The 43,114-nt window shown below is 69.5% G+C and carries 44 protein-coding genes; 16 read left to right on the top strand and 28 right to left on the bottom strand.

The genetic code is table 11. From position 1 onward, the window contains the following. Positions 1-567 (top strand): STAS domain-containing protein (locus tag ACFU7D_RS09265; protein WP_378866043.1); only part of this gene is annotated, 567 nt, incomplete at its 5' end. Positions 568-644: 77 nt separating this feature from the next. Here the strand turns inward: ACFU7D_RS09265 and ACFU7D_RS09270 are convergent. Together ACFU7D_RS09270 and ACFU7D_RS09275 are read right to left on the bottom strand one after the other, a co-directional pair. Continuing rightward, positions 645-1,313, bottom strand: a complete 669-nt coding sequence (locus tag ACFU7D_RS09270; RefSeq protein WP_378866046.1) for a GAP family protein — start codon at positions 1,311-1,313, stop codon at positions 645-647. Positions 1,314-1,347: 34 nt separating this feature from the next. Then, positions 1,348-2,187, bottom strand: coding sequence for a YhjD/YihY/BrkB family envelope integrity protein (locus ACFU7D_RS09275; protein ID WP_378866049.1), 840 nt, complete (start codon positions 2,185-2,187; stop codon positions 1,348-1,350). Between the two features lie 150 nt (positions 2,188-2,337). Here ACFU7D_RS09275 and ACFU7D_RS09280 point away from each other — a divergent pair, with 150 nt between their 5' ends. After that, positions 2,338-2,538 (top strand): hypothetical protein, encoded by a 201-nt coding sequence (locus ACFU7D_RS09280; RefSeq protein WP_091047354.1) that lies wholly within the window; start codon positions 2,338-2,340, stop codon positions 2,536-2,538. On the opposite strand, the gene ACFU7D_RS09285 is transcribed toward ACFU7D_RS09280, so the two are convergent. Next, the gene (locus ACFU7D_RS09285) at positions 2,485-3,573 is read right to left on the bottom strand and encodes an AI-2E family transporter (RefSeq protein WP_378866053.1); all 1,089 of its coding nucleotides are present in this window, start codon (positions 3,571-3,573) and stop codon (positions 2,485-2,487) included. The two genes, ACFU7D_RS09280 and ACFU7D_RS09285, sit on opposite strands and share 54 nt — an antisense overlap. 384 nt (positions 3,574-3,957) lie before the next feature. Here ACFU7D_RS09285 and ACFU7D_RS09290 point away from each other — a divergent pair, with 384 nt between their 5' ends. Beyond that, the gene (locus ACFU7D_RS09290; protein WP_378866055.1) at positions 3,958-6,423 is read left to right on the top strand and encodes a LuxR C-terminal-related transcriptional regulator; all 2,466 of its coding nucleotides are present in this window, start codon (positions 3,958-3,960) and stop codon (positions 6,421-6,423) included. A 9-nt stretch (positions 6,424-6,432) separates the two neighbouring features. On the opposite strand, the gene ACFU7D_RS09295 is transcribed toward ACFU7D_RS09290, so the two are convergent. The 3 genes from ACFU7D_RS09295 to ACFU7D_RS09305 are packed head-to-tail and all read right to left on the bottom strand — an operon-like array spanning position 6,433 to position 7,899. Then, positions 6,433-6,891 (bottom strand): DUF6069 family protein, encoded by a 459-nt coding sequence (locus ACFU7D_RS09295; RefSeq protein ID WP_378866057.1) that lies wholly within the window; start codon positions 6,889-6,891, stop codon positions 6,433-6,435. Positions 6,892-6,893: 2 nt separating this feature from the next. Beyond that, positions 6,894-7,409, bottom strand: coding sequence for a DUF1269 domain-containing protein (locus tag ACFU7D_RS09300; RefSeq protein ID WP_378866060.1), 516 nt, complete (start codon positions 7,407-7,409; stop codon positions 6,894-6,896). Positions 7,410-7,413: 4 nt separating this feature from the next. Beyond that, positions 7,414-7,899 (bottom strand): DUF1269 domain-containing protein, encoded by a 486-nt coding sequence (locus tag ACFU7D_RS09305; RefSeq protein WP_378866063.1) that lies wholly within the window; start codon positions 7,897-7,899, stop codon positions 7,414-7,416. Positions 7,900-8,036: 137 nt separating this feature from the next. Between ACFU7D_RS09305 and ACFU7D_RS09310 the strand changes: the two genes are divergently transcribed. Continuing rightward, positions 8,037-8,237, top strand: a complete 201-nt coding sequence (locus tag ACFU7D_RS09310) for a hypothetical protein (protein ID WP_378866066.1) — start codon at positions 8,037-8,039, stop codon at positions 8,235-8,237. Positions 8,238-8,261: 24 nt separating this feature from the next. On the opposite strand, the gene ACFU7D_RS09315 is transcribed toward ACFU7D_RS09310, so the two are convergent. Genes ACFU7D_RS09315 through ACFU7D_RS09325 form a run of 3 tightly spaced genes read right to left on the bottom strand, consistent with a single transcriptional unit; the run spans position 8,262 to position 11,628 of the window. Further along, a complete protein-coding gene (locus tag ACFU7D_RS09315; protein ID WP_378866069.1) occupies positions 8,262-9,161 on the bottom strand; it encodes an HAD family hydrolase in 900 nt (299 codons plus the stop codon). Beyond that, positions 9,158-10,129: a formylglycine-generating enzyme family protein gene (locus tag ACFU7D_RS09320; protein ID WP_378866071.1), complete on the bottom strand. Its 972-nt coding sequence runs from the start codon at positions 10,127-10,129 to the stop codon at positions 9,158-9,160. Before ACFU7D_RS09320 ends, ACFU7D_RS09315 begins: the two co-directional genes overlap by 4 nt. Then, positions 10,129-11,628 (bottom strand): arylsulfatase, encoded by a 1,500-nt coding sequence (locus tag ACFU7D_RS09325; protein ID WP_378866073.1) that lies wholly within the window; start codon positions 11,626-11,628, stop codon positions 10,129-10,131. The genes ACFU7D_RS09320 and ACFU7D_RS09325 overlap by 1 nt, the downstream gene beginning before the upstream one ends. Positions 11,629-11,737: 109 nt before the next feature. On the opposite strand from ACFU7D_RS09325, the gene ACFU7D_RS09330 reads away from it, so the two are divergent. The 9 genes from ACFU7D_RS09330 (at position 11,738) to ACFU7D_RS09370 (ending at position 24,521) form a co-directional block, all read left to right on the top strand. Then, a complete protein-coding gene (locus ACFU7D_RS09330) occupies positions 11,738-13,327 on the top strand; it encodes a SulP family inorganic anion transporter (RefSeq protein WP_378866076.1) in 1,590 nt (529 codons plus the stop codon). Between the two features lie 237 nt (positions 13,328-13,564). Next, positions 13,565-15,187, top strand: coding sequence for an ABC-F family ATP-binding cassette domain-containing protein (locus ACFU7D_RS09335; protein ID WP_378866079.1), 1,623 nt, complete (start codon positions 13,565-13,567; stop codon positions 15,185-15,187). Between the two features lie 122 nt (positions 15,188-15,309). Next, positions 15,310-18,060, top strand: a complete 2,751-nt coding sequence (locus tag ACFU7D_RS09340; RefSeq protein ID WP_378866081.1) for a cation-translocating P-type ATPase — start codon at positions 15,310-15,312, stop codon at positions 18,058-18,060. A gap of 13 nt (positions 18,061-18,073) precedes the next feature. Then, a complete protein-coding gene (argF, locus tag ACFU7D_RS09345) occupies positions 18,074-19,075 on the top strand; it encodes an ornithine carbamoyltransferase (protein ID WP_378866084.1) in 1,002 nt (333 codons plus the stop codon). A gap of 10 nt (positions 19,076-19,085) precedes the next feature. Then, positions 19,086-20,027, top strand: coding sequence for a carbamate kinase (gene arcC / locus ACFU7D_RS09350; RefSeq protein ID WP_378866086.1), 942 nt, complete (start codon positions 19,086-19,088; stop codon positions 20,025-20,027). Between the two features lie 44 nt (positions 20,028-20,071). Beyond that, positions 20,072-21,286, top strand: coding sequence for an arginine deiminase (locus tag ACFU7D_RS09355; RefSeq protein ID WP_378866144.1), 1,215 nt, complete (start codon positions 20,072-20,074; stop codon positions 21,284-21,286). 9 nt (positions 21,287-21,295) lie between these two features. Then, the gene (locus ACFU7D_RS09360; RefSeq protein ID WP_378866089.1) at positions 21,296-21,454 is read left to right on the top strand and encodes a hypothetical protein; all 159 of its coding nucleotides are present in this window, start codon (positions 21,296-21,298) and stop codon (positions 21,452-21,454) included. 9 nt (positions 21,455-21,463) lie between these two features. Next, a complete protein-coding gene (locus tag ACFU7D_RS09365; protein WP_378866091.1) occupies positions 21,464-23,032 on the top strand; it encodes a Na+/H+ antiporter NhaC family protein in 1,569 nt (522 codons plus the stop codon). Beyond that, positions 23,025-24,521 carry a YfcC family protein gene (locus tag ACFU7D_RS09370; protein ID WP_378866094.1) on the top strand — a complete coding sequence of 499 codons (1,497 nt, stop codon included), beginning with the start codon at positions 23,025-23,027 and terminating at the stop codon, positions 24,519-24,521. Before ACFU7D_RS09365 ends, ACFU7D_RS09370 begins: the two co-directional genes overlap by 8 nt. On the opposite strand, the gene ACFU7D_RS09375 is transcribed toward ACFU7D_RS09370, so the two are convergent. The 12 genes from ACFU7D_RS09375 to ACFU7D_RS09430 form a co-directional block, all read right to left on the bottom strand. After that, the gene (locus ACFU7D_RS09375; protein ID WP_378866096.1) at positions 24,437-25,609 is read right to left on the bottom strand and encodes an MSMEG_0565 family glycosyltransferase; all 1,173 of its coding nucleotides are present in this window, start codon (positions 25,607-25,609) and stop codon (positions 24,437-24,439) included. The two genes, ACFU7D_RS09370 and ACFU7D_RS09375, sit on opposite strands and share 85 nt — an antisense overlap. Continuing rightward, positions 25,606-26,460 carry a carbon-nitrogen hydrolase family protein gene (locus ACFU7D_RS09380; protein WP_378866099.1) on the bottom strand — a complete coding sequence of 285 codons (855 nt, stop codon included), beginning with the start codon at positions 26,458-26,460 and terminating at the stop codon, positions 25,606-25,608. The genes ACFU7D_RS09375 and ACFU7D_RS09380 overlap by 4 nt, the downstream gene beginning before the upstream one ends. A 44-nt stretch (positions 26,461-26,504) precedes the next feature. After that, positions 26,505-27,824 carry an MSMEG_0569 family flavin-dependent oxidoreductase gene (locus ACFU7D_RS09385; protein ID WP_378866102.1) on the bottom strand — a complete coding sequence of 440 codons (1,320 nt, stop codon included), beginning with the start codon at positions 27,822-27,824 and terminating at the stop codon, positions 26,505-26,507. Further along, positions 27,821-28,129, bottom strand: coding sequence for an MSMEG_0570 family nitrogen starvation response protein (locus ACFU7D_RS09390; protein WP_378866147.1), 309 nt, complete (start codon positions 28,127-28,129; stop codon positions 27,821-27,823). The genes ACFU7D_RS09385 and ACFU7D_RS09390 overlap by 4 nt, the downstream gene beginning before the upstream one ends. A 1-nt stretch (position 28,130) precedes the next feature. After that, the gene (locus ACFU7D_RS09395) at positions 28,131-29,045 is read right to left on the bottom strand and encodes a carbon-nitrogen hydrolase family protein (protein ID WP_378866105.1); all 915 of its coding nucleotides are present in this window, start codon (positions 29,043-29,045) and stop codon (positions 28,131-28,133) included. Then, positions 29,042-30,454 carry an MSMEG_0567/sll0787 family protein gene (locus ACFU7D_RS09400; protein WP_378866108.1) on the bottom strand — a complete coding sequence of 471 codons (1,413 nt, stop codon included), beginning with the start codon at positions 30,452-30,454 and terminating at the stop codon, positions 29,042-29,044. Before ACFU7D_RS09400 ends, ACFU7D_RS09395 begins: the two co-directional genes overlap by 4 nt. Continuing rightward, a complete protein-coding gene (locus ACFU7D_RS09405) occupies positions 30,451-31,530 on the bottom strand; it encodes an MSMEG_0568 family radical SAM protein (RefSeq protein WP_378866111.1) in 1,080 nt (359 codons plus the stop codon). Before ACFU7D_RS09405 ends, ACFU7D_RS09400 begins: the two co-directional genes overlap by 4 nt. Positions 31,531-31,539: 9 nt before the next feature. Then, positions 31,540-32,076: an MSMEG_0572/Sll0783 family nitrogen starvation response protein gene (locus ACFU7D_RS09410; RefSeq protein ID WP_229787631.1), complete on the bottom strand. Its 537-nt coding sequence runs from the start codon at positions 32,074-32,076 to the stop codon at positions 31,540-31,542. A 100-nt stretch (positions 32,077-32,176) separates the two neighbouring features. Next, positions 32,177-33,001 (bottom strand): amidohydrolase family protein, encoded by an 825-nt coding sequence (locus tag ACFU7D_RS09415; protein ID WP_378866115.1) that lies wholly within the window; start codon positions 32,999-33,001, stop codon positions 32,177-32,179. A gap of 103 nt (positions 33,002-33,104) precedes the next feature. After that, entirely contained in the window at positions 33,105-33,764 is a 660-nt protein-coding gene (locus tag ACFU7D_RS09420; RefSeq protein WP_378866118.1) for an enoyl-CoA hydratase-related protein, read from the bottom strand. 18 nt (positions 33,765-33,782) lie between these two features. Beyond that, a complete protein-coding gene (locus ACFU7D_RS09425; RefSeq protein WP_378866121.1) occupies positions 33,783-35,018 on the bottom strand; it encodes an NADH:flavin oxidoreductase/NADH oxidase family protein in 1,236 nt (411 codons plus the stop codon). Then, positions 35,015-35,659 (bottom strand): TetR/AcrR family transcriptional regulator, encoded by a 645-nt coding sequence (locus ACFU7D_RS09430; protein WP_378866123.1) that lies wholly within the window; start codon positions 35,657-35,659, stop codon positions 35,015-35,017. The genes ACFU7D_RS09425 and ACFU7D_RS09430 overlap by 4 nt, the downstream gene beginning before the upstream one ends. Before the next feature lie 171 nt (positions 35,660-35,830). Here ACFU7D_RS09430 and ACFU7D_RS09435 point away from each other — a divergent pair, with 171 nt between their 5' ends. Together ACFU7D_RS09435 and ACFU7D_RS09440 are read left to right on the top strand one after the other, a co-directional pair. After that, a complete protein-coding gene (locus tag ACFU7D_RS09435) occupies positions 35,831-36,034 on the top strand; it encodes a hypothetical protein (RefSeq protein WP_378724238.1) in 204 nt (67 codons plus the stop codon). A gap of 136 nt (positions 36,035-36,170) precedes the next feature. Further along, positions 36,171-36,791, top strand: a complete 621-nt coding sequence (locus tag ACFU7D_RS09440) for a hypothetical protein (RefSeq protein ID WP_378866126.1) — start codon at positions 36,171-36,173, stop codon at positions 36,789-36,791. Positions 36,792-36,794: 3 nt separating this feature from the next. Here the strand turns inward: ACFU7D_RS09440 and ACFU7D_RS09445 are convergent, their stop codons facing one another. The 7 genes from ACFU7D_RS09445 to ACFU7D_RS09475 all read right to left on the bottom strand — a co-directional run bounded on the left by ACFU7D_RS09445 (position 36,795) and on the right by ACFU7D_RS09475 (position 42,740). Then, a complete protein-coding gene (locus tag ACFU7D_RS09445) occupies positions 36,795-37,487 on the bottom strand; it encodes a sortase domain-bontaining protein (RefSeq protein ID WP_378866129.1) in 693 nt (230 codons plus the stop codon). A 298-nt stretch (positions 37,488-37,785) separates the two neighbouring features. Then, a complete protein-coding gene (locus tag ACFU7D_RS09450; RefSeq protein ID WP_378866132.1) occupies positions 37,786-38,208 on the bottom strand; it encodes a hypothetical protein in 423 nt (140 codons plus the stop codon). Between the two features lie 526 nt (positions 38,209-38,734). Beyond that, the gene (locus tag ACFU7D_RS09455; RefSeq protein ID WP_378866135.1) at positions 38,735-39,808 is read right to left on the bottom strand and encodes a class I SAM-dependent methyltransferase; all 1,074 of its coding nucleotides are present in this window, start codon (positions 39,806-39,808) and stop codon (positions 38,735-38,737) included. A 211-nt stretch (positions 39,809-40,019) separates the two neighbouring features. Then, complete coding sequence (locus tag ACFU7D_RS09460; RefSeq protein WP_378866138.1) at positions 40,020-40,730, bottom strand: creatininase family protein; 711 nt, start codon at positions 40,728-40,730, stop codon at positions 40,020-40,022. 74 nt (positions 40,731-40,804) lie between these two features. Continuing rightward, on the bottom strand, positions 40,805-41,272 hold the full coding sequence (locus ACFU7D_RS09465) for a dCMP deaminase (RefSeq protein ID WP_378724216.1): 468 nt from the start codon (positions 41,270-41,272) through the stop codon (positions 40,805-40,807). Beyond that, positions 41,269-42,006 (bottom strand): RibD family protein, encoded by a 738-nt coding sequence (locus ACFU7D_RS09470; protein ID WP_378866141.1) that lies wholly within the window; start codon positions 42,004-42,006, stop codon positions 41,269-41,271. Before ACFU7D_RS09470 ends, ACFU7D_RS09465 begins: the two co-directional genes overlap by 4 nt. Next, a complete protein-coding gene (locus ACFU7D_RS09475) occupies positions 41,937-42,740 on the bottom strand; it encodes a helix-turn-helix domain-containing protein (RefSeq protein ID WP_378866149.1) in 804 nt (267 codons plus the stop codon). Before ACFU7D_RS09475 ends, ACFU7D_RS09470 begins: the two co-directional genes overlap by 70 nt. 194 nt (positions 42,741-42,934) lie before the next feature. Between ACFU7D_RS09475 and ACFU7D_RS09480 the strand changes: the two genes are divergently transcribed. Then, positions 42,935-43,081: an albusnodin family lasso peptide gene (locus ACFU7D_RS09480; protein WP_378724210.1), complete on the top strand. Its 147-nt coding sequence runs from the start codon at positions 42,935-42,937 to the stop codon at positions 43,079-43,081. The last annotated feature ends 33 nt before the right edge of the window (positions 43,082-43,114 follow it).

Here is a 43,114-nt window from a genome sequence, read left to right on the forward strand (position 1 = left end):
GGCGCTGTCACGGCACTGATCGGCGTGCTCGTCTTCGACACCCTTCCCGGTCTGGTGATCGGCATCGTCGCCTCGGTCGTCCTGCTCATCGCGCGCACCTCTCGACCACACATCGCGCCGCTGGCCCCGGTCGGGGGCACCGATGACGACAGTCCGTCAGCGCACCCGGGACTGTGGGTCGACCAGAGTCGCAATCCGGCGTACGCAGGGCTCCCGGGCGTCTTGGTGGTGAGGGTCGAAGCGCCCCTGCTGTTCGTCAACGCCGACTTCGTACGCGAGCGGGTCCGTGAGCTCGCCACGGATGTGCCGGACCTTCGACTGGTCGTGCTGGACGGGCGGGCAACGCCGTCGATCGACGTCACCGCCACCGAGATGCTGACCCAGCTGCGTGCCGATCTACAGCGCCTCGGCGCCGATCTGGCGCTCGCCGGCGACGTGGGCCAGGTGCGCGACGTCCTGACCGAAGCCGCCGAGGAAGGCCCGCCCTTGGTCTACCCGACCGTCGAGGACGCCCTCGCGGCGGCCGCCCGACAGGCGGCTACTGAAGAGCCGCCGTCAGGCGCATGACGTTGTCGACGTACGCGGCCCCGCGCCCGCGCCGCGCCCGGTAGTCGTCGAGCACGCTCTGCAGGTGGACCCGTCCATCACAGCGACCCCACTCCGTCGCCGACCATCTTGACCCCGAGCACGACGAGGAGGACGGTCATGATGGCGGCGTTGTGGGCGATCATCCAGACCTTGATGCCCTCCAGCAGGCGGGCCGCGCGCTCACCGGCGACCAGGTAGATGCCGAACGGCACCAGCACGCCCAGGCTGGCGACGAGGGTGAAGACGGCCATCGCCACGATCCGCTCGCCGGTCACCGCTGTAGCTGTCGCGATCGTGCTGGCCGCCGAGACCACGAGCAGCAGGTTCTTGGGGTTGACCGATCCCAGGAGTACGCCCGTGCCGAACGCCTTGAACGCGTTGAACTCGTCCAGCGCCGCCATCCACGACGGGGTCGGCGCGGGCTCCCCCTCCTCCGGCCTGCCCCGCCAGCTGCGTACGGCGAGCACGAGGAGCAGAGCTCCGAGGACGATCTTCAGCAGTGACGCCCAGGTCGGGGTGTCCGCGTCTCCCGACCCGGCCGCACCGACGAGCAGCGCGACCAGCGTGCCGAGCACGAAGATGCCCGACAGCCACCCGGCGACGAAGGCCGCGCCGTTGGAGCCGGCGCGGCGGCTGACCAGCATCAGGACCAGTGCGACGATCGGCATGGGGCTGACGAGCACACCCACGGCGATCGGCAGAGACTCGCCTATTGCTTCACCCATGGCCAGACTTCAGCGCGGCCCGGGTCCGCCGGCCTCACCTTCTCCGGGTGAGAAACGTACGCACCTGCTGCACGAACCAGGCGATGACCGGATCCTCGACGATCAGCCGGCCGAGCAGCGCACCGCCGACGATGATGCCGCCGAAGCCGATCAGCCAGGTCGAGAGCGACAGGATCACGCCCAGCATGCCGAACTGCTCGGCATTCGACTCGACATAGGCAGGCATCAACCACGCCGAGCCTCGGCTGTAGAGGACCTGCACGACGCCGGTCAGCACCGCACCCGGGAGCAGCAGCCATCCCCGGGTGCGTCCGAACAGCAGCACCCAGCTGCTTCCCCACCACACGGCGCACGCGCCGAGCATCTGGAGGAACGGACGGAGCAGGTCCCCCGGATCGGTGAGCAGGCTGACGACCGTGTTGACCACCCCGAGGCAGGCCAGCCAGGCGACGACCCACAGCAGGCAGCGGCCCGCCCCCCGCAGGCCTCCGATGTGCTCCTCCTCCCAGACCCGCTCGAGCATCCGCTGCACGGCACGGCCGAAGGACGTCGCCGACACGATCGTGATCGCCAGGCCCACCGCACCGGTCTCCGAACGCACCTGGTCCAGGTTCACCTCCCCCGACAGCTGGCGTACGGCCTCGTCACCGACTCCGGTGACCTGCGAGACCTGTTCCAGGGCGTTCCCGGTGAGGTGGGGCAGGAAGGCCGCCAGCACGACCAGCATGGGCACCATGGCCAGGAGCGCCTGGGCGGCGATCAGCATGCACCGGTCGATGAACTCGATCCGAATGGTCTCCGTGGCCAGATTCCGCAGCAGAGGGACGTGGGCGATCAGGGCGTCCACCCGGCCCCGCAGGTCAGCCACGTTCACGTGAGCAGTGTTCCCCGGGGCACGACCACTCACCCTCGCCCGTTTCCGGTGACCGCTCCGGGCGCCTGGCCGCTTACCGTGGTCAAACCATCGTCCAGGCCGCTCACTGGAGCCAAACATGAACGAACACATGATCGACGTGATGCGCTCATGACCCGGATCCTCATCCGGGTGGGCTCATCGGTGTCGGACGACGTCATCGAGACCTTCCCCCACCTGACCCGGGCCACGCAGCGGGCGACGACCACCCTCGTCGGTGACCTCGCCGACGCCAAGGAGCTGCAGGGTGTGCTGGACCTACTCAGCTCTCTGGGGGTCGACGTCATCGAGATCGTCACCATCCCCGAGTAGCTCGACCGGGGCGCTTCCCGCGATGAGCGGCATCAGCCAGCGCTTCGCCGGGTCCGACTCCACGAAGACCGCGCGTACGAACAGACTGAACGGGACCGCCATCACGGCGCCGATCGGGCCCATGATCCACGACCAGAAGATCAGTGACACGAACGTCAGCGTCACCGAGAGGCCCACCGCCTCACCGACGACCTTCGGCTGGATCACCGACTGGATCACCACGTTCAGGAGGCAGTAGACGGCGATGACCGCGAGCATCAGCGAGAGGTCGCCGTCCAGCAGCGCCAGGATCGCCGGCGGGATCAGCCCGATCACGAAGCCGATGTTCGGGATGTAGTTGGTCAGGAACGCGAGCAGACCCCACACCAACGGCGCCGGCACGCCCAGCAGATAGAGGGCCAGGGTGTCGAGGACGGCGACGATCAGCCCGAACACCGTCGAGACCAGCAGATAGCGTCGCGTCCCGACCGCGAACGAGGACAGGGCGTCGACGATGCCCGGACGCCGGCGGCTGACCGAGGCGAGCTGACGCGGCAGCGCCGTCGCGTCGATCGCCATGAACAGGCACAGGGCCAGGATGAAGACCATCGTGGACAGCAGTCCGAACATGCCGTTGAGAGCACCCGAGACCACGGACAGCAGGTTCGAGAGGTCGAACGACTCGACGATCTTGAGCACCTCGTCCGTGCCGATACCCACCTTGGAGAGCCAGTCGGTCAGGTCATCGACGCGCTCCTTGGCGACACCGCTGTAGGTGGCCAGCAAGGTGCCGAAGCGAGCCACCGCGAGCACCACGCACACGCCGAGACCGACGATCCCGACGACGACCGCGATGATGGAGAGGGCGGTGGCGACGCCGGACGGGAGACGCCGCGCCAGCCAGTTCCGGGCCGGGTGGACGACGATGGTCAGCACCATCGCGAGGAACAGCGGTCCGATGATGCCGCTGGCCGCCTGCAGCCCGGCCACGAGGATCACCACCGCCGCGGATCCCAGCAGGACCGCCAGGACTCTGACCTGCGGTTGCCAGCTCATGGCCGAGTCTTCCGGGCTCTGTGTCCTGGGGCTCACGGCACCCATGGTCCAGCCCGTCCGGCCCGGCTGTATCGCCCGATAAGGGTGAGCGCGACAACCCTGCTGCGGGTATCCCTGGTCCGGTATATACGGGCCCTTTGCCTCCTTACTTTGCTGAAATGCTGCTGATTGGATGGTTGCGGGCATAGCCTTCGAGGAGATGGGGACACCGAAAGTTTGCGGATGGTAGATACTGGTTCTCGCGCCTATGTGGCGCCGACAAGGCTGCGCGTTCCGCGGATACAGCCCACCTTCGTCAGCCGGGATCGGCTTGCCGAGGATGCCGTAGGACGGTGCCGGATCACGCTGGTCTGCGCCCCCGCGGGATACGGAAAGAGCTTGCTCGTGGCCGACTGGGCCACCCGAGCCGCTGCCCGCGGTGAGTCGGTGGCCTGGTTGTCGCTGCACAAGCAGGACGACAGGCCGTACGAGTTCTGGTCGGCGCTGATCGAGGCCCTCGTCCTGGCAGGACTGCCCGGGAGGACCGAACAGCTCGACGGGCTGACTCCGCCCCGGCAAGTGACCGAACCGAGGTTCGTCACCAAGGTCGTCGAGTCCCTCCTGGTCGCCGGTGTGCGCTGGATCGTGCTGGACGACGTCCATCTCCTCCACGACGAGGCGCTGCGCGGACTCGACATCCTCCTCGCCGAGCTGCCGCCCGAGGTGGGGCTGGTGATGGCGTGCCGGTCCGAGCCGTCGCTCGCGCTCCACCGGCTGCGGCTCGACGGGTCGCTCTCGGACGTACGCGGCAAGGACCTCGCCTTCACCGACGTCGAGGCTCTGGAGCTGTTCGCGGCCAGCAACCTACCGATGACGGCCGACGCGATCTCGAACCTCGTCGGCCTGACCGAGGGCTGGGCCGCCGCGCTACGGATGGCGGTGGTCGCGGCCATGGTCGGCGGCGACGACCCCGCCGAGGTGGTCGCGTCCTTCGACGGCGACGTCCGCTCGGTGATCGAGTACGTCCTGACCGAGATCGTCCACCGGCTCGACCCGGAGCTGGTCGAGTTCCTCTACGCGACCTGCGCGCCCCACCACCTGTCCATCGACCTGGCCGCCCACCTCTCCGGCAAGCCTGACGCCGGCGCCCTGCTCGACCGCCTGTGCACGGCGAACGCGCTCGTCAGCCAGTCGGGCGACTCGGCGTGGTACCGCTACCACGCGCTGCTGCGGAGCTGCCTGCTCGCCGCACTGGCCCGTCGTGACGTCGAGGCTCCGGCGCGCCAGCACCGGGCCACCGCTGTCTGGCTCGACGCGCACGGCGAACCCGCGAGCGCGCTGCGGCATGCGGCGCGGGGCGGGGACCAGGACCTGCTTGACGATCTGCTGCGCGCGAACGGGCTTCACATGGTTCTGTCCGGCCGCGCAGATCTCGTACGCCGGGCCATCGCGTCCCGCGACGGGCTCGGCACCGACCAGCGGGTCGCGGTCATCGCCGCCCTGGCAGCACTTGAGGTCAACGACCTCCCGGCGGCCGACGACGCGCTGAGCGCCGCGATAGCCGCCGAGGCCTCCTCCGAACGGACGCACCGAGCGATGCTCGCCGCAGCCGTCGTCCAGCGGGCGCTCGCTGCGGGCGACGTCGTCGCGGCGCTGCAGGACAGCGCGATCCTCGACGTCGCCATGACCGGCGATACCGACGTCAACCTGGTCGTCCTGGCGCAGCGCGGACCCGCCCGGATGCGAGCCGGCGACTATCTGGGAGCCATCGACGACCTCGAGCAGGCGCTCGTGCTGGCCCGCAGCCATCGCTACGACCAGGTCGTGCTCGAGACCATGTCACAGCTGTCCGGGATGACCGGCGCCAGGTGCGACTTCAACGCGTCCATCGACTGGGCGAACCAGGCCATCGCCTTCGCCACCGAACGCGGATGGCGGGACTCGCCCCGGCTCGCCTACTCCTACCTCCTAGCCGCATGGACCGCCTTCCAGACAGGCGATGTCCAGGCGCAGAGGGAGTACGCCGAGCTCGGCCTGGGAGCGTTGGAGGGAGTGAACAACGTCGAGGTCGAGGTCGGCGTACGCAGCATGCACGCCCTGGCGACCTTCGAGGCCACGACGGGGCGCGACCGGATTGCAGCGGCCAAGACCTTCCGGCGGATCTGGCAGATCGGCTCGGCCGACCATGTCTCTCCCGCGCTGATCAGCTTCGCCACGCCCCAGGAGGTCAGGCTGGCCCTCGCCGTCGGCCACGACGACTGGGCAGCAGAGGCCGCGGCCCGCGTGCGCCGCCAGATGCCGGGCAGCGCCGAGTGCATGACCTTGGCCGCGCAGATCCTCGCCGCCACCGGGCGGGCACGCGACGCACTGGCCGAGCTCGAGCCGGTGCTCGACGGAACCCGCCCGGCGCACGTGCCGACGACCTTCGTCTACGCGCAGGTGCTGGCCGCGGCCCTGGAGTCCTCCCTGGACAACGACGTCCGTGCGTTCGACGCGCTCAGGAGGGCGCTCGAGTGGGCGGTCCCCAACAGGTTCCGCCGGCCGTTCATCGACCTGTGGCCGCATCTGGAGCCGCTGCTGTCGAGGAACCGCTCACGTTTCGGGCCCGCCGAGGACTTCGTCGCGGCTCTGCTCACTGACCACGCCGAGCTGGAGGACCGTGCCACCGGGGTCATCGGCACGCTGTTGAGCGCACGCGAGATCGACGTGCTCCACGATCTCCCGTCGCGGCTGACGATCCCCGAGATCGCGCAGGCCGAAGGGGTCAGCGAGAACACTGTGAAGACCCACATCCGCTCGATCTACCAGAAGCTCGGGGTCAACACGCGGTCGGCGGCGGTGCGCACCGCACGCGAGCGCGGGCTGATCTGACGCCTGCGTTCAGCGGACCTCGGGAAGCACGGCGCTCCGTGAGACTGCCGATACCAACGAGCCAATGGCGATCCCGATCACCAGGTTGATCAGCATGGTGACGAGCTTGGAGTCCAGGCCCGCGTCGGACGTGAACGGCCACAGCGCCGCGATGACGGTGGCCAGGCCGACGATCCACCCGAAGAAGGTCCGCGGCTGTGGTGTGGTCAGGAGGAGCACATGGGCGACGGCCGTGGCCAGCAACCCGCCGATCGCTGCCCAGAGGGCGTACCACCACGTCGAGGCGTCTCCCCAGGCTCCGTCGCCCTCGGGGGCGAGGATGGGTATGTCGAAGATGCCCCGGGCGATCACGATTCCTGCGACCGCGAGCAGGGCGGCCACCACCGCGGCGGCGGCGCCGCCCGCCCAGAGTCGGCCGGCGTTGACCGTGGGCTGCAGTCGTCGGGTGGGAGGTTGGTTCATCGCCATGATCAGTCTCCGTCGTCGGTCGGTTCTGTGGTCTCGGCGCGGAGGATCTCCTCGAGCTCCTCGGCGACCTCGTCGTCCAGCTCGGCGTAGACGAGCGTGGGGTTTCCGTGCTTCATGGCCGCGGCGACCGCGTCCGGGTCCCCGCCGCTGCTCAGCACGACGAGTGCGGACTTGCCTGGTCCGAGGTGACCGGCGACCTCGGTGAGCAGCTCGTCACCGATGCCGGCCTGCCTCAGCCGTTGAACCGCGGCCGCGGACGCCGCCCCCACAACGGCGCCCGCGACCGGGTTGAACACGAGGATCCCGAGAAGACCCCCGACCAACGAGCCCTTGGCTGCGGCGGCCGTCGTACGGTGACGGAGGTGGCCGATCTGCGGCTCCTCCGCACCCGGGAACCAGGTGAGCGTGATGGCGTCGTGAACCGTGAGCGCACCACGCTCCTGCAGGTCCTTGAGCCAGACCTCGGCGTCGGTGGCGCCCATGATCCGGTCGTAGACCCACGCAGTCAGGCTGGCCATGACGTCACTCGGCGAAGACCTCGCGCAGTGCCGACTCCTGCTCACTGCTGAGGTTGGTGAAGATCAGCTCGCCCTCGTGGCCCTTCATCGCCTCGTGCACCTTGTCGATCACCGCGTCGGAGGTCATCAGGAACAGTGCCGAGGTGCCGGGAGTGACCTGGTCGCGGACCTGGTTGATGAAGGCGTCGTCGATGCCGACGTCGGTCAGCGAGCCGGTCAGGGCACCGGTCGCCGCACCGACCGCTGCTCCCAGCAGCGGTACGAAGAAGATGAGTCCGAAGAGCATGCCCCAGAAGGTGCCGCTCATCGCCCCCATGGCTTTGGTGCTGGTCAGCTGCCGGGTCTTCGGCTTCTTCTTGCCGACCTCCCAGCGCACGGTCGCGGCGTCCTCGAGGACGATGAGGCCCTGCTTGACGAGCCCCTCGAGGTTGTTCACAGCCTCGTCTGCGCCTTCGGTCGTGTCGTACTTCCATACCGTCAGGGTCGCCATCTCACGTCCTTGCTGTCGTTGACTGCGTTCCTCTTCGACGATTCCGGCACGGTCGGCCTCCAGCATCACCCGAATTCGGTGAACCACGGTGCCGGTGGGATTCGTAGCGTGCTGTACGTGAGCAGTCGAGGAAGACCATGACAAGGGTCCTGATCAGGGTGAACGGTGAGCTCTCCCATGAGCTTCAGAAGGCGTTCCCCCAGCTGTCCGTCCAGGCGCATCGCGAGCAGTCGACGCTCACCGGCGACGTTCCCGACCAGGAGGCTCTGCAGGGTGTCCTGCACGCGCTGCGCGCTGATGACATCGACCTCATCGAGGTCGTCACCATCCCCGACTGACCCGACCGTGGAGGGCCTGGTAGGTCAGGCGAAGATCGTCTCCCAGTCGCGAGCCATGCTGATCACGGTCCAGCCCAGCCGGGCGCCGACCTCGGTGATCGGCTCCGGCTCGGTGAAGGTCTGTGCGGTGCTGACGTAGGAGAACTCGCGCTCGGCGTCGTCGTGGTCGACGAGCAGTGCGAGCGTCGGGCCATCGCCCGCCGCCGCCCACTCCAGCATCTCCCGGTCGCCGCCGGAGTTGCCGACGGCGAGGATCGGGCGCCGTCCGAGCTGGGTCTGGATGTTCGACACCTTGGCGGTGCCCTCGTTGGCGGTGCCGACCAGGCGCCCCGACCGGCTCAGGCGCGGCGGGTCCGGGGCGTAGTCGTACTCGATGAGCGTGCCCACCACCGCCTCGGGCGGCACTCCGTAGAGCTCCTGGCTGACGGCGCGGACGAACTCGGTGCCTCCCCCGGTCACGACGGTCACCGAGAAGTCGCGGCGCCGCAGCTCGTCGATGAGCTCGAGCATCGGTACGTAGGTGCAGGTGCGGTGCGGCCGCCCGAGGGTCGGGTGGTCGGCGCGAGCCATGAACTCTCGGGTCCGCGCGGTGAAGTCCTGGGGTGAGAGACCCGTGAAGAGCCCGGTGAGCGCCATCGCGATCCGCTCCAGCCCGATGTCGCCGATCGCCTGCTGGTCACCCGAGAGCAGCGCCGCGAACTCCGCCTGCTCCTTGATCGACGGGTCGGCCGCCGCGCTGGTGCGCAGCGCGTCGAGGAAGAAGTCGAGCTGGACGTAGGACGGACGCTCGCACCACAGGGTGCCGTCGTTGTCGAAGCAGGCCATCCGGTCGGCCACGGGCACGTCCTCGGAGGCGTCGAGGAAGGCCAGGACGGCGTCGCGGGTGGCACCCGGGCGCCAGGACGGCAGCAGCTGGTCGGTCACGGTGTCTCCTTCGGTTGCTGGGTCCCGGGGCGGCGTACGCATCGGAAGCCCATGTGGCTGGTGCCGGTGTCGACCATCTGCGGGCGACGGGCCGCGGGCCGGTAGCGCAGGCAGTAGGTGTCGGCGCACAGGTGCGAGCCGCCCTTGACGACCTTGCGGGCGATCCGGAACTGCGGCTGCGCGGGATCGAAGCTCTGCTCGGCGTCGCCGCCGCGCGGGTCGACGGGTACGCAGCAAGGCTTCGCGACCTCGTCGGGGTGCCGGTCGGTCCACCAGTCGCTGGTCCACTCCCACACGTTGCCGGCCATGTCGAAGAGCCCGAAGCCGTTGGCCGGGAAGCTCCCGACCGGGGAGGTGCGGGAGAAGCCGCTCTCGCGGGTGTGCCGCCACGGGAAGTCGGTTCCGTCCCAGGTGTTGGCCATGATCCGGCCCTCCGGTCGCGGCTCGTCGCCCCAGGTGAAGGCGGCTCCTTCGAGCCCGCCGCGGGCGGCGTACTCCCACTCGGCCTCGGTGGGCAGGTCGGCGCCGGCCCAGGAGGCGTACGCGAGGGCATCCTCCAGCGCGACGTGGACGACCGGGTGGTCGGGCCGGCGCTTGACCGAGCTGCCCGGCCCCTCCGGCGCCGACCAGCGCGCCCCCGGCGTCCAGGTCCACCACTGGCTGACGTGCCGGAGGTCGACCGGGCCGGGGGTCGGCGTGAAGACGAGCGAGCCCGGCTGCAGGTTCTCCGGCGGCGCGCCCGGGAAGTCGGCCGGGTCGACCGGCCGCTCCGCGACGGTGACGTAGCGGGTCTTGCGCACGAACCTCGCGAACTGCTCGTTGGTGACCTGGTGCGCGTCGATGGAGAACGCCCCGACCCGCACGCGGTGGGTCGGGGCCTCCTCCGGATAGTGGTCGTCCGAGCCCATCGTGAAGGTGCCGCCGGGAAGGTCGACGAGCGGGTGCCTGGTGATGAGTTGGCTCGCCATCAACTGCTCGGCATGCCGGCCTTGAGCTTCGCCAGCACTTTGTCGACGCTGAAGCTGGGCGGTTCCTGCCGACGCGGGAACTCGGCCAGCGAGCTCGCCATCTGCGCGACATACATCTGTGCCGGAACCGCGAGCCAGGCATGGTCGAGGACCCAGTCGTAGTAGGTGTTGGAGGTGATGTCGGCCCGCTCGTACGGGTCCGTGCGCAGGTTGAAGAACTTCGGCACGCGCAGCTGGACGTACGGCTCCGCCCACACCCGCAACGTGCCGGGGGCGCGCTGCTCGAGGAAGACCAGCTTCCAGTGGTCGAAGCGCAACGCGGTCAGGTCACCGTCGTCGGACACGTAGAAGAAGTGCTGCCGCGGGCTGGTGTCGGTGGCACCGGTGATGTAGTCGAGCTGGTTGTGCCCGTCGAGATGCACCCTGTACGTCGTGCCGGCGAGCTCCGTGCCCGCCTTCAGCCGGTCGGCGATGTCGGCGTCGCCCGCCGCGGCGAGAAGGGTCACGAACCAGTCGTTGTGGCTGACGATGCCGTTCAGGACCGTGCCGGCTGGGATGTGCCCGGGCCAGCGGACCATCGCCGGCACTCGGTAGGCGCCTTCCCAGTTGGAGTTCTTCTCGTTGCGGAACGGCGTCATACCGGCGTCCGGCCAGCTGTTCATGTGCGGGCCGTTGTCCGTGGAGTACATGACGATCGTGTTGTCGGCGAGGCCGTTCTCGTCGAGGTAGTCGAGCACTGAGCCGACCAGCTCGTCGTGGTCGAGCATCGTGTCGTGGTATTCCGACTGCCAGCGGCCGGCCTTGCCGCGGCTGCCGTCCTTGATATGCGTACGGAAGTGCATGTGGGTGGTGTTGAGCCACACGAAGAACGGCTTGTCGTTCGTCTGGGCTTCGCTCATGAACCGCAGCGCCTCCGGGACGACCTCGTCGTCGATGGTCTTCATCCGCTCCTTCGTCAGCGGACCCGTGTCCTCGATGCGCTGCCCGCCGTTGCCATCGGCCCAGGTGTGGATCACCCCACGGGGGCCGAACCGCTTCCGGAAGTTCGGGAACTCCTCCTCGGTCGGGTAGTCGGGCAGTTCCGGCTCCTCCTCGGCGTTGAGGTGGTAGAGGTTGCCGAAGAACTCGTCGAATCCGTGCATGGTCGGCAAGAACTCGTCGCGGTCGCCGAAATGGTTCTTACCGAACTGGCCGGTGGCGTAGCCAAGCTCCTTGAGCGCCGTGGCGATGGTCGGGTCCTCTGCGCGCAAGCCGATGTCGGCGCCGGGGAAACCGACCTTCGTGAGCCCGGTGCGGTAGGGGTTCTGGCCGGTGATGAAGGCCGCGCGGCCCGCCGTGCAGCTCTGCTCACCGTAGTAGTCGGTGAAGCGGACGCCCTCGGCGGCGATCCGGTCGATGTTCGGTGTGCGGTAGCCCATCAGCCCGTCGCTGTAGCAGCTCAGGTTGCTGATGCCGATGTCGTCGCCCCAGATGATCAGGATGTTGGGCTTGTCGGACATGAAGAACCTCCTCGTGGGTCTCCTCGGGAGGCTAGGCAAGCACGCGCGCGGGCGACCTCCCCCGACTCGGGTGACCTCCCGGACCACACAGTCGCGATGGAGTGGCGTCGTGAAGACGTGGCTGATCCCGACGATGCACGGCTACCACCGCTCCTGGCTGCGCGGCGATGTGCTCGCCGGGCTCGCGACGGGGACGGTCGTGATCCCCCAGGCCATGGCGTACGCCACGATCGCGGGGATGCCTGCCAGTGTCGGGCTCTACACGTGCTTGCTGCCGATGGCGGCGTACGCCCTGCTCGGCGGCTCACGTGCGCTGAGCGTCTCGACCACGTCGACCATCTCTGTGCTGGTGGCCAGCTCGCTGGCCACCTTGCCCGAGCGCGACCCCGACGAGCTCATGCGGGCCGCGTTCACGCTGACCTTCCTCGTGGGCGTCTGCCTGCTGGTGATGCGGCTGGCCCGGCTGGGCGCCTTGGTCGAGAGCATCTCCCCCGCCACCATGACCGGCATCCGGATCGGCGTGGGGCTCACCGTCGTCGCCAGCCAGCTGCCGGCTCTGCTCGGCCTGTCGGCGGACCCGGAGGCGGAGGGCTTCGTCGAGGAGCTGGCCGCGGTCGCCCGCGAGCTCCCTGAGCTCTCGGCGGTGACAGCCGTCGTCGGGGTGACCGCGATCATCGTGCTCCTGGTGCTCCGGCGGCTCGCGCCGGCCGTGCCAGGTCCGCTCGTCGTCGTCGCCGCGGGCATCGCGCTGGTGGCCGCCAGCGGCGTGGAGGACCGCGGCCTCGCCCTCATCGACCCGGTGCCGACCGGGCTGCCGTCGCTGAGCCTGCCGGTCGTCGACGACGTGATCGGGCTGCTCCCCGGCGCGATCGCCATCGCGCTCATGTCGTTCCTGGAGACGGTGCTGGTGGCGCGGACCAACCGGCGCCGCCGGGAGCCTGCCATCGACGTGGACCGCGAGCTGGTCGCCACGGGCATCGGCGCCCTGGCCGGCGGGCTCACCCAGTCTCTGCCCCCCGCCGGCGGGTTCTCGCAGTCGGCCGTCAACCTTCGATCGGGCGCCCGCACGCAGCTGTCCGGGCTGGTGACGGTGGGCCTGGCGCTGCTCGTCGCGCTCGCGCTGGCGCCCCTGCTGGCCGACCTGCCTCAGACCATCCTGGCCGCCATGGTGCTGGTGGCGGTGGCCGGTCTGCTCGATCCACGCGAGCTCGGGACGTACGCCGCTGTCGACCGGGCAGAGCTCTGGGTCGCCCTCGCCGTCGCTGCCGTCGGCCTGACCGGCGGGATGCTCCTCGGCGTCGCCGTCGGGGTCGGTCTCACCCTGCTGCTGGTCATCCGGGCGGTGAACCAGCCACGCGTGCGCCGGCTCGATCGCCCGTCGGCTTCGGCGGAGGTCCTCCCGCTCGTGCTCACCGGCGACCTCTACACCGGCAACGCCCAGGCCACCTACGACGCGGCGCTCGGGCTGGTCCAGGCCTCCGGGCCCCGAACGGTCACCCTCGACGTCTCCAGGCTCACCCACGTCACCATCCCGCTGCTCAACACTCTCCGCTCGCTGCGCGACGACCTCGCCTCGGACGGAACCGAGCTGGTTCTCCTCGACGTGCCCGACGACGTGCTTCCCACTCTCCGACTGGCACCGTGGTTCGCGGAGGCGGAGCAGGACGGATTCGTGGGACGAGCGGCCCCGCACGACTGATAAAGTGAAGGGGTGGGACTGATCGAGGTGGACAAGATCTAGCCACCGGACTGCCGGTGGCTTCGCCCGTGCGGGCATCCCGCACCGGTGAACGATCACTTCTCGACGCACGCGCGCGTCCGCCCTTGCCGGGCGTCGACGCGTGAAGCTCTCCGGCACGTTCGCGTTCCTGTCGACACGTACCTGATTCCCGTCGCGCCGCTCGGCGCTCGACGGAAGAGACGAGAGAACACAGCCATGCCCACCTCATCCGCCATCACCCTGCGCGACGTGACCTTCGAGTGGCCCGACGGCACCGTCGCGCTCGACCGCGTCAACGGCACCTTCGGCACCGACCGCACCGGCCTGATCGGTCGCAACGGCGCCGGCAAGTCCACCCTGCTCCGCCTCATCGCCGGCGAGCTCTCCCCGACGTCCGGGAAGATCGACGCCGGCGGCGAGGTCGGCTACCTGCCGCAGACGCTCACGCTGCGGCCGGACACGACCATCGCCGACCTGCTCGGCATCGACGGCATCCTCGCCGCGATCCGCGCGATCGAGGCCGGCGAGATCGACCAGCGTCATTTCGACGCGGTCGGCGACGACTGGGACATCGAGTCCCGTGCCGACGAGGCCCTGCACCAGATCGGCTTCTCCGCCGCGGACCTGGACCGCCGCGTCGCCGAGATCTCCGGCGGCGAGGGCATGCTGATCGCGATCACCGGCCTGCGCATCCGCCGCACCCCGATCACGCTGCTCGACGAGCCCACGAACAACCTCGACCGGGCCACCCGCGCCAAGCTCGCCGAGTTCGTCGACCAGTGGCCGGGGACCCTCGTGGTCGTCAGCCACGACCTCGAGCTGCTCGACCACATGGACAGCACCACCGAGCTGTACGCCGGGACGCTGAGCACGTTCGGCGGCCCCTACAGCGCCTGGAAGGAGCACCAGGAGCAGGAGCAGGCGGCAGCTCTTCAGACTGCTCGGTCAGCCGAGCAGGCGCTCAAGGTCGAGAAGCGGCAGCGCATCGAGGCCGAGACGAAGCTCGCCCGTCGCGAGCGGACTGCCAAGAAGACGCAGAAGGACGGCGGGATCCCGAAGATCCTCGCCGGCAACCGGGCCAGCAAGGCCCAGGCGTCCGCCGGCTCGCTCCGCTCCACGCTCGACGACAAGGTGAAGGCCGCCCAGGCCGCCGTCGACGCAGCCGGCGCTCGCGTACGCAACGACGAGCACATCCACCTCACCCTCCCCGACCCCGGAGTGCCGCGCGGCCGGCGGATCGCGGAGCTGGAGGACGAGGGCCGGACCGTCGTGATCCAGGGGCCGGAGCGGGTCGCGCTGATCGGCGCGAACGGCTCCGGCAAGTCGACCCTTCTCTCGCATCTCGTGAGGGGTGACGACCCGGTGCCGGGGCGGCCGCGCGGACGGCTCCTCACCGATCTGGTGGGTCTCCTCCCCCAGCGCCTGGACGGCCTCGACGACGAGGCCAGCGCGATGGAGAACGTACGCAGCGTGGCACCGGACCTGCCGCCGGGCACCGTCCGCAACCAGCTGGCCCGGCTCCTCCTTCGGGGCGACAGCGTCGACCGCCCGGTGCGTACGCTCTCGGGCGGCGAGCGCTTCCGGGTCTCCCTCGCCCGCCTCCTCCTGGCCGACCCGCCCGCCCAGCTGCTGATCCTCGACGAGCCGACCAACAACCTCGACATCACCAGCGTCGAGCAGCTCGCCGAAGCCCTCGACGCCTACCGCGGCGCGCTGCTCGTGGTCAGCCACGACTTCGGGTTCCTGGAGAGGATCGGCATCGACACCGTCATCGAGCTCGACGGCGCCGGGAGGATGCACCGGCGTCGTGACCTGGACGGACCGGCCGTACCCCTCTAGACCCTGGCCACCAGCGCACCTCCGGTGGTGACGAGCCGGCGGGCCCGCCTCGATCCCTATACCCCTTTCTGGCGACGCCCCACTGCCGAGGCGGACGTACCGTCACGAGGGGAGAGAAATCGATGTCGCAGACGACAGAGCAGTTCGCGATGGACCCGGCGGGAAGGACGCCACTCGAGGTCGCTGAGAGGCTAGGTGTCGATCCGGCTCGAGGGCTGAGCACCGAGGAGGCGGCCCGCCGGCTGGCCGAGCACGGCCCGAACCAGCTGGCGGAGGGGAAGAAGGAGTCCGGGCTGCAGGCATTCCTGCGGCAGTACCAGGACTTCATGCAGATCGTGCTGCTGGTCGCCGCCGCGGTGAACCTGGTCGTGACCGGGGATGTCGGAACCTCGCTGGTGCTGGCCGGGCTGACCCTCTTCAACGCCGTGATCGGGCTGCGGCAGGAGGCCAAGGCAGAGGAGAGCGTCGCGGCGCTGGCGCAGCTGATGAAGACGGTCGCGCGGGTGCGGCGCGACGACCAGGCCGTGGAGATCGACGCCTCGGAGCTGGTACGCGGCGACGTGGTGCTGGTCGAGGCCGGCAACCGGGTGCCGGCCGACGGCCGGATCACCCTCGCCGCCACTCTCGAGATCGAGGAGGCCGCTCTCACGGGCGAGAGCCTGCCGGTGGGCAAGTCGACCGACCCGGTGCTCGGGGAGGACGTGCCGCTCGGCGACCGGACCTGCATGGCGTACATGAACACCTCGGTGACCCGCGGACGCGGAGAGATGGTGATCACCGCGACCGGGATGGACACCGAGATCGGGCACATCGCCGACCTGCTGGCCAACACCGAGGCGGACAAGACGCCGCTGCAGAAGCAGCTCGACGGGCTCTCGAAGATCATCGCGTTCATCGCGGCGGTCGCGCTGGTGTTCGTCGTGGTGCTCGGCCTGGTGCGGGGCGAGTCCTTCGACACCCTGTTCATCACCGGCGTCGCGCTGGCCGTGGCCGCGATCCCGACCGGCCTGCCGGCCGTGGTGACCGCCCTGCTCTCGATGGGCACCCGCGAGATCGCCAGGCGCAACGCGATCGTCAAGCGGCTGCCGGCGGTGGAGACGCTGGGCTCGACGTCCGCGATCTGCTCGGACAAGACCGGCACGCTGACGCTCAACAAGATGACCGCCCGGGAGATGGTGATCCCGGGCCAGAACGTGTTCACGGTCTCCGGCGAGGGCTACGGCACGTCCGGGGAGATCAAGCACGTCGGCGGGTCCCGGATCGACCTCGACCCCTACCTGCTGCCGATGGTGCTGTGCGCGGACGCGGTGCTCGACGGCGAGAGCCTGATCGGCGACCCGACCGAGGGGGCGCTGATCGTGCTCGGCGCCAAGGGCGGGCTCGACATCGACGGCACCCGGCGCGACTTCCCGCGGATCGCGGAGGTGCCGTTCGACTCCGAGTACAAGTTCATGGCCACCTTCCACGAGATGACCGGAGCCGACGGACGCCCGGTGGTCCGCTGCTACGTCAAGGGGGCGCCGGACGTCCTGATCGCCCGCGGCGGGTTCTACCGCTCCGCCGACGGTGGCGTCGTACCGGTGACCGATGAGAACCGGCACCTCGCCCTGGAGGCCAACGACCGGATGGCCGATTCCGGCGAGCGGGTGATGGTCGTGGCGCAGCGGGACTTCGAACCCTCCGGGTTCGATCCCACCGACGACCTGATCGGCCTGGTCAGCGACCTCACCCTGCTCGCGATGGTCGGCATCGTCGACCCGCCGCGTCCTGAGGCGAAGGCCGCCATCGCCGAGTGCCACTCGGCCGGGATCCGGGTGCGGATGATCACCGGCGACCACGCGACCACGGCCGCCGCGATCGCGAGGGAGCTCGGCATCGAGGGGCGGGCGATGACCGGAACCGAGTTCGCGGCGATGAGCGATGAGGACCTGCTGGCCCAGCTCGACCGGATCGGGGTCATCGCGCGGGTGGCGCCCGAGGACAAGATCCGGCTGGTCCAGCTGCTCAAACGCTCCGATAACGTGGTCGCGATGACGGGCGACGGGGTCAACGACGCCCCGGCGCTCAAGGCCGCCGACATCGGCGTCGCCATGGGCATCACCGGCACCGAGGTCTCCAAGGAGGCCGCGGTCATGATCCTCACAGACGACAACTTCGCCACCATCGTCAACGCCGTCTCCTACGGACGTACGCTCTACGACAACCTGGTCAAGTACCTCCGCTTCCAGATGTCCACCCTGGTCGCCTACATCGCGATCTTCCTGACCGCGGGGGTCCTCGACGTCGCCGGCGGGGTCCCTCTGAACCCGCTGCAGATCCTGTGGCTGAACATGGTCATCGACATCCCTATCGCGATCGCGCTCGGGTTCGACCAGGCCACCAAGGGGCTGATGGACCGCCCGCCCCGACCCGTCGCTGCCCCGGTGCTCTCCCGGTCCAACTGGGTCCGGCTGTGCGTCCAGGGCGCGATCATGACGATCGGCTCGCTGGTGGCCTACCAGGTCGGCGACGACCTGGACGGCGCCGTGGTCGCGGCGACCATGCTGCTCACCACGCTGTCGATATTCCACGTGGTCGCCGGCCTCATGTCCCGCGACCAGGTCGGCACCCTCTTCGACCGCGACGCGCTGCCCGGGATGGCCCAGCTGCGCCGCTACGGCGTCGCGGTGCTCGCCATCGTCGCGATCACCACGATCGATCTGCTCGAGCGCATCTTCGGCACGACAGAGCTGGACGGCCGGCAGTGGGGCATCTGCATCGCCCTGGCTGCCTCCTTGCTCGTCGTCGAGGAGGTCATCAAGCTCTTCCTCCGCCGGCGCCCCGCGTCCGGCGTCCTTCCGGGCCCACCGCTCGCACCGGCGGTGGCCACCTGACCCAGGAGCATCCATGTCGTTCAACCTCCGCAACCGCAGCTTCCTCAAGGAGCTCGACTTCACCCCGGACGAGCTCCGGTTCCTGCTCAAGCTCTCCGCCGAGCTGAAGGCCGCCAAGTACGGCGGCTACGAGGCGCCCCGGCTCGTGGGCAAGGACATCGCGCTGATCTTCGAGAAGACCTCGACCCGTACGCGCACAGCCTTCGAGGTGGCGGCCAAGGACCAGGGCGCGCACATCACCTACCTCGAGCCGAGCGGGTCGCAGATCGGCCACAAGGAGTCGATGAAGGACACCGCTCGCGTGCTCGGCCGGACGTTCGACGGGATCGAGTACCGCGGGTACTCGCAGGAGTCCGTCGAGATCCTGGCGCAGTACTCCGGCGTCCCCGTGTGGAACGGCCTGACCGACGAGTTCCATCCGACTCAGATCCTCGCGGACATGCTCACCATGCTGGAGAAGAGCGAGAAGCACCTCGGCCAGATCGCGTACTGCTATCTCGGCGACGCTCGCAACAACATGGGCAACTCGCTCATGGTCGGGGGCTGCAAGCTCGGCATGGACGTCCGGCTGTGCGCGCCCGAGCATCTGTGGCCGGCCGACGAGCTGGTCGAGTCCTGCCGTGACATCGCCGAGCGCACCGGGGCGCGGCTGACCCTGACCGCCGACGTGGACGAGGGTGTGTCCGGAGTGGACTTCCTCTACACCGACGTCTGGGTGTCGATGGGCGAGGACAAGAGCGTGTGGAAGGAACGGATCGAGCTCCTCAAGCCCTACCAGGTCAACGCCGACGTGGTCGCTCGCACCGGAAACCCTCGGGTCAAGTTCATGCACTGCCTGCCCGCGTTCCACAACCGGGAGACGAAGGTCGGTGAGGAGATCTACCAGACCTACGGCCTCGACGGGCTCGAGGTGACCGACGACGTGTTCGAGTCCGAGCGCTCCATCGTCTTCGACCAGGCCGAGAACCGGATGCACACCATCAAGGCCGTCATGGTCGCGACCTTGGGTTCCTGAGGAGGCGGGCATGCGCGTGGTGGTCGCTCTGGGTGGCAACGCACTGTTGCGGCGCGGCGAGCCGATGACGACGGAGGCGCAGCGCCGCAACGTGGCGAGGGCGGCGCCGGCGCTGGCCGCGATCGCCGCTGACCACGAGCTGGTGATCTCCCACGGCAACGGTCCCCAGGTGGGCCTGCTGGCGCTGCAGTCGGCTGCGTACCACGGCGCTGAACCCTCCACGCTGGACGTGCTCGGTGCGCAGACCCAGGGCATGATCGCGTACGTCCTGGAGCAGGAGATGCACAACGTCTTCCCTGCCACGGAGCGGTTCGCGACGATCCTGACGATGGTCGAGGTCGACGGGGAAGACCCCGCGTTCGCGAACCCGACCAAGTTCGTCGGGCCCGTCTACACCGAGGAGCAGGCCCGGCGGCTGGCGGCGGAGAAGGGGTGGCCCGTCCGCCAGGACGGCGAGTCGTGGCGTCGGGTGGTGCCGTCCCCGCGACCGCAGCACATCTTCGAGCTGGACGCGATCCGGGTCCTGCTCGACCTCGACGTCGTCGTCATCTGCGCCGGCGGAGGCGGGATCCCCACCCTGGTCACCGACGTCGACGGCAGACCGCGCCTGACCGGCGTCGAGGCGGTCATCGACAAGGACTTCGCCACCGAGCTGCTCGCCCGGGAGGTGGGTGCCGACCTGTTCGTGATGGCCACCGACGTCGACGGCGTCTACCTCGACTGGGGCACACCGGACCAGAAGCGCCTGTCCACCGTGACTCCCGAGGAGCTGCGTCGGCTGGAGTTCCCGGCCGGATCGATGGGACCGAAGGTCGAGGCGGCGGCCGCATTCGTCGAGGCCACCGGCAAACGGGCCGCGATCGGAGGCCTCGCAGACATCACCGATGTGGTGGCGGGCAGGGCGGGCACCCAGGTCGTGCCGGCCGGAGCGAGAGAGGAGGAGCAGCGATGACAGCGTTAGGAGTGCACTCGGAGGTCGGTCGTCTCAGGCAGGTCATGGTGCACCGCCCGGAGCTCAGCCTCCAGCGGTTGACGCCGTCCAACCACGACGATCTGCTCTTCGACGACGTCTTGTGGGTCGAGCGTGCCCAGTACGAGCACGACCAGTTCGTCGAGCGGATGCGGGAGCACGGCGTCGAGGTCTTCCTGCTCCAGAACCTGCTGGCGGAGGCGCTGGCCGCCAGCGACGAGGGCCGGCTGCGCCTCATCGAGGTGGCCGCCTCGGAGTACACCGTCGGCCTCTCGCTCGTCGACGAGGTCAGGACGGTCCTTGCGGACATGAAGCCCACCGCACTGGCCACCCATCTCATCGGTGGGCTGACGGTGGCCGAGTCGGGGCTGGACCTGGCGAGGTACCGTCAGCGTTCGCTGCCCGCGGCGGCCCTCGACGACGAGAGCATGTTCGTGCTCCCACCGCTGCCGAACACCCTGTTCACCCGGGACTCCTCGTGCTGGATCTACGGCGGGGTCTCGATCAACCCGATGTTCTGGCCGGCGCGGCGGCTCGAGGCATACAACGTCGCGGCCATCTACCGCTACCACCCGATGTTCGCGGAGGCGGACTTCGACTACTGGTACCCGCACCTCGGTGACGACGGCAGGTTCGAGGCACACGACTTCGGCCGCTCCTCCCTGGAGGGAGGCGATGTCCAGCCGATCGGCAACGGCACCGTGCTGATCGGGATGAGCGAGCGCTCCCAGGCGCGGATGATCGAGCAGGTCGCCGCCGCCCTGTTCGACAAGGGGGCCGCCGAACGCGTCATCGCGGCCGTGATGACCAAGGACCGCGCGCACATGCACCTGGACACGGTGTTCACCATGCTCGACCGCGACAAGGTCACCGCCTACCCCCGGGTGGTCGGCGGCGTACGGGCGATCAGCCTCCGGCCGGGCAGCAACGGGCAGCGTTTCCACGTCACGGAGGAGGACTCGTTCCTCGGTGCCGTGGCCGACGCGATGGGTGTCCCGAAGCTGCAGGTCGTGGAGACCGGCGGCGACGCGTACCAGCAGGAACGGGAGCAGTGGGACGACGGCAACAACGTGGTCGCGCTGGAGCCGGGCGTCGTCGTCGCCTACGAGCGCAACACCTACACGATCGCGAAGATGCGCGCGGCCGGCGTCGAGGTGGTCACCATCGAGGGGTTCGAGCTGGGCAAGGGCCGCGGCGGTGGCCACTGCATGACCTGCCCGCTGACCCGGGACCCGGTCTGAGGGGGCGTCATGTACTCCGAGCTGCCCCGCTGGGTCATCGTCGTCGCTGTGCTGGCCTGTGTCGTCGGGCTGATCCTCTGGGCCCGCGGGCCGGTGCACCACCACGGCCGGTACGTCGGCTCGCTGGGAGCTGACCAGGTGACGATCGTCGTCCGGGACGGCGTCTAGGAGGCCGCGATGGCCCACGTGGCTGAGGGTCCGGTGGAGGACGGAGCGGCGGGACGCGGGCCTCGTCCGCCGACGCTCCTCGACGCGCTGCTGCCGATCTTCGTGCTCATCGCGTTGCTCGCGCTCACCATCATCGTCTTCGGGATCGACGCCACCAACGGGCCGCTCCAGGTGGCGCTGCTCATCAGCGCGGCCTTCGCGAGCCTGATGGCGTTCAAGAACGGCTACACGGTCGCAGGCGTTGCCGAAGCCGCCGTCGGCGGCGTCACCTCTGCCATGGGTGCGATCTTCATCCTGCTCGCGGTCGGATCTCTGATCGGCACCTGGAACATGGCCGGCACCATCCCGACGATCGTCGACTACGGCATCGCGATCGTGAGCCCGACCTGGTTCTACCTCACCACCGCGGTCGTGTGTGCACTCGTCGGGATGGTCACCGGCAGCTCCTGGACCACAGCCGGCACCTTGGGCGTCGCGTTCGTCGGGATGGCCTCGGTGATGGGCCTCTCGGAGGCGACGGCTGCGGGTGCGGTGATCTGCGGTGCGTACTTCGGCGACAAGATGACCCCGCTCTCGGAGACGACGATCCTCGTGCCCCGGCTCGTGGGCGGTGGGCTGACCGTGAGTGAGCACGTCCGGAACATGTTCTGGACCGCCGGTCCGGCCCTGGGGATCAGCCTGGTGATCTTCTTCTTCCTCGGCCTCAGTGCCGACCCGGACGCGGCGATCAGCACCGACACCGCACGCGAGGCACTGGGACAGGCGTTCGACATCTCGTTCCTCAACCTGCTGCCGCTGCTCCTGCTGGTGGTCTTCGCCGTGTTCAAGTTCCCACCGTTCCTCTCGATCCTGGGCTCGGCGCTCTTCGCGGGCATCCTGGCGCTGTTCACGCAGTGGGACGCGGTCACCGCGTTCGTCGACAACCCCGACTACGGCCCGTTCCTGACGGGGGTCCATGCCGTCTTCGCCGCCATGGCCACCGGCTTCGTCAGCGACTCGGGTGTGGAGCCCATCGACGAGCTGTTCTCACGGGGAGGGATGGCCAGCCTGCTCACCACGATCTGGCTGGTGCTCGGTGCCCTGTCGTTCGCGGCGGTCATGGAGCACGCAGGCTTCCTGCAACGCCTCCTGGAACCGATCGTCTCCCGTGCCCGCAGCCGCGGCTCCCTCGTCCTCGCCGTGAACTCCAGCGGCATCGGGCTCAACGTGATCGCCGGTGACCAGTACGTCGCCGTCGTGCTGCCCGCGCGCATGTACCGGCGCGAGTTCGCCCACCGTCGCCTGGCGCCACAGGTCCTGTCCCGGGCCGTGGAGGACTCCGGGACCGTGACGTCGGTGCTGGTGCCGTGGAACACCTGCGGTGCCTACATCTCCGGCGTGCTCGGCGTCTCGACCGCCGCGTACTTCCCGTTCGCCTTCTTCAACCTGCTCAGTCCCCTGCTGGACATCGCCTACGGGTACCTCGGGTTCAAGGTCCCGAAGGCCACCAGGGACTGGGCGGACGACGCCACCACCCCGCAGGACCCGGACCAGGACCAGGATCAGGACCAGGACCCAGAGGAGCCTCACCATGAGTGACCAGCCCGTGTCCCCCACGCCCGAGGCGGGACCCCGTTTTCGGCTGCCGTCGGCGTACACCATCCTGTTCGCGCTCATCGTGCTGATGGCTCTGGCCACCTGGCTGATCCCGGCGGGTGCCTACGACCTCGACCCGGACGGCGCCCCCATACCGGGGACGTACCACGAGGTCGAGGGGGAACCCGCACGGATCCTGACCGACTCGCTGACGGCACCGATCAACGGTCTCTATGGCATCGAGGACGACAAGGGGAACATCAGCTACTACAACAGCGGCGTCCTCTTCGGGGCGATCGACGTCGCCCTGTTCATCATCATCATCGGCGGCTTCCTCGGGGTCACGATGCGCACCGGCGCCATCCAGAACGGGATCGGCAGCCTCGTGGCGAGGCTCCGTGGCCGCGAGCGCTGGATGATCCCGATCCTGATGATGGTCTTCGCCCTCGGCGGCTCCACGTACGGGATGGCCGAGGAGAGCCTGGCGTTCTACAGCCTGGTCATCGCGGTCATGATCGCGGCCGGCTACGACGCGATGACCGGAGCCGCCGTCGTGCTCCTCGGGTGCGGCATCGGCACCCTCGGCTCCACCATCAACCCGTTCGCGACCGGCATCGCCTCCGGGTTCGCCGGCATCAACATCAGCGACGGTCTGCTGTCCCGGCTGATCATCCTGGTCGTCGGGCTGGCCATCGGGATCTTCTTCGTCATGCGCTACGCCGAGCGGGTCCGCCGCGACCCCGCCACGTCGGTCGTGCACGAGATGAAGGAGGCCAACGAGGGCCACTTCGCGGTGCAACAGGACGATGCCGGGGCGAGCGGGATGTCCGGGCGCGAGAAGTGGATCCTGATCACCTTCGGGCTGGCGTTCGGCCTGATGATGTACGGCGTCATCCCCTGGCAGGACATGGGCATCGGGCTGCCCACGCTGTGGTGGTGGTTCCCCGAGATGACCGCCCTGTTCATCCTCTTCTCCGTCATCATCGGCCTGATCGCGCGGATGAGCGAGACCGAGCTCACCGACTCCTTCGTCGCCGGGGCGCGCGACCTTCTCGGCGTGGCGCTCATCATCGGCATCGCTCGCGGGATCACCGTCGTGATGAACAACGGCGGCGTCACCGACACCGTGCTGAACTGGGCCGAGCAGGCGGTGGAGGGGCTCGGTTCCGTCGGGTTCGCGGTCGTCGCGTTCCTGCTGTTCCTGCCGCTCTCGTTCCTGATCCCGTCGTCCTCGGGACTGGCCACCGTCGCCATGCCGATCATGGCGCCGCTGGCCGCGTTCGTCGGTGTCCAGGCCGATCTGGTGGTCACCGCGTTCCAGAGCGCCAACGGGCTGATGAACCTCTTCATCCCGACCTCGGCGGTGGTCATGGGTGGCCTGGCGATCGCCCGGGTGCCGTACGGCACCTATCTACGCTGGGTGTGGCCGCTGCTGGCGATGCTGGGCGCGCTCGTCATCGTCGTCCTCGGCGTCGGTGCCCTGGTGTCCTGAGCTCGGATGCGTTCGTAGAGGGCCCGGTGGGCGACGGCGGCGCGCGCCCAGGTGTGATGCGCCGCGAGGTCCCGCCCGGCGGTCGGGTCGGGAGGCGTGTCCAGGACCTTGCCCAGCGCGAGGGCGATCTCCGCCGGCGTCGCGGCGTAGGCGACGGTCTCGCCGAAGACCTCGCGGAGCACGGGCAGGTCCCGCGCCACGACGGGTACGCCGGCGGCGAGCGCCTCCAGGGCCGCGAGCCCGAAGCCCTCCTTGGTCGACACCATCGCGAGTGCGCGCGCCTCGGCCACCAGGGGCGGGAGCTCGTCCTCCGCGAGCACGCCGGTGACGACGACGGGCACCCCCAGCTCGCGCGCCCGGGCGTCGAACGCGGCCCGGTAGTCGCGGTAGTCGAAGAGCGTCTCGCCGCCACCGAGGACCAGCGTCAGGTCCTGGTGGCGGGGATCGGAGGCGCGGAGCGCGGCGTACGCCTCGAGCAGGTCGAGCGAACCCTTGCGCGGCTCGATCCCGCCGAGCGCGAGCACGTAGCTGCCCAGGCGCTCGCGCCAGGCCTCGCGACCGGCCTCGTCGGCGGCTCCGGCGGCGAACCGGGTCGCGTCGACGCCGTTGGGGATGACGGTCGGGGTGAGCCCCCACCCGGCCGAGACCTCGTCGGCCACCGACTGCGAGACGCAGATCCGGGCGTACGGCTCGACGACCGCCTTCTCGTGGCACGCGGCGAGCTGCGGGGTGGTGAAGTGGTCGAGGTGGTGGATGGTGCGGAGGCAGGGCAGGGCGGCGTTGGCGCTGATGCAGTCCTGGGCGTGAACGATGTCGTAGTAGTCCCGCCGCCGCGCGAAGGCGGCTCTCAGCACGTCGATGGAGCGCACGATCCGCTCCCCCACGGTCTCCTCCTCGCGCGCTTCGAACGGCACGGCATGGACCGTGACGGCGGGCGCGACCGGGCGGAAGAAGGCCGTGTCGCCGTGCCGGCCCAGCGTCCAGACGTGCACGTCCTCGCCGAGCGCGGCCAGCGCCTCGGCGAGCGCCAGCGTGTGCACGACGCCGCCGCGCGGCCGGGTGGAGTAGGTGAGCAGTGCGATCTTCACAACGGCTTCCCCGGGAACGTGTACGCCGTCGGGGTCAGCTCCTTGAGGTGGTGCAGGACCCGCCGGGACCGGGAGACCTCCGCCTCGACGTCGATCTCCGCGACGGCGAGCCCGCCCTTGGAGGTGGTGCGGGCGAGGATCTCGCCGCCCGGCCCGACCACCTTGGCCTGCCCCAGGAACCGCAGGCCGCCCATCACCCCGGTCTGGTTGGAGGAGACCCAGACGACCTGGTTCTCAGCCGCGCGGGCCTGGTCGTAGAGGTCGAAGAGCCGCGACTGCCGGTCCTGCGGGAGCCGGGAGGCTCGGTCGGTGACCGAGGCCGGCCAGGCCGAGAGACAGGCGATCACCGAGGCTCCGTCGAGGGCGAGGGTGCGGGCCGCCTCCGGAAAGGTCTTGTCGTAGTCGATGAGCATCCCCAGCCGTCCGACCGGGGTGTCGAAGGCCGCGAACCTCTCCCCCGCCGCGTACACGAGCGACTCGCCGGCGGGCTGGTGCACCTTGCGGTGGCGTCCGAGGACCCCGTCACCGCTGAGGCACACGGCGGAATTGTAGAGCCGAGCCCGGCCCTCGACGACGGCCTCTTCGGCGTAGCCGAGGCAGACCACCATCTCGCCGGCCGCGGCGATCACCCGGCCCATCTCGAAGGAGTCCTCGGTCAGCGCTGGCGGCAGCGCGTGCGGGTCCGGATGGCGCAGGTCGGAGAGGTAGCCGCCGAGGGTTGCGTCCGGGAGGACCAGCAGGCCGACACCGTTGCGGCGGGCGTCCTCGACGATCCCCTCGAGCTTCGCGATCGCACGGGTCAGGTCACGCCCGAAATGGGCCGCGACCGCCCCGATACGCACCTTCGACATGGTCCTCAACCTATCCGTCGTCATCGGCCTGGGCCGTGGTTCCCTCAGGCCACCGCGGCCGAGGCGTCGAACGGGCCGGGAGAGTGCCGGCGAGCCAGGTCGGCGGCGCGCTCGGTGGTCTCGCCGGCTCGGCCGGTGATGACCCCGGTGACGTGCTCCGCGTCCGCGGCGATGCCGAGGTAGCGGCCCGATCCCCAGGTGTGCAGCCAGGGCAGGCCGAGGAAGTGGAGCCCAGGGACCGCCGTCACCCCGCGCGTGTGGGTCGGCCTCCCGGTGCCGTCGAAGACGCCGACCCGGACCCAGCGATAGTCGGGACGGTAGCCGATCGCCCAGATGATCGTGGTGATGCCGGCCTCGGCGAGGTCGAGTCCGGTGGGGTCGGACTCCGGCTCCCCGACCGGGCGGTACGCCTCGGCGGGTGTGACCTCGAGACCCTGCGCCGCGATGTGGGCGTCGATGTCGCGGCAGATCGAGCGGTAGACGTCGTCGGCGGAGTCGAGCGCGTCGCGCAGGGTCGGCGCGAGCGTGAGCTCGGTGCCGGCGCCCGTTTCGAGCCGCCCGTAGAGCCGCATGCCCTCGGCGGCGAACTGACGCAGGTCGATGTCGCGCCCGCCGTCGCGGCCGGTGACGTAGTGGTTGGTCTTCTCCCGCGCGGCGAGCCCGCCCGGGTAGCTGGTGACCGGGGTGTCATAGAGCCCCATCTCGGCCAGCCAGGTCATGCAGTCCCGCCCCCGGTGGAACCGGGCGACCCTGGGAGCGTCGCCGATCGCGAGATGCACCTGGCGTCCCTCCAGGTGCAGGTCCTCGGCGATCTGCGCCCCGGACTGCCCCGAGCCGACCACCAGCACCGCGCCCGGGCGAAGCCGCGCGGCGCTCTTGTAGTCCGCCGAGTGCAGCTGGTCGATGCCGGGGTCTAGCGCGGGAGCCCAGCCCGGCACGACCGGGACGTGGTAGCCGCCCGTGGCGACCACGACATGGTCGGCCTCCCAGGTCTCGGCGCCGTCAGGACCCTCGGCCTCGATCAGGAACCCGTCTCCGGCACACTGGGTCAGCGAGGTCACCCGGGTGTGCTCGCGCACCGGCGGACCGAAGGTCGGCGCATAGCCGGCGAGCCAGGACACCACCTCGTCGCGGGTCATGAAGCCGTCCGGGTCGGGGCCGGCGTACTCGTAGCCGGGCAGCCGGCAGTGCCAGTTGGGCGTCACCAGGGTGAAGTTGTCCCAGCGGGTGTCGGCCCACTCGTGACCGGCGGTGCCCGCCTCGAGGACGACGTGGTCCACGCCGTCCCGGACGAGGAACCAGCTGGCCGCGAGACCTGCCTGCCCGCCGCCGACGATCGCGACGGTGGTGCGGTGCGTGCTCATCGGGACTCCTGCGGGCTCGAGGTGGCGGGGAGGGGCGGATGCATGGCCAGGACGGTGACGGGCTGGCCCGGGGCGTACGCGGCGGCCGAGGCACGCAGCTGATCGGAGGTCGCCATCGCGCTGGTGCAGGCGAAGCCGAACTTCACCCGGACCCGCTCGGAGGCCGTGGCCAGAGCGGTGAGGCTGCGGTCGAGGAAGTCCTCGACGGCGTACGTCCGGCCGATCGTCAGGTGGTCGTGCACCACCAGCGAGGGCGAGTAGCAGTCCTCCACCTTTCCGTCCGGCCAGCGCACGGTGAAGGTCATCTCAGGCACGACCCTCACCCACCTGGGAGAGGGGCTCGGCAGTCGCCAGCGCGGAGGGGTACGCCTCGGGCCGGCGGTCACGAAGGTGGAACATCGCCCGGCGCGCCGTCGCCAGCGCGCTCGGCACGTCCAGCTCTGCCACGGCCATGCCGGCGCTCACGCCGGTGGTCGCCAGGAGGTCGCCTCCCGGACCGACCACCTTCGCGTTGGCGACGAACCGGAGCTTGCCGAAGGTCCCGTGCTGGTTGGAGGCCAGCCAGACCACCTGGTTCTCCAGTGCCCGGGCTGCGTCGAAGAGGTTGAACCGCTTCGTCCACCGGTCGTTCTCGATCGACGCGCTGGTGGCGGTGCGCGAGGCCGGCCACGCGGAGATGCAGGCGATGACCTCGGCGCCGTCGACGGCCAGCGCCCGCGCTCCCTCGGGGAAGGCCTTGTCGTAGCAGATCAGGGCACCGATCCGGCCCGCCGGAGTATCGACGCAGCCGAAGCCTTCCCCCGCCGCGTAGTAGAGGTTCTCCCCGAGCGGCTGGTGCACCTTGCGGTGGGAGCCGAGCACGCCGTCGCCGGTGATGATCGCCGCGGTGTTGTAGCGATCGGTCCCGTCGGACTCGCACAGGCCGACGACAACGGTCATCTCCCCGGCCAGCTCGGCGACCCGCTTGAGCTCGGGGCCGTCGATGTCCATCACGGGCGGGAGGTCCTCGGGCGTCTCGTCGTGGTCGCCGTCGCGCCCGGCCCCGAGGACGGAGAGGTAGCCGCCCAGGCACGCCTCGGGGAGGGCGAGCAGGCCGACGCCGGCTCGGCGGGCATCCTCGATGAGGCCGGCGATCTGGGCGAGGTTCTCGTCGACGTCGCGGCCGAAGCCGGCGCAGACGGCCGCGACGGCGGTGCCGCGGGATGAGCTGGTCGTGGTCATGTCGCGGGTCCTAGTCCGGTGACGGTGTGGTCGATCGCGTCGGTGACGGTGCCGTCCGGCCAGCGCAGGCCGACGCCTGTGCCGGGGACGAGCTCGCCGCAGACGGCGGAGGTGACGAAGCCGGGCAGAGCGGCCCGCGCACGGCCGGGCTCCTCGGCGGTGAGCATCGCGAAGCCCGGGAAGCAGGTGAGCCAGTCCGCGGTCGACGCCGCGGCCGGGGTGGGGACGGCGGCGACGTCGATGATCGCGCGGCATCCGCTGGCCTCGGCCAGCATGCCCGCGGTGCCGACGAGGCCGGCCATGCTGACGTCCTTGGCCGCTGCAGGTGTCAGCGCGGGTACGACCCCGGACAGCGCGCGCAGCTCGGTCGAGGTGCGATGCGAGGACGAGTCCCACTGCCGGCCGCGGTAGCCGGGCCGCCATCCTCCACCCAGGTCCGCGCTGAGCCGGAGACGGTCGCCCGGTGCTCCCCCACCGCCCGGAACCGGTCGTTCCGCACGTCCCAGCGCGGTGACCGAGAGCGCGGCCGGGACGCCGAGCTGGGTGTGGCCGCCGAGGACGGGCACGCCCCAGGCCTGCGCCGCCTCGGCCAGGCCGCGCACGATCCGCCGGGCGAAGGAGGCGTCCCGGGCGCCGATGGCGTCGAGCAGGCCGACCGGCTCGGCGCCCATCGCGGACAGGTCGTTGACGTTGACCAGGACCGAGCACCAGCCGGCCCACTCGGGGTCTCGCTCGACCATCGAAGGCAGGATCGCGTCGCAGGCGGCGACCAGGTCGCTGCCCGGGACCGGCGCGCCGTCGTCACCCCGGAAGCCGGGAGTCGAGCGCCCGACCAGGGCGCCGACCAGGTCACCCAGCGGCGACTTGGTGGCCTCGGAGAGCTGCTTGATGCGTACGAGCGGCCATTCCATGACCACGTGCGTCATCTCGTGCAGGTGGATCCGCTCCCGCGGGATCCAGCCGAGCCTGCGGAACAGGGCCTCGTTGCGCGCCTGGACGGTCGCGTCGAAGCGGAGCGCGCCCGCCTGCTCGGCCGCGGCGCAGGCCGCCCGGACCAGTGCCGCACCCACGCCCAGGAGCTGTCGCGCGTCCTGCTTGACCGCCAGCCGGCTGCCGCGCCACCAGCCCACATCAGGTGCGTCCGGCCGCGCTGGGTGGAGCCGCACGCCACCCAGCACCTCGCCGTCGTCGGCCCGGGCCAGCAGGACGATCCGGCGGGGGTCGTCGTCGACGTCGTCGAGGTCGGAGCCCGCGAAGAGGCCCTGCTCGGTGACGAAGACCTCGCGGCGGAGTCGGAGATAGGCCTCCAGATCGGCCGCAGACCCTGCCACGACCACGGTGTAGCCCTCCAGACTGGGCGAGCGGCGTGCCGCTCCGGCCAGGATGACGTCGGCGAGAAGCTCGGTCATGCCGACTCCTCCCCGCAGGCGCCGAGTGCCGAGCAGGCTCCGCACGCAGCGCAGCCGGCGGCCTGGTCGGTGCCGGCCATCCCGGCCCGGCGCAGAAGTGCCGCGACCCGGGAGGTGACCCGGTAGACGTCGGCGTGCGGTGGCGCCGGGACGCCGTCGACGTCCTTGGCGAGGGTGCCGACCAGCGGGCGGTAGGGCACCACGAACGGGTAGACGCCCATGGCGATCAGCTCCTCGCAGCCGGCGACCAGCTCGTCGGGGTCCTCGCCGAGGCCGACCAGGAGGTAGGTCGAGACCTGGTTCCAGCCGAAGACCCGGACCGCCTCGGCCCAGGCGGCCCGGTATTCGCTCAGCGGCACCGCTCCCTTGCCCGGCATCCAGCGCAGCCGGGCCGCCTCGTCGAGAGACTCGACGTGGATGCCGATCGAGCGAGCGCCCGCGTCATAGAGCTCCTGGATCGAGGCCAGATCACCCGGCGGCTCGCACTGCACCTGGATGGGCAGGTCCGGCACCGCCTCCCGCACCGCCCGTACGCAGCGAGCCAGATGCGTCGCGCCGCGGTCGCGGCCTCGGGAGGTGCCGGTGGTCATGACCATCTGGGTGACACCGTCCAGCTCGACCGCCGCCCTGGCGACCTCGGCGAGCTGGGCCGGCTGCTTGACCGCGACCGTGGAGCCCTGGCTCAGCGACTCCTCGATCGCGCAGAAACGGCAGCGCTCCTCGACGTCGTAGCGGGCGCAGGTCTGCACCACGGTCGTGGCGAGCACGTTGGCCGAGTGCAGTCGGGCGATCTTGTCGTAGCCGACGCCGTCGGCGGTGACCAGGTCGTAGAAGCGGGGGCGGGCGACGGCCTCGACGCCGAGACCGGTGTCGGCCCCGTCGAGGAGCAGCTTGCCGCCGCGTACGGAATAGGGGCTGCGGGGGTTGAGCGGGATGGCCGCGCCGACCCCGTCCAGGAGGACATGGCCGTCGTCGCTCGGGCCCGCGCCCGAGCGGCGGGCGACGGGGGCGTCGAGCAGGCGGATCCCCTGGATGGCGACGTCGACGCGGGTGCTGGACGAGATCGGCGAGGTCATGGCCGGTCCCTAGAGGTTGTAGGTCGAGTTGATGATGGCGCCCTTGCGGGCGTAGTGGATCAGCGCGTCCTGGACGTCGAGCGGGTGCGAGGGCACGACGCCCTCGATCAGGTCCTCCTCGCGCAGGCCGTGGAGCCCCATCCCGAAGCGGCAGCAGAAGACCGTGCCGCCCTCCTTGATGAACGTCTCGATCGCGCCGTTGGTGTTGAGCTCCCCGGGGAAGCCGGCGTCGCCCATCGTCGGGAAGCCGCGCGAGGCCATGCACGCGAGCGTGCCCGGCCCGTAGAAGTAGATGGCGGACTCGAAGCCCTTGCGAAGGGCCCGGGTCGCCTGCAGGACGGCGACGAAGCTGACCGAGGACTCGTGCGGGATGCCGTGGACGAGGGTGAAGTAGGTCTCCCCCTCCTCGGCCTGGTAGTCGGGGAAGATCTTGGTCGAGCCGTAGATGTTGGTGCCCGGCTGCTGCGAGGGGTGCGGGATCTCGCCGAGCGACTTGGCCATGTTCTCGGCGATCTGGGCGTCGATGTCAGCGGTGTCAGTGGTCACGGGGGTCTCCAGAGAGGTCGGATGGGCGATGCGGGAGGTGGGGCAGGGTGGGGGCGAGCTCGTCGTCCTTGACGAGCAGCCGGCGGCGGAACCGCCGGTCTCAGCCGTAGAGGGCTGAGAAGTTGTGGTGGAAGAAGGCATCGGCGAGCTCGCCGTCGCCGGCCGCGGCGGCCAGCCGGGCGTGCTCACCGGCGAAGTCACCCCAGGGCGCGTCGGTGGCGAAGAGGATGCGGTCGTGCCCGACGCCGCGGCGCTCGATCTCCTGCACCAGCCAGGCAGGCGCGAAGCCGATCGCCCAGCTGGTGTCGGTGTAGACCTGCATCCCCGCCTCGATCCAGTCGAAGAGGCGGCCGCCGATGAGCTTCATGTGGCCGCTCATCCCGCCGCCGAGATGCACGAGATGGAGACGTACGTCGCGGGCATAGCGCTCCACGAGCGTGCCGATCTGGTCGACGTCCGAGGCGGCACCGGGCGAGGTGTGCACGTGCACGGTCAGGTCGTGCTCGCGGGCGGCGGTGAAGACCTTGTCGAGCTGCTCGAGGCAGTCGGGGTCGGTGGGGTGGCCGCCGAGGAGAAAGCTGGTCTTGAGCGCCGCCACGCCCTCCTCGCCGGCGAGGGCGAGGGCCGCGTCGTTGCGGGCGGAGTCGCCCGGCTTCGGGGAGACCCACAGGCCGCACCGGATCCGGTCGTCGCTCTGGGCGGCCTCGATGGCCAGGTGGTTGAGGCCGAAGGCGGCGTCGGGGTCAGGCACGCCGTAGTTCGGCAGCACCAGCGCCCGCTCGATCCTGTCGGCGTCGAGGTCGGCGACCAGCTCCTTCACGGTGGCGCGCGCGGTCACATCGGCATTGATCGCCGGACCCCCGTAGAAGGGGTACGCCGGCAGCCGGCCGATGTGGCGGTGCGCGTCGCGGAGGGGCTTGGTCATGGGATCAAGCCTTTGGGCCAGGCGTTTCTGGCTGGTTACGCCTGGAATACGGAGTGCGCGTCAGCTCGTAAGTTCGAGGTAACGCGGGTCGCGGGGCGGTCGGTCAGGCGCCCTCACCCAGGAGGGCGGCGACCCCGGTGGCGTACATCGTCGACTTGATCTTGCCGAGCGTCTCGGCCGGCTTGCCCGCGAGAGGAGCGACGCGTGCGATCGCCTGCTCGAGGAGCTCGGCCTCGGGCGCGGTGCCGTCGACGATGCCGGCGGCGAGCGCGTCGGGGCCGGGGAACCGGCGGCCGGTGGTCATCGAGTCGGTCGCCGCCCGCGGGGTGAGCTTGGCCTGGATCAGGGCGGCCATGCCGGGGGTGAACGGGATCTGGATGTCGACCTCGGGGAAGCAGAAGAAGCCGCGGTCCTCGCGCATGATCCGCCAGTCGAGGGTCATCGCGAGCATCGCGCCGGCGCCGAAGGCGTGCCCGTTGATCGCCGTCGCCGTCGGCACCGGGAGGACCAGGAGGCGGGCGAGCAGGGCTTGCACCCGGGCGACGTACGGCTCGAACTGGTCGGCGTTCTGGCCGAGCCAGTCGAGGTCGAGGCCGTTGGAGTAGAACTTGCCGGTCGCGGCCACGACCAGCGGCGCGGGCGCTGCCACGACCTGGTCGAGGGCCTCGTTCACCGACGTCATCCAGTCGGGGCTGAACCGGTTCTCGGTGTCGCCGATGTCGAGGACGTACACGCCGTCTCGCTGGGTGAGGGTCGCTGTCATTGGGGTGTCCTTTCAGGGTCAGCCGCGCGGGGAGCGCAGGCTCTCGAGGCCGTTGTTGAGGAGGTACTGGGTTACGTTGAGCGCGGCGTGCCGGTCGGGCGCCGGCTCCTTGCCCTTGGCCATCCGCCACATCTGGACGCTGTAGTAGGTCAGCTCGGTGAGGCTGTCGAGCATCCGGATGCCGCTGCGCCGCGGGTTGACGACGCTCTCGTCGGCGCGGCCGGCCAGCAGCTGCGCCGGGAAGTCGGGCTGCACGGTGAGCGGCCTTCCCAGGCCGACGAGGTCCACGGCACCGAACTCGACGGCGTCGACCATGCCGCCGGCCGTGCGGAACCCGCCGGTGAGCATCAGCGGCAAGGCCGGGAGCTCGGCGCGGACGCGTTCGGCGTAGGAGAGGAAGTACGCCTCCCGCCGCCGCGTGCTCGCCTTGAGCGAGGGGTCGACGCCGAGCATGGCCGCCGAGGTGTAGGTGCCGCCGGAGATCTCCAGCAGGTCCAGGCCCTCCTCGGCGAGCGCGTGGACGACCTCGAGCGACTCCTCCTCGCCGAAGCCGCCCTTCTGGAAGTCGGCGGAGTTGAGCTTGATCGCGACTGGTGTCTGTTGTCCGACTTCCGCACGGATCGCGCGGAGCACCTCGATCACGAAGCGCCGCCGCTTCTCCGGGGTGCCGCCCCAGGCGTCGGTGCGCTGGTTGGAGAGCGCAGAGAGGAATTGGCTGATCAGATAGCCGTGCGCACCATGGATCTGTACGCCGTCGAAGCCCGCCCCGGTCACGACCTTCGCCGTGGTCGCGAAGCGCCGGATCAGGTCCTCGATCTCGCTGTTCGTCAGCTCGCGGGGCTCCGCGAAGAGGCCGCCCGTGCCGGGCACCGCGATCGCCGAGGGCGCCACCGGATGAGCGGTGAGCGTACGCGGCGTCTGCCGGCCCGGGTGGTTGATCTGGACCCAGACCTTCGAGCCGCCTGCTTTGGCGATCTGCGCCCACTCGGCCAGGTCCTCGGCGTGACTGTCGTCCTCGACCACGACATTGCCCGGCTCGCCGATCGCGGTGCGGTCGACCATCACGTTGCCGGTGATCGAGAGCCCGACCCCGCTCTCGGCCCAGCGCCGGTAGAGGTTCTTGATCCGGCTTCCCGGGGTGAAGTCGCGGCGCCCCAGGCCCTCGCTGAGGGCGGCCTTGGCGAGCCGGTTCGGGATCACGAACCCGTTCGGCAGCTCCAGCGGCTGCGCCAGGATCGACTGGTCTCGGGTCACGGGTTACTCCTCGTTGTGTTGGGTGATGCCTGGGCCCGACGCGGCTCGAGCGGGACCGTGAGGACGGCGCGGACGGCGGCTTCGAGCCGGGCGGCGGTGGCCTCGTCGGCCTCGCGGTCCTCGAGGATGCAGCGGCGCAGGATCCCGCCGGGCAGGTCGACCACGCAGACCGCGATCGCTTCCACCGCGATCCGGTCACCGCGGTCCCACACTCCCCGCGCCAGGGTGATCAGCACGTCGACGAACTTCTCCTGGACCGAAGCCAGCTCGGTCTCGATCTCGGGAGGGAGGTCGGCCGAGAAGAGCTGGTCGCGGCGCTGGGCGAAGAAGAGCCGAGCGCTGGCCGGGAAGCGGCGTACGAACTCGACGGGGGTCAGTGCCACCGCGACGACGGCGTCCTCACCGGTGGCCCCCTGCCCCATCGACTCCGCCATCAGGTCGCCCAGCCGGCACCACGACCGCAGCCACAGCCGCGCGAGCAGCACGTCCTTCGACCCGAACGCGTGGTAGATCGTCCCGTTCGACGCCCCCGCCGAAGCAGCCAGCGACCGCAGCGTCAGCCCCGAGGGGTCGCCGCTGGTCACGATCTGCTCGGCGACGTCGAGCAGATCGTCGAGCGTGTGGAGCCGCTGCCGGGACATGCGAACAATCTAAATAGAGCGGATGCTCTAGATCAACGGTTCTCAGCTGTGTCCGGTGTCACAACGGCAAAGTGTTGTCGCCGCGGGAGCGGCGCGGCGGCGCATCGCCGTTCGCTCCGGCTGGTGTACTCGAATTCCTGTCGACGAAGACGAGCAGCGAGGAGAACAGGCGTGAGCCACGACGAGTCTTGGGATGGAACGGTCGTCAAGAAGTCACGAGCGATGCTGGACGGTTCGAATCTCTACCGCCGCGTGAAGATCCGTACGGAGTCCGGCCAGACCCAGAAGGTCCGTGTCGACAGGGCTCTGTGGAAGGAGCTCGAGGTCGGCGATCGCATCGTCAAGGAAGCCGGGCAGGACCCGCACCGGATTTGAGCACCGCTTCATGAGCACGTCCGGGACGAACCGGCCAGACCCTGTGTCTGCCGCCGAGGACTTGGTCCGCGAGTGGTTTCCCAGAGCGCAGCAGGCGTGGTTAGGCGGGTCGGTCGTCCTGGGCGGGGCGACGCCGATGTCGGACCTCGACATCACCGTGCTCGACGCGACCGCGACGGTCCACCGCGAGTCGCTGCGTCATCGGGGCTGGCCGGTGGAGCTCTTCGTGCACACCGCGGCGAGCATCCGCCACTTCGTCAGCCAGGATCTGGCCGAGCGCAAACCGACGATGGCGCGCCTCGTCGCTCGAGGCGTACCTCTTCTTCCCGGTGACGGCGGAGCCGCCGTACGTCACTACTGCGGCGAGGTGCTCGAAGCCGGCCCCGCTCCCCTGCCGGCCGAGACGCTGGCAGGCGCTCGGTATGCGCTGAGCGATCTCCTCGACGACATGCAGGGCGCCGCCCCAGGCCCCGAGGGCACCGCGGTCGCCGTCGAGACATGGCGACGTACGGCCGAACTGGTCCTCGACGTCAACGGCTGCTGGCGCGGTGGCGGGAAGTGGCTGATGCGCGAGCTCATCTCCCTCGACACCGAGACCGGGACCTCCTGGGTACCCCGCCTCGACGCAGGCTTGGCCGCAGCCCTCGCCGGCGACACCACGCTGCTCCGGGTGACCGCCGAGGAGTGCCTCTCGCTGGCCGGTGGCCGGCTCTGGGAAGGCTTCCACCAGGCGGCCTCCATCGACGAGAGCCGCTGACCCTCATCGCACGGCGACGAGGACCCCGATCTTGTCGATGCGATGCTCGGGGTTGTCGAACTCGTCGGACCAGAAGTTGCCCGCCGCGTGGTCCTCGGGCGTGGCGCAGGTCGACAGCGTGATCATCGCTCGCGTGGGCTCACGGCCGGGTTTGCCGGGGACAGGCGCACGCTGGGCTCGCAACGACGCCTCCGACCGGAACGACGTCTCCCGGGTGCCGGTGATGCGATAGACGTACGTCGCCTCCTCGGTGCGCACGGAGACCCGGTCCCCTCGCCGGAGCTCGGGCAGCCTGAGGAACGCCTGCGTGGACGAGAGCCGGTGCGCGGTCACCTGGTAGTTGCCGATCCCACCCGGTCCGGTGCCGCCGCGAGGGCCGTACGGACTGGCCGCGACGCCGCCGTTCTGGATCTCGGTGCCGGGAGCGTCGTCGGTCCAGCCGCGGTAGGGCACGACCTCCAGGTCGTTAAGGCCGATCTGGGGAATGGACAGCTCGCCGCGCATGGGGCGGCCCTCAGAGGACAGCGGCGGCGTCTCGGTGACGGTCGGTGAGGCCGCGGGGGTCGGGGGTGCCGTGAGCGACGGCGACGCCGACGGGGTCGGTGTGCTCTTCACCGTGGGCGTTTCTGTGCCGCACCCGCCGAGCGCGAGTGCGCCGAGGACCGTGGCGACGGCCCGGAACGATGTGATCTTCATGGCGCCGCCTCGGGCGAGCTGCTGGTTTCGGCACCCACCGTACGCCGCAGGTCAGAACAGCCGGTAGACCGCCAGAACCCGAACCTCTCGATCGGGAACACCTCGAGCCCACTGAACCCCGCGACCTCGCCGTAGCCCTCTCAGGTTTGATGTCGCTGCTGCTTCAGTCCGGAAGGATGGGCATGCTTCCACTTCCCACTATTGCGGGTGTGCGACCCGAACGACGCTGACCTGCCCAATCTCGCCCTCAAAAGCCAGTTCGTTCAAAGCCAGCGTGCACACTCCAGCCGACCCGCGATCATAAATCGGATGCTAAGTGAGCGTCTCGAAGCATCGCCTCGACCTCAGGTTTCAGCAAGGTCGTGCACACGGTCGCCTGCGCTGGGCATCGCTCAAAGTCTGGGCAGACCAGCGGAACAATGATCCGAAGCCCCATCGTGATCTGACCAGTGCTGATCTCGGTCAGCCGACCGACGCCGAAGGCTGCCGACTTCCCTAGCACCACGGCGGCAAATCGAGGCATCCCGGCATTGGGTAGCGTCTGAGTGACCTCGTCTCCGACCGCCGCCGTGTAGGTCCCAGGATCGATCGCATTGCTCGACCCGTCGAGAAACTCGCAGAGCCAGTGTCCGCGACCCTTACGGCGGTGCCACGGCACTCGGCCAAGCAAGTCATCTGCGGCCACGCCATAGAGCGAACCCGGATCGAACAGCAAGGCCACGACCGCCGATGCTGATGTTCCTTCGAGCCTCCCCGCGACGACTTCACGGTTGCTGGCACGCTGCTCCGACCGGCGCGCAGATGCGCGCTCCACTCCTGTGGGTCGCTGCGCTGAGGCAGCTCGACGACTGGATCTGCCACGTTCGATTCTACGCCACCCAGAGCTTCCTGCCGCCGCCAGTGATGACCCCCACGACGGCCACCGCCGTTCGTATCGCCGATGCTGCCTACCGACCTTGGAGGTCTGCCGGTGCATGTGTCTGCACAGTTTGCAGTAATACATCGGCCTCGCCATATGACGGCCTTCCCGAGAGGATCGACTCCAGATCAAAACGATAGGTTCATTCGTGCTGGGATCGTCCGGGTTCACACAAGAGGCAAAGGCATCATTCCGCCATGCGGCACCGAACGTCCCATAACAATTGGGGGCGCCGACCAGACCGAACCGCCGAGATGCGCCGTAGGGGCAGCGCTGGTTTGAGATCGCACTGCGCGCCACTGCGAAAGCCCGATCTGCCCGAATGCGATCAGGAGAGCCGGTAGAACCGCCAGAACCCGAACTCCTCGATCGGGAGCACCTCGAACCCGCTGAACCCCGCCGCCTCGCCGTACCCCTGCAGGGTCGACGGCCGCATCACCGTCCCGGTCCCCACGCTCGGGGGCGACGAGAGCCCGTCCGGCAGGCACACGAAGAGGCTGAAGCCGTACATGATCCGCTCCAGCTCATCACCGTCCGGCGCGAAGCTGTCCGCCACGGCCTCGTCCATCACCACCAGCGACCCGCCGGGCACGAGCGTCGACCGGACCGCACTGAGCACCTCGACCGGCCGCGGCATGTCGTGCACGCACTCGAACGCGAACGCCACGTCGACCGTCCCCGCCTGAAGGGTGGCCGCGTCCTGGCACAGGAACCGCACCCGGTCCTCGACACCTGCCTCCCGGGCGTTCGCGATCGCCATGTCGACCGACGGCCGGTCGATGTCGATCCCGAGCACGGTGGCCTTGGGGTACGCGCGAGCCAGGGCGATGCTCGACCATCCCCCACCACTGCCCACGTCGAGAATCCGGCACCCTTCCGCAGAGAGTGCCTCATGGACGGCTGGCACACCGGCCAGCGCCGGCCCGAGCTTCTTCTCATACCAGGGCCGGTTGGCGTCCGCCTGCGACTCCCGAGCGTCATTCCCGAGCTCGTCCCAGCTGACCCCACCCCCGTTCCGGTACGCCTCGAGCAGCCGCGGCAACGCCGGCCCGACCGCCCCGAACATCCGCGCGATGGGCACCAGATAAGCCAAGCTGCTCGAGTCCGTCATCACCTCCGCCGTGCTGGCCGGAATCGCGAACCGCCGCTCATCAGGCCCTCCGTCGGCCTCGACCACCAACAGCCCCGCCACCGCCTGCTGCTCGAGCCACTCCCGTGCATACCGCACCTGTGTCCCCGTACGCCCCGCCAGCTCGCCCGCACTCGCCGGCCCCTCATCCGCCAGGGAGCGATACCAGCCCAGCCGGTCCCCCATGAAGACCGAGACAATCTCGACCGTTCCGAGGAGCGAGCCGAAGAGACGCTCGGCAACCTCATCCGCCGTCTGCTGCGATGCATCCATCGCTCCACCATCGGCCCGGCCCCATGCGCCTGCGCATCCTTGTTCGGTCGTTACTTTGTTTGAGGTACGACCCGTCGACTTCCGATGCGATGCTCACGTTGGGTGACGCAACGAAGCACTGGCCGCGATGCACTCGGTGTCGTGCACGGTCACCCGCCAGCTTGATGACAGTACGCACTCCCACCATCGCCCATCAGCTGGCGCCCCAGGCTCACATCGACCCTCGAACGCCGCTGAGATGGACATTGAAGAGCGTCGCCAGTACGTCCAAGAGTGCCGCGCCCTTCTCAGCGCTTGCCAACGAAGGGCTGCCAACAATGCCTGTATCAGTGTATGGACGCAGGCCGTGGGTAAGCAGGTGAGGACGGCTGTCGGACAGATGATCCCGGTGCTTGAAGTTTGAGCCGACAAGGTCCGGGGCGCAGCGCAGCAGGATGCTGACCTCGAGCTCTCCGGCGTGCATGTCGTCGTGAGCGTTCGTCTCCAGGCCAGCAGCCTCGCGCGCAGCGGTCCAGCCGCTGCTACCAGGGAAGATGGAGAGGCCACTGGCTTCTTGGACGATGTTCTGCAGGACGTAGTTGCCGCCGTGCCCGTTGATGAGCACGACGTGCTCAGCGCCTTGCGCGCGGGCTGAGGCGACGATGTCTTCGACCAACCGGATAAGGGTGGCGGCGGGGATGCTGAGGGTGCCTGCCCAGTCAGCGTGCTCCTGGGAGCAGGAAACGGTTATCGGGGGTAGCAGCCAAAGGTCGTAGGCGCGGGCGACCATGGAGGCGATCTGGGTCGCGACGATGGTGTCGGTCGACAACGGCAGGATGTCACCGTGCTGCTCGAAGCTACCGATCGGGAGCACCGCGATCTTGCTGCCTCGCGCTGCAACATCGGGGCTGGCCTCGGTAGAGATCACGTCGGGGCTCGTCATCGGAGCACTCGCGCCTTCCATGCCGTGGTTGCTCTGAGGAACGGGCACGTCACGTCGTTCCAAAGGTCCCACCCCTACTCGACATCGAGTAGATGACGGTTGGGTTGACGTGCCAGGACGGAAAGATCAGGGATCTGAATGACGGCACGGCCCGCTGCGGCAAGCGTCTCGGCACCTATGCAGTCCACGAACGTCGATGGCTCACGCCACGCATACACGATCCTCGGGATGCCCGCATTGAGGATGTGCTGGGTGCAGGTCACAGGTCGTGAAGCCCGGGTGCTGCATGGCTCGAGAGATGTGTAGATCGTCGTGCCGACAAGCTGAGTGCCGCGTGGCAGCGCAGCGAGCGCAGCCTCCTCAGCATGCTCGTGCGGATCATCTTTGCGGGACCAGCCTTCGCTGAGCACGGCACCGTCAGGTGCAGCGATGAGCGCCCCGACGGAGAATGCAGTGGTCGAGGGCGGGCACCGCTCGGCGAGCTCGATCGCACGAATCAACAACACGCGGTCGAGGTCGGAAGCGTCTTGTGTCGTAGTCATCGCGGGAGGTAACGAAGGAGTACGCAGTCACCGATCTGGCGGGTCTCGGCGAGGCGCATGCGGTGGCTGGGGTCTTGCGGGAAGGCGCCCGCGTTGACGAAGCGCGGCGCCGACGTGTCGCCGACAAGGAACGGAGCGAACACCAGATGGACCTCGTCGACGAGACCCGAGGTGAGGAACATCGTATGGACGGTCCCACCGCCTTCGACCATGAGTCGTTCAACGCCACGTGATCCGAGGTCGTCGAGGATCGCCTCAGCGTTGACAGTGGGCCCGACTCCAACGACTGTTGCTACGTCTACGAGCCGCTCAGCGAGTCCGGCGGATGACGAGTCGGTGGTGTAGACGATCTTGCCGACGTCGCCGGTTGCGAAGAACTTCGCGTCAGCGTCGAGGTCGCCGGCATTGGTGATCGTGACCTTGATCGGTGTCGCCGCCTTTCCGTCTGCCACTCGCTTGTCGCGGCGCTCATCGGAGCGAACCATCAGGCGAGGGTTGTCTGCCCGGATGGTGTTGGCGCCGACCAGAATCGCGTCGACGCTCGCTCGCACATCGTCGACCCGGTCGAAGTCCTCGTCATTCGACAAGAGCAGGCGATCGGGACTGGCGTCATCGATGTAGCCGTCCAGGGACGCTGCAACGGACAGTAGGACGTACGGACGACTCAAAGCGGGGTTCCAATCTCGTGCATTGTGCGCTCGATGAGGGCTGTGAACTCGGCGGGTGTCGTGCACCGGGCGAGTTCGCCGATGCGGCCGCTGCCAGTCCGATCCGTTGCCAGCAGCGACTCCAGCGTACGTGCGGCAGTGCCGCCGCTGGGACCGTACGGCAGGACCGGAATGCCAAGGGCCCGGGCGATGGTCACCTCGATCGCGGTGCCGGATGCGCCGCCGACGACGATCATGAGGTCCGATCCGTGAACGACGTTCTCGCGACCGAACCGGGCCGTGCTCGTCGAGAACCCGGCCGGGCGGAACTGGTCAGCAACGTAGGTGACGACCTCGATACCGATCCCTACAGGTCCGTGATTCACGACAACACCCGAGAACGCCACGAACCGTGAGAGCGCGGCCACCGTCTCGTCAAGCAGATCGTTGTCGCATCCAGGGGAACGGCTACCGCTGATCACCAGTTGGGGCGGCGACGGACGGCCGTCGCCAGCCGAAGTCCCGGGGTCTTGGGCGAGCATCTCCTCGAGTTCGACTGCCGAGACGTTGAGCAGGCTTGCGAGCTGGGGTCGGAACGTCGCGAGTGGCGTGGCTTCGCCCGCCTCCCAACGGGCGATCGTGGAGCGGTCGACCTTCATCGCATCGGCCAAGCGCTCCTGTGAGAAGCCGGCGAGCCTTCGCTGGCGAGCGAATTCACTTCGCCGTGACATCCACCCTCCCACACCCGAGATGACCCTGCTGAGCGACGACTCCTGAGACAACGCTGCACAGATGCGACAACAGTGCAGCACCGACGCCATGTCCACCGCGCGCTGCCTCGCGTTGACTGGAGATCAGCAGAAAATGCACCTGCACCAACCGGACTCGAAGGCACGAGTCGACGGAACAACGCTAGCCCAAGTCCACGTGTCTCGGGCGAGCAAGCGTCCGTGCTGGACCCCGTTCGTCGGGAAATGGTCGGTGAAGGGCACCTCAATCACACAAGGAGATCGACATGAACCAGGACGACATGACTCAGCCCCTCGAGCATGCCAACAAGGCGGGCCGGAATCTGGAGGTGATCGAGCTCGGCGACGCGGCCGAGCTCACTCTGGGCAGTGGCGGCTCCGGTAGCGAGGACAAGCGTCGTCAGTACAACTGACCCCCTACCCGGCATCGGGAGGGCCTGCCATGC

This window comes from Nocardioides sp. NPDC057577, assembly GCF_042801335.1.
Taxonomy (GTDB): domain Bacteria; phylum Actinomycetota; class Actinomycetes; order Propionibacteriales; family Nocardioidaceae; genus Nocardioides.

Coding starts and splice junctions, on each gene's coding strand:
- ACFU7D_RS09270 (WP_378866046.1), bottom strand. CDS start 1,313: ATGGGTGAAGCAATAGGCGAGTCTCTGCCGATCGCCGTGGGTGTGCTC.
- ACFU7D_RS09280 (WP_091047354.1), top strand. CDS start 2,338: ATGACCCGGATCCTCATCCGGGTGGGCTCATCGGTGTCGGACGACGTC.
- ACFU7D_RS09285 (WP_378866053.1), bottom strand. CDS start 3,573: ATGAGCTGGCAACCGCAGGTCAGAGTCCTGGCGGTCCTGCTGGGATCC.
- ACFU7D_RS09295 (WP_378866057.1), bottom strand. CDS start 6,891: ATGGCGATGAACCAACCTCCCACCCGACGACTGCAGCCCACGGTCAAC.
- ACFU7D_RS09300 (WP_378866060.1), bottom strand. CDS start 7,409: ATGGCCAGCCTGACTGCGTGGGTCTACGACCGGATCATGGGCGCCACC.
- ACFU7D_RS09305 (WP_378866063.1), bottom strand. CDS start 7,899: ATGGCGACCCTGACGGTATGGAAGTACGACACGACCGAAGGCGCAGAC.
- ACFU7D_RS09310 (WP_378866066.1), top strand. CDS start 8,037: ATGACAAGGGTCCTGATCAGGGTGAACGGTGAGCTCTCCCATGAGCTT.
- ACFU7D_RS09320 (WP_378866071.1), bottom strand. CDS start 10,129: ATGGCGAGCCAACTCATCACCAGGCACCCGCTCGTCGACCTTCCCGGC.
- ACFU7D_RS09325 (WP_378866073.1), bottom strand. CDS start 11,628: ATGTCCGACAAGCCCAACATCCTGATCATCTGGGGCGACGACATCGGC.
- ACFU7D_RS09335 (WP_378866079.1), top strand. CDS start 13,565: ATGCCCACCTCATCCGCCATCACCCTGCGCGACGTGACCTTCGAGTGG.
- ACFU7D_RS09340 (WP_378866081.1), top strand. CDS start 15,310: ATGTCGCAGACGACAGAGCAGTTCGCGATGGACCCGGCGGGAAGGACG.
- argF (WP_378866084.1), top strand. CDS start 18,074: ATGTCGTTCAACCTCCGCAACCGCAGCTTCCTCAAGGAGCTCGACTTC.
- arcC (WP_378866086.1), top strand. CDS start 19,086: ATGCGCGTGGTGGTCGCTCTGGGTGGCAACGCACTGTTGCGGCGCGGC.
- ACFU7D_RS09355 (WP_378866144.1), top strand. CDS start 20,072: ATGGTGCACCGCCCGGAGCTCAGCCTCCAGCGGTTGACGCCGTCCAAC.
- ACFU7D_RS09360 (WP_378866089.1), top strand. CDS start 21,296: ATGTACTCCGAGCTGCCCCGCTGGGTCATCGTCGTCGCTGTGCTGGCC.
- ACFU7D_RS09365 (WP_378866091.1), top strand. CDS start 21,464: ATGGCCCACGTGGCTGAGGGTCCGGTGGAGGACGGAGCGGCGGGACGC.
- ACFU7D_RS09370 (WP_378866094.1), top strand. CDS start 23,025: ATGAGTGACCAGCCCGTGTCCCCCACGCCCGAGGCGGGACCCCGTTTT.
- ACFU7D_RS09380 (WP_378866099.1), bottom strand. CDS start 26,460: ATGTCGAAGGTGCGTATCGGGGCGGTCGCGGCCCATTTCGGGCGTGAC.
- ACFU7D_RS09385 (WP_378866102.1), bottom strand. CDS start 27,824: ATGAGCACGCACCGCACCACCGTCGCGATCGTCGGCGGCGGGCAGGCA.
- ACFU7D_RS09390 (WP_378866147.1), bottom strand. CDS start 28,129: ATGACCTTCACCGTGCGCTGGCCGGACGGAAAGGTGGAGGACTGCTAC.
- ACFU7D_RS09395 (WP_378866105.1), bottom strand. CDS start 29,045: ATGACCACGACCAGCTCATCCCGCGGCACCGCCGTCGCGGCCGTCTGC.
- ACFU7D_RS09400 (WP_378866108.1), bottom strand. CDS start 30,454: ATGACCGAGCTTCTCGCCGACGTCATCCTGGCCGGAGCGGCACGCCGC.
- ACFU7D_RS09405 (WP_378866111.1), bottom strand. CDS start 31,530: ATGACCTCGCCGATCTCGTCCAGCACCCGCGTCGACGTCGCCATCCAG.
- ACFU7D_RS09415 (WP_378866115.1), bottom strand. CDS start 33,001: ATGACCAAGCCCCTCCGCGACGCGCACCGCCACATCGGCCGGCTGCCG.
- ACFU7D_RS09420 (WP_378866118.1), bottom strand. CDS start 33,764: ATGACAGCGACCCTCACCCAGCGAGACGGCGTGTACGTCCTCGACATC.
- ACFU7D_RS09430 (WP_378866123.1), bottom strand. CDS start 35,659: ATGTCCCGGCAGCGGCTCCACACGCTCGACGATCTGCTCGACGTCGCC.
- ACFU7D_RS09440 (WP_378866126.1), top strand. CDS start 36,171: ATGTCGGACCTCGACATCACCGTGCTCGACGCGACCGCGACGGTCCAC.
- ACFU7D_RS09445 (WP_378866129.1), bottom strand. CDS start 37,487: ATGAAGATCACATCGTTCCGGGCCGTCGCCACGGTCCTCGGCGCACTC.
- ACFU7D_RS09455 (WP_378866135.1), bottom strand. CDS start 39,808: ATGGATGCATCGCAGCAGACGGCGGATGAGGTTGCCGAGCGTCTCTTC.
- ACFU7D_RS09460 (WP_378866138.1), bottom strand. CDS start 40,730: ATGACGAGCCCCGACGTGATCTCTACCGAGGCCAGCCCCGATGTTGCA.
- ACFU7D_RS09465 (WP_378724216.1), bottom strand. CDS start 41,272: ATGACTACGACACAAGACGCTTCCGACCTCGACCGCGTGTTGTTGATT.
- ACFU7D_RS09475 (WP_378866149.1), bottom strand. CDS start 42,740: ATGGCGTCGGTGCTGCACTGTTGTCGCATCTGTGCAGCGTTGTCTCAG.
- ACFU7D_RS09480 (WP_378724210.1), top strand. CDS start 42,935: ATGAACCAGGACGACATGACTCAGCCCCTCGAGCATGCCAACAAGGCG.